This is a genomic window from Desulfitobacterium sp., from assembly GCF_034927245.1.
In the GTDB taxonomy this organism is placed as follows: Bacteria; Bacillota; Desulfitobacteriia; order Desulfitobacteriales; family Desulfitobacteriaceae; genus Desulfitobacterium_A.
On sequence record NZ_JAYFQK010000010.1, the window covers coordinates 1 to 56,992 of the forward strand.

66 protein-coding genes and 1 pseudogene (1 of these 67 cut by a window edge) are annotated in these 56,992 nt (G+C 50.5%); 55 read left to right on the top strand and 12 right to left on the bottom strand.

Going from position 1 to position 56,992, the window contains the following annotated elements; genetic code table 11:
- The first annotated feature begins 138 nt into the window (after positions 1-138).
- Both VB077_RS02820 and VB077_RS02825 read left to right on the top strand, forming a co-directional pair.
- Positions 139-951: an MASE3 domain-containing protein gene (locus VB077_RS02820; RefSeq protein WP_323413701.1), complete on the top strand. Its 813-nt coding sequence runs from the start codon at positions 139-141 to the stop codon at positions 949-951.
- On the top strand, positions 908-1,699 hold the full coding sequence (locus VB077_RS02825; RefSeq protein WP_323413702.1) for an HD-GYP domain-containing protein: 792 nt from the start codon (positions 908-910) through the stop codon (positions 1,697-1,699). Before VB077_RS02820 ends, VB077_RS02825 begins: the two co-directional genes overlap by 44 nt.
- Positions 1,700-1,940: 241 nt before the next feature.
- Here the strand turns inward: VB077_RS02825 and VB077_RS02830 are convergent, their stop codons facing one another.
- Genes VB077_RS02830 through VB077_RS02880 form a run of 11 tightly spaced genes read right to left on the bottom strand, consistent with a single transcriptional unit; the run spans position 1,941 to position 14,546 of the window.
- A complete protein-coding gene (locus VB077_RS02830) occupies positions 1,941-2,453 on the bottom strand; it encodes a hypothetical protein (protein ID WP_323413703.1) in 513 nt (170 codons plus the stop codon).
- A 17-nt stretch (positions 2,454-2,470) separates the two neighbouring features.
- Positions 2,471-3,112: a hypothetical protein gene (locus tag VB077_RS02835; RefSeq protein WP_323413704.1), complete on the bottom strand. Its 642-nt coding sequence runs from the start codon at positions 3,110-3,112 to the stop codon at positions 2,471-2,473.
- Between the two features lie 32 nt (positions 3,113-3,144).
- A complete protein-coding gene (locus tag VB077_RS02840; RefSeq protein ID WP_323413705.1) occupies positions 3,145-3,543 on the bottom strand; it encodes a hypothetical protein in 399 nt (132 codons plus the stop codon).
- A 30-nt stretch (positions 3,544-3,573) separates the two neighbouring features.
- Positions 3,574-3,819 (bottom strand): hypothetical protein, encoded by a 246-nt coding sequence (locus VB077_RS02845; protein WP_323413706.1) that lies wholly within the window; start codon positions 3,817-3,819, stop codon positions 3,574-3,576.
- A 17-nt stretch (positions 3,820-3,836) separates the two neighbouring features.
- A complete protein-coding gene (locus VB077_RS02850) occupies positions 3,837-4,295 on the bottom strand; it encodes a leucine-rich repeat protein (RefSeq protein ID WP_323413707.1) in 459 nt (152 codons plus the stop codon).
- Between the two features lie 58 nt (positions 4,296-4,353).
- Positions 4,354-6,930, bottom strand: a complete 2,577-nt coding sequence (locus VB077_RS02855) for a DUF4268 domain-containing protein (protein WP_323413708.1) — start codon at positions 6,928-6,930, stop codon at positions 4,354-4,356.
- Between the two features lie 32 nt (positions 6,931-6,962).
- Entirely contained in the window at positions 6,963-7,835 is an 873-nt protein-coding gene (locus tag VB077_RS02860) for a GIY-YIG nuclease family protein (RefSeq protein ID WP_323413709.1), read from the bottom strand.
- Positions 7,836-7,851: 16 nt separating this feature from the next.
- Positions 7,852-10,845 (bottom strand): type I restriction endonuclease subunit R, encoded by a 2,994-nt coding sequence (locus VB077_RS02865; RefSeq protein ID WP_323413710.1) that lies wholly within the window; start codon positions 10,843-10,845, stop codon positions 7,852-7,854.
- A gap of 2 nt (positions 10,846-10,847) precedes the next feature.
- Positions 10,848-12,227, bottom strand: coding sequence for a restriction endonuclease subunit S (locus VB077_RS02870; RefSeq protein ID WP_323413711.1), 1,380 nt, complete (start codon positions 12,225-12,227; stop codon positions 10,848-10,850).
- Positions 12,227-14,293 (bottom strand): class I SAM-dependent DNA methyltransferase, encoded by a 2,067-nt coding sequence (locus VB077_RS02875; RefSeq protein WP_323413712.1) that lies wholly within the window; start codon positions 14,291-14,293, stop codon positions 12,227-12,229. Before VB077_RS02875 ends, VB077_RS02870 begins: the two co-directional genes overlap by 1 nt.
- 34 nt (positions 14,294-14,327) lie before the next feature.
- The gene (locus tag VB077_RS02880; RefSeq protein ID WP_323413713.1) at positions 14,328-14,546 is read right to left on the bottom strand and encodes a helix-turn-helix transcriptional regulator; all 219 of its coding nucleotides are present in this window, start codon (positions 14,544-14,546) and stop codon (positions 14,328-14,330) included.
- A gap of 290 nt (positions 14,547-14,836) precedes the next feature.
- On the opposite strand from VB077_RS02880, the gene VB077_RS02885 reads away from it, so the two are divergent.
- From VB077_RS02885 to VB077_RS02985, 21 genes are all read left to right on the top strand, one after another.
- Positions 14,837-15,220, top strand: coding sequence for a helix-turn-helix transcriptional regulator (locus VB077_RS02885; RefSeq protein WP_323413714.1), 384 nt, complete (start codon positions 14,837-14,839; stop codon positions 15,218-15,220).
- On the top strand, positions 15,217-15,939 hold the full coding sequence (locus tag VB077_RS02890; protein WP_323413715.1) for a hypothetical protein: 723 nt from the start codon (positions 15,217-15,219) through the stop codon (positions 15,937-15,939). The genes VB077_RS02885 and VB077_RS02890 overlap by 4 nt, the downstream gene beginning before the upstream one ends.
- A 109-nt stretch (positions 15,940-16,048) precedes the next feature.
- Positions 16,049-16,216 carry a hypothetical protein gene (locus VB077_RS02895; RefSeq protein WP_323413716.1) on the top strand — a complete coding sequence of 56 codons (168 nt, stop codon included), beginning with the start codon at positions 16,049-16,051 and terminating at the stop codon, positions 16,214-16,216.
- Between the two features lie 133 nt (positions 16,217-16,349).
- Positions 16,350-16,514 (top strand): hypothetical protein, encoded by a 165-nt coding sequence (locus tag VB077_RS02900; protein WP_323413717.1) that lies wholly within the window; start codon positions 16,350-16,352, stop codon positions 16,512-16,514.
- 155 nt (positions 16,515-16,669) lie between these two features.
- Positions 16,670-17,056 (top strand): RNA polymerase sigma factor, encoded by a 387-nt coding sequence (locus tag VB077_RS02905; RefSeq protein WP_323413718.1) that lies wholly within the window; start codon positions 16,670-16,672, stop codon positions 17,054-17,056.
- An 81-nt stretch (positions 17,057-17,137) separates the two neighbouring features.
- Positions 17,138-17,338 carry a hypothetical protein gene (locus VB077_RS02910; protein WP_323413719.1) on the top strand — a complete coding sequence of 67 codons (201 nt, stop codon included), beginning with the start codon at positions 17,138-17,140 and terminating at the stop codon, positions 17,336-17,338.
- 120 nt (positions 17,339-17,458) lie between these two features.
- Complete coding sequence (locus tag VB077_RS02915) at positions 17,459-17,881, top strand: HNH endonuclease signature motif containing protein (RefSeq protein WP_323413720.1); 423 nt, start codon at positions 17,459-17,461, stop codon at positions 17,879-17,881.
- Positions 17,882-17,953: 72 nt separating this feature from the next.
- Entirely contained in the window at positions 17,954-19,231 is a 1,278-nt protein-coding gene (locus VB077_RS02920) for a DEAD/DEAH box helicase (protein ID WP_323413721.1), read from the top strand.
- 14 nt (positions 19,232-19,245) lie between these two features.
- A complete protein-coding gene (locus VB077_RS02925; RefSeq protein ID WP_323413722.1) occupies positions 19,246-19,668 on the top strand; it encodes a hypothetical protein in 423 nt (140 codons plus the stop codon).
- Between the two features lie 20 nt (positions 19,669-19,688).
- On the top strand, positions 19,689-20,444 hold the full coding sequence (locus tag VB077_RS02930; protein WP_323413723.1) for a hypothetical protein: 756 nt from the start codon (positions 19,689-19,691) through the stop codon (positions 20,442-20,444).
- A 65-nt stretch (positions 20,445-20,509) separates the two neighbouring features.
- Positions 20,510-22,432, top strand: a complete 1,923-nt coding sequence (locus tag VB077_RS02935) for a bifunctional 3'-5' exonuclease/DNA polymerase (protein ID WP_323413724.1) — start codon at positions 20,510-20,512, stop codon at positions 22,430-22,432.
- 4 nt (positions 22,433-22,436) lie between these two features.
- Positions 22,437-22,862, top strand: coding sequence for a DUF4406 domain-containing protein (locus tag VB077_RS02940; RefSeq protein WP_323413725.1), 426 nt, complete (start codon positions 22,437-22,439; stop codon positions 22,860-22,862).
- A complete protein-coding gene (locus VB077_RS02945) occupies positions 22,859-25,396 on the top strand; it encodes a DNA primase (protein ID WP_323413726.1) in 2,538 nt (845 codons plus the stop codon). The genes VB077_RS02940 and VB077_RS02945 overlap by 4 nt, the downstream gene beginning before the upstream one ends.
- Positions 25,397-25,665: 269 nt before the next feature.
- Positions 25,666-25,950, top strand: coding sequence for a VRR-NUC domain-containing protein (locus tag VB077_RS02950; RefSeq protein ID WP_323413727.1), 285 nt, complete (start codon positions 25,666-25,668; stop codon positions 25,948-25,950).
- Between the two features lie 92 nt (positions 25,951-26,042).
- Entirely contained in the window at positions 26,043-26,264 is a 222-nt protein-coding gene (locus VB077_RS02955; protein WP_323413728.1) for a hypothetical protein, read from the top strand.
- Entirely contained in the window at positions 26,261-26,677 is a 417-nt protein-coding gene (locus tag VB077_RS02960; RefSeq protein WP_323413729.1) for a DUF1492 domain-containing protein, read from the top strand. The genes VB077_RS02955 and VB077_RS02960 overlap by 4 nt, the downstream gene beginning before the upstream one ends.
- 119 nt (positions 26,678-26,796) lie before the next feature.
- Positions 26,797-27,156, top strand: coding sequence for an HNH endonuclease (locus VB077_RS02965; protein WP_323413730.1), 360 nt, complete (start codon positions 26,797-26,799; stop codon positions 27,154-27,156).
- Between the two features lie 190 nt (positions 27,157-27,346).
- Positions 27,347-27,901: a P27 family phage terminase small subunit gene (locus VB077_RS02970; protein WP_323413731.1), complete on the top strand. Its 555-nt coding sequence runs from the start codon at positions 27,347-27,349 to the stop codon at positions 27,899-27,901.
- Positions 27,902-27,921: 20 nt separating this feature from the next.
- Complete coding sequence (metK, locus tag VB077_RS02975) at positions 27,922-29,085, top strand: methionine adenosyltransferase (protein ID WP_323413732.1); 1,164 nt, start codon at positions 27,922-27,924, stop codon at positions 29,083-29,085.
- The gene (locus tag VB077_RS02980) at positions 29,075-30,373 is read left to right on the top strand and encodes a site-specific DNA-methyltransferase (RefSeq protein WP_323413733.1); all 1,299 of its coding nucleotides are present in this window, start codon (positions 29,075-29,077) and stop codon (positions 30,371-30,373) included. Before metK ends, VB077_RS02980 begins: the two co-directional genes overlap by 11 nt.
- A 2-nt stretch (positions 30,374-30,375) precedes the next feature.
- Positions 30,376-31,653, top strand: coding sequence for a site-specific DNA-methyltransferase (locus VB077_RS02985; RefSeq protein ID WP_323413734.1), 1,278 nt, complete (start codon positions 30,376-30,378; stop codon positions 31,651-31,653).
- A gap of 87 nt (positions 31,654-31,740) precedes the next feature.
- Here VB077_RS02985 and VB077_RS02990 read toward each other — a convergent pair whose 3' ends face one another.
- On the bottom strand, positions 31,741-31,926 hold the full coding sequence (locus VB077_RS02990; protein ID WP_323413735.1) for a TraY domain-containing protein: 186 nt from the start codon (positions 31,924-31,926) through the stop codon (positions 31,741-31,743).
- Positions 31,927-32,050: 124 nt separating this feature from the next.
- On the opposite strand from VB077_RS02990, the gene VB077_RS02995 reads away from it, so the two are divergent.
- The 32 genes and pseudogenes from VB077_RS02995 to VB077_RS03150 all read left to right on the top strand — a co-directional run.
- Positions 32,051-32,365: a hypothetical protein gene (locus tag VB077_RS02995; protein WP_323413736.1), complete on the top strand. Its 315-nt coding sequence runs from the start codon at positions 32,051-32,053 to the stop codon at positions 32,363-32,365.
- On the top strand, positions 32,356-32,691 hold the full coding sequence (locus VB077_RS03000; RefSeq protein WP_323413737.1) for a hypothetical protein: 336 nt from the start codon (positions 32,356-32,358) through the stop codon (positions 32,689-32,691). Before VB077_RS02995 ends, VB077_RS03000 begins: the two co-directional genes overlap by 10 nt.
- 146 nt (positions 32,692-32,837) lie before the next feature.
- Positions 32,838-33,122 carry a hypothetical protein gene (locus VB077_RS03005; RefSeq protein WP_323413738.1) on the top strand — a complete coding sequence of 95 codons (285 nt, stop codon included), beginning with the start codon at positions 32,838-32,840 and terminating at the stop codon, positions 33,120-33,122.
- A complete protein-coding gene (locus tag VB077_RS03010) occupies positions 33,113-33,862 on the top strand; it encodes a virulence protein (RefSeq protein WP_323413739.1) in 750 nt (249 codons plus the stop codon). Before VB077_RS03005 ends, VB077_RS03010 begins: the two co-directional genes overlap by 10 nt.
- Positions 33,852-34,088 carry a DUF4314 domain-containing protein gene (locus tag VB077_RS03015; RefSeq protein WP_323413799.1) on the top strand — a complete coding sequence of 79 codons (237 nt, stop codon included), beginning with the start codon at positions 33,852-33,854 and terminating at the stop codon, positions 34,086-34,088. Before VB077_RS03010 ends, VB077_RS03015 begins: the two co-directional genes overlap by 11 nt.
- On the top strand, positions 34,081-34,275 hold the full coding sequence (locus VB077_RS03020; protein ID WP_323413740.1) for a DUF5049 domain-containing protein: 195 nt from the start codon (positions 34,081-34,083) through the stop codon (positions 34,273-34,275). Before VB077_RS03015 ends, VB077_RS03020 begins: the two co-directional genes overlap by 8 nt.
- On the top strand, positions 34,265-34,564 hold the full coding sequence (locus tag VB077_RS03025; protein ID WP_323413800.1) for a DUF6809 family protein: 300 nt from the start codon (positions 34,265-34,267) through the stop codon (positions 34,562-34,564). Before VB077_RS03020 ends, VB077_RS03025 begins: the two co-directional genes overlap by 11 nt.
- Positions 34,565-34,698: 134 nt before the next feature.
- Positions 34,699-36,300, top strand: coding sequence for a terminase large subunit (locus VB077_RS03030; RefSeq protein WP_323413741.1), 1,602 nt, complete (start codon positions 34,699-34,701; stop codon positions 36,298-36,300).
- A 16-nt stretch (positions 36,301-36,316) separates the two neighbouring features.
- A complete protein-coding gene (locus tag VB077_RS03035; protein ID WP_323413742.1) occupies positions 36,317-37,645 on the top strand; it encodes a phage portal protein in 1,329 nt (442 codons plus the stop codon).
- Positions 37,590-38,384, top strand: a complete 795-nt coding sequence (locus tag VB077_RS03040; protein WP_323413743.1) for a head maturation protease, ClpP-related — start codon at positions 37,590-37,592, stop codon at positions 38,382-38,384. Before VB077_RS03035 ends, VB077_RS03040 begins: the two co-directional genes overlap by 56 nt.
- A 15-nt stretch (positions 38,385-38,399) precedes the next feature.
- The gene (locus VB077_RS03045; protein WP_323413744.1) at positions 38,400-39,581 is read left to right on the top strand and encodes a phage major capsid protein; all 1,182 of its coding nucleotides are present in this window, start codon (positions 38,400-38,402) and stop codon (positions 39,579-39,581) included.
- Between the two features lie 19 nt (positions 39,582-39,600).
- On the top strand, positions 39,601-39,912 hold the full coding sequence (locus tag VB077_RS03050) for a head-tail connector protein (RefSeq protein ID WP_323413745.1): 312 nt from the start codon (positions 39,601-39,603) through the stop codon (positions 39,910-39,912).
- 2 nt (positions 39,913-39,914) lie between these two features.
- Entirely contained in the window at positions 39,915-40,247 is a 333-nt protein-coding gene (locus VB077_RS03055) for a head-tail adaptor protein (RefSeq protein WP_323413746.1), read from the top strand.
- A complete protein-coding gene (locus tag VB077_RS03060) occupies positions 40,240-40,689 on the top strand; it encodes an HK97-gp10 family putative phage morphogenesis protein (RefSeq protein WP_323413747.1) in 450 nt (149 codons plus the stop codon). Before VB077_RS03055 ends, VB077_RS03060 begins: the two co-directional genes overlap by 8 nt.
- Positions 40,686-41,024, top strand: a complete 339-nt coding sequence (locus VB077_RS03065; RefSeq protein ID WP_323413748.1) for a hypothetical protein — start codon at positions 40,686-40,688, stop codon at positions 41,022-41,024. Before VB077_RS03060 ends, VB077_RS03065 begins: the two co-directional genes overlap by 4 nt.
- 3 nt (positions 41,025-41,027) lie before the next feature.
- Entirely contained in the window at positions 41,028-41,630 is a 603-nt protein-coding gene (locus VB077_RS03070) for a major tail protein (protein WP_323413749.1), read from the top strand.
- Positions 41,630-42,016, top strand: coding sequence for a hypothetical protein (locus tag VB077_RS03075; protein WP_323413750.1), 387 nt, complete (start codon positions 41,630-41,632; stop codon positions 42,014-42,016). Before VB077_RS03070 ends, VB077_RS03075 begins: the two co-directional genes overlap by 1 nt.
- A 281-nt stretch (positions 42,017-42,297) precedes the next feature.
- Positions 42,298-42,744 carry a hypothetical protein gene (locus VB077_RS03080; RefSeq protein WP_323413751.1) on the top strand — a complete coding sequence of 149 codons (447 nt, stop codon included), beginning with the start codon at positions 42,298-42,300 and terminating at the stop codon, positions 42,742-42,744.
- 16 nt (positions 42,745-42,760) lie between these two features.
- A complete protein-coding gene (locus tag VB077_RS03085; protein ID WP_323413752.1) occupies positions 42,761-42,970 on the top strand; it encodes a 23S rRNA methyltransferase in 210 nt (69 codons plus the stop codon).
- A 75-nt stretch (positions 42,971-43,045) separates the two neighbouring features.
- A complete protein-coding gene (locus tag VB077_RS03090) occupies positions 43,046-45,325 on the top strand; it encodes a phage tail protein (protein ID WP_323413753.1) in 2,280 nt (759 codons plus the stop codon).
- Positions 45,322-45,669 carry a hypothetical protein gene (locus VB077_RS03095; RefSeq protein ID WP_323413754.1) on the top strand — a complete coding sequence of 116 codons (348 nt, stop codon included), beginning with the start codon at positions 45,322-45,324 and terminating at the stop codon, positions 45,667-45,669. The genes VB077_RS03090 and VB077_RS03095 overlap by 4 nt, the downstream gene beginning before the upstream one ends.
- A complete protein-coding gene (locus VB077_RS03100; protein ID WP_323413755.1) occupies positions 45,666-47,069 on the top strand; it encodes a hypothetical protein in 1,404 nt (467 codons plus the stop codon). Before VB077_RS03095 ends, VB077_RS03100 begins: the two co-directional genes overlap by 4 nt.
- Before the next feature lie 12 nt (positions 47,070-47,081).
- Positions 47,082-49,370, top strand: a complete 2,289-nt coding sequence (locus VB077_RS03105; RefSeq protein WP_323413756.1) for a hypothetical protein — start codon at positions 47,082-47,084, stop codon at positions 49,368-49,370.
- A 4-nt stretch (positions 49,371-49,374) separates the two neighbouring features.
- Positions 49,375-50,703, top strand: coding sequence for a hypothetical protein (locus VB077_RS03110; RefSeq protein WP_323413757.1), 1,329 nt, complete (start codon positions 49,375-49,377; stop codon positions 50,701-50,703).
- 14 nt (positions 50,704-50,717) lie between these two features.
- Positions 50,718-51,131, top strand: coding sequence for a phage holin family protein (locus tag VB077_RS03115; RefSeq protein WP_323413758.1), 414 nt, complete (start codon positions 50,718-50,720; stop codon positions 51,129-51,131).
- Positions 51,132-51,935 (top strand): annotated as a pseudogene (locus VB077_RS03120) (N-acetylmuramoyl-L-alanine amidase); the annotation flags it as partial.
- A 198-nt stretch (positions 51,936-52,133) separates the two neighbouring features.
- Positions 52,134-52,550: an RNA polymerase subunit sigma-70 gene (locus VB077_RS03125; RefSeq protein WP_323413760.1), complete on the top strand. Its 417-nt coding sequence runs from the start codon at positions 52,134-52,136 to the stop codon at positions 52,548-52,550.
- Positions 52,547-52,717 (top strand): SHOCT domain-containing protein, encoded by a 171-nt coding sequence (locus VB077_RS03130; RefSeq protein WP_323413761.1) that lies wholly within the window; start codon positions 52,547-52,549, stop codon positions 52,715-52,717. Before VB077_RS03125 ends, VB077_RS03130 begins: the two co-directional genes overlap by 4 nt.
- A 42-nt stretch (positions 52,718-52,759) precedes the next feature.
- Positions 52,760-54,061 (top strand): recombinase family protein, encoded by a 1,302-nt coding sequence (locus VB077_RS03135; protein WP_416337017.1) that lies wholly within the window; start codon positions 52,760-52,762, stop codon positions 54,059-54,061.
- Complete coding sequence (locus tag VB077_RS03140; RefSeq protein WP_323413763.1) at positions 54,061-55,638, top strand: recombinase family protein; 1,578 nt, start codon at positions 54,061-54,063, stop codon at positions 55,636-55,638. Before VB077_RS03135 ends, VB077_RS03140 begins: the two co-directional genes overlap by 1 nt.
- A gap of 139 nt (positions 55,639-55,777) precedes the next feature.
- Positions 55,778-55,981 carry a hypothetical protein gene (locus VB077_RS03145; RefSeq protein WP_323413764.1) on the top strand — a complete coding sequence of 68 codons (204 nt, stop codon included), beginning with the start codon at positions 55,778-55,780 and terminating at the stop codon, positions 55,979-55,981.
- Positions 55,959-56,992, top strand: partial view of a recombinase family protein gene (locus VB077_RS03150; RefSeq protein WP_323413765.1) — the 5' portion only. The gene runs 430 nt beyond the window's last position; the window shows 1,034 of its 1,464 coding nt (coding positions 1-1,034); the start codon lies at positions 55,959-55,961; its stop codon lies beyond the right edge, outside the window. The genes VB077_RS03145 and VB077_RS03150 overlap by 23 nt, the downstream gene beginning before the upstream one ends.

Sequence of the window (56,992 nt, forward strand, 5' to 3'; positions counted from 1 at the left end):
CTTGGCTAGAACCCAAGGTTATCACATTCGCGCAGCCTCTTAATTTCTTGCAAATCTAGATTTTTAAGTCATCAACCGATGGCTTGCTTTGCTGTGCTCACTTGATTTTGCTGGTACCCCTAACTGATTATTTCAGACTTGGGTCCTACTTTTTTAACGGCTTCACTGATCGGTATTTTGCATACGCTTACCTTTAAGGGAATGAATTTAATCCCCGGATATGGTTCAAATTTGCCTACTCAGCTTTGGATCGTCCAAAGTTATCTTATTGCCTTGGCCTTCTTATTTTCAATATTGTTCTTCGATAAAAAAGCCCCTTATTGTATCGTTTTAGTTTCGACCTGTGTTATTTCCCTGGGGTTAACGATTCTTTGCTTTGCCCGTCTTTTCCCAACTTGCTATATTGACGGTCAAGGGCTTACCCTTTTCAAAAAAGTCAGTGAATATATTATTATCACCATTTATTTATTGTCATTATTGGTTTTATCGAGGATGAAAAAGCTCGAGCCTTCCTTCTATAAGCGAGTTGTTGCAGTCATTTGTCTATTTACTCTCTCCGGTTTCTGTTTTACACTCTATAGCGATGTCTATGGTATCTATAATTTCCTGGGACATTATATTAGAGGTTTGGCTTTTGCGATTATATTCTTATCCTTGCTCTATGATTTGATTCTGCCTCCGTATAATGAAATACTCTATGACAGCACCCATGACAAACTTACCGGACTTTATAACCGTAAATACTTTTTCCATATGCTGGAGGATAGCGAATGGACCTCCCCGGGAGTTATAGTTTTTGATATCAATGGACTAAAGCTGGTTAATGATACCTTTGGATTTGCTGAGGGAGACCACCTGATCAAAAAAGGCAGCCGAAATTATAAGCTCTTGTGCCGCAAACGGAACCATGGTTGCTTATACAAGCGGGGGCGAATTCGCTCTTATTGTTAATAACGCAGATCATAAATGTATCGATTCGATCATGACCCAGTTTCATAAAAACATGAACCGTTATAATATGGGCAATCCACACCTCCCCTTGAGCTTCTCGCATGGTTTTTTCATAAGTGATAACACCGAAAAAGAAATGTTTAATATTTATCAAAAAGCCTTGGATAACATGCATCTTGAAAAATTGCTGAACAGTAACAGCAAGTGCAGCACAATCGTTAAAACCCTGCTGAAAACCTTAGAGACAAAGGACATGACCACTAAAGATCATGTGGATAGAACGGCTAATCTGGCAGCAGTATTAGCCCTTAAAAGCGGCATACCGGAAAATAGACTGAACCAAATTGTTCTGTTGGCTGAGTTTCACGACATTGGTAAAATCGGAATTTCGGACAATATCCTTCTAAAAGCAGGTCCCCTAACTCCAGAGGAAAGACTCGCTATCCAACAACACTCTAAACTGGGATATGAGATAGCCATTGCTTCCATAGAGCTGGCTCCGATATCTGATTTCATCTTAAAGCATCACGAACGCTGGGATGGTAAAGGTTATCCCTTTGGTCTAAAAGGTGAAGAGATTCCTCTTGAATGTCGTATTATATCTATTATTGACAGTTATGATGCAATGAGCAACGATAGACCTTATCGCAAGGCCTTAAGCAGAGAAGAAGTCATTACAGAATTAGAGAAATGTTCCGGAACTCAGTTCGATCCCGAGCTTGTAAAGATGTTCCTGGGAATCATATAATAAATGTTAAAAATCCTCCTTCACCGCTTCTAACCAAAGGGTAAAGGAGGATTTATTTATTGTTAATAAATGTGTTGACCGAGATATATTGATACAATGCACCATTTTTGTTGGCTATAGGGTTTTCGTTAACGAGCAAGGGTATCGTTAACGGGCAATACGTATATAAGCTTTCTTCGACATGCGGTTTCGCCTTTATACATAGAACCCCTCGATCTATCATCTGATTGTGTTAATCGCACTAAAGCACTGTGCCGCAGCAGTCGCATGCGGCACTTTCCACACCGTCAAATTCGTTTCTGGTTAAGGTTGCGGAGACATAGCTGTTGCATTTTGGGCAAAACGGTACGCCACCGCAGGGAATACAATCGCTTCGATATGCCGCTCCATAATTCGGGTCATTAGGGTTGTCGCATATCACCGCCAGATGGGGTGTCTTTTTGCCGCAGCGACTGCAATGTTCCAAACGAAGCTCCGTGCGCTTTCCCGCATAACGCCCGACGACTTTGCCCTGCCCACAGTGGATGCAAAAGCCGTCATCGCCGAATGTGTGCTTTGTAGCTCCACAGACCTTGCATTTACAGCCATCCCAAACATGGGGTTCTGATTTACGACAGTTGGTACAGTAATGGAGTTTATCGTCACCAGCACGCCAGTGATGCCCTTCGTCGCGCACCTCGCCGCAACGGACGCATTTACAGCCATTCCAGTTATGGCCTTGCTTTTTGCATTTGAGCTTTCCGAATAAATTCATAGCGCCCTCCAAACTTCTTATTTGTCGCCACGGACACCTCCGTGGAAAATGCCTTCGTCGGCATTAGCGTCGTATTCCTGCCGCCGAATCTCGTCATTTGAAAGAGACCTGCTCTTCTTACGTTCTTCAATTCTTGCGCGTATATCATCGATTGCCTTTGTTTGTACACCGCGCTCGTATAGCAAATTCAATATACGTTCTTCTTTTTCCGAAAGCTGCTGACGCTTAGCAGCAATCACATCATAAGCAATCACATTATAGATGTGATCGGTTAATATAATCTGCGGTAAAATATCTCCATGTAGGGAAATAAGCGTTTCAAACATATCCAGAATTCCTTCTTCAGTGCTTCTGGTTCGCAGATCTCTTGACAAATAATACTTACCACATTTGGTACAGAGCTGAAGATCGGTGGCATCGCCGTCAACATAAACATAGGAGTGCTTTTCGTTTCCGCATCTCACACATTTGCACCCATCAAAGGTACATTCAATGCTGCGCCTTTTACCGCAGACTGTGCATTTTTCGGCACATTGACCCTCTATCAATTGCCATTGATGCTCGATTGTTTCTGTAGTTCCGCAAACACGACAGCGCCGGGAGCATTTATTGGACAGACGCTCCCATTTATGCCCGAAAGCTTTACAGAGAAATCCCATATTGTTACCTCCTCGTAAACCAAGCCAAAAGCCTATATATCTTTAACCCCGATAAAAGCAAACACGCCGGATGCGATACCGATAAAGATAAGATGTCCGAGCGCAATCCAACCGTCGCCGTAAGCGTCGTTCCAGATGTTAATTGCAAACACTACAGACACCGCACCACCTGTGAGTATCGCACAGAGGACAGCAAGCACAGTGTTACCATTCACGTCGCTCCATTGCGCTATCTTGTTCTCAACCCACGTCACAGCGATATAGGCGGCGATAAAAGCGGCGTAGAAAAGCAAAATCAACGGACCCGCATTTTGTGTCCATTCCTCGATTCTGAATGATAACGGCGGCGCATATCGGAAAAGTACAAAGCCGAGTGCGGCGCTGATGAGCAGTAAGGCAACCCACCCGATAATCTTCCTCAAATAATACATTTTTGTTTTCCTCTCGCAATCGGCAGAACTCTACAATTCCTCAATCCAGTATGTGATGGATATTGTATTTAGCTCGGTATTGCTCATTTTCATTCGTTCATTTTGCAGCATCTCTTTTGCTTTTTCTTCCGCCTCGGTGTATGTGCCTGAAAAAAGCAGTTTTGTTTGCAGATAGCTGTAATAGTCCGAGTCATCCGAGACATAGTCGGGCGCATCGCACGCGCTTCCTATCGTGATACTATACGTCTTGCGCGGTTCCGTTGTTTTAGCTGTCATTTGCCTTTCCTCCTAAATTACCATCCGTGTGTATATGTGCTTGCCGAGCCGAATACAATCTTTGCATTTGGGCAGTTAGAAAACGGCTCGTTTCCGATGATTGGGCGCATAAATTGATAGCTGATGTATACCTTCTCCAAAAGCGGGCAGTTGCAAAACGCACCGTCCTCAACAACGATGCCGCCGGAGAAGGAACGAATCTCGATTGTCTTCAGATTTGCACAACTATCAAAAGCCCCGGCGTGTATCGTCACTGTTTCACGCTCTTTACAGCCGTACAACAAATTCTCAAGCCTTTGGCAGCCGGTGAAGCAGCCCTTGAGGAAATGCGGCATGTAATTCAAAGTAAGTCCGCGATATTCTTCGTCAGCATAACGTACCGGCGCTCTTTTGTTTCCCGTTGCAATAAAACCGTGTTTTAGAAGTCGCTCTATATCAATTTTATCAAGCCCCGGCTTCTTTGAAAACAATCCCATGGTAACCTCCTCGAATAAGCCATTCTTTTACCCACTCTCAATAACGCTTAACGAACCATTAATGCGAATCGCAAGTATCAAGCGCCAATTTCAGCTTATCAAAACGGTCAACGAACCAATCATAGCACTCAGTCTGTTGCTCGGTGGCAAAGTAGTCTATATCTCTACTGTGAATAATTCGCCTCTGCACACTACTGCTTCTACTTGTATTCCAATCGAAATTATAACCACACAGGGACTCTATTTCGGCTTTCTTTTGCTCAAGGCGCTTGAAAGCGTCGATGTTGTATGTGTATATAAGAATGCGAGCCGTATGTCCTTGGGTAATAGTAAAAGAGATGTGGTAATCATGACCGTTTGAAGGAACGTCGTACCAATTCTGCCCCGCAGGTTTTCTTGATGCAATGTCACTTCTGTTAATCGAATTACAGTAATCGGCAAATCCAATCCAAAAACTCAATTGCTTTTGGGATAGATCGAAACCGTCCGTAAAATACCCATTAGCATCTTGTGTAGACGATTTTTGCGCCGGTATTGTTGGCATCACATCATCAGGTATTTCAGGCGGCACACTGCGTCCATCAAACAGGAATTCGAGATGCAGAATGGCTGTTTTTTGCACATCGTCGCCAAACGATATGTTCCAGCGATTTTCGATAAATGTCAACAGCTGTATTCCACGGTCATAAATATGCTGCGCATCCCAATCGGCTTCTTTTGAGACTTCAATCTCTGAGTGAGAGCCGTTCTCATACCCGCGACGACCGGGCTTGGAATGTTTCTTCTCATCAAAGCAATCATTCTGAAGCGAGGAATTGATGCTCTGCGATAATGGCAAAAGATTTCCGAGTGACCCAGCAAGGGTCTTCTTTTCGGCATCGCTGAACTGCCTGAACTGATTTTTCCAATACCACACGGTTGGGTTCTGCGGAAAAATGTGCTCAATGGAGAATTTATCCTTTTCCACTGTGGTAAAAAGACGCCAATCTACCTTTTGCAGCTTGCACTGCTGTCCAAGCGAAAACTCATACTCGTAGAGCATATACTTCAGATCGCGCCATGCGTAAAAGCCGTCGCCGGAATTAAAGCGGCGGTTATTTCGGGCAATAAAATTCAGAACCGCTTCATTGTTATTTTTATCTGAGCGGTCATTTAGCTCATCAGTTACAGACTGCAGAGTGATTTCTCCGTCGTAAATGCTTTTTGCTTTGCTGTAATAAACGCTGCTTGCGTAGCTGGACTGGAAAGAAGCCAGACGAAAACACAGGAAAATGAATCGCTCAACAGCGGAGAAGAAGGCAATTCGTTCATCTGCCGTCGCTTTTGATGACGGCATTATCGCAGCGGTTACCAGCGGTCGGAAATACCCGATACCGATGCGGTTAAGACGACCGATCCATATTTTCTCGTCGGGAGTTAATGTATCGCTCTCTTCAGGGAAAAACGTATAATACCAGTATTCGGCAGTTTCCTTCAGGCTATTAACATATTTGCTGATTTCGGAAGGTTGTAGCTTTGACTTTATTATGATTTCCGGCTCATCCGGCGTGGCCACATCATCATCGTCATCGGAAGCATCGTCATCAGTGGAAACGAGAAGGTCAGGCTCGTCCTGTGCGGCGACAGCTACCTTTTCAAAAATACTCTTGGCAGAGAACTTTGAAAGCAGGAATTTTATGTAGTCGTCGCCTTTTTTACGGGAGTATGTGAAATACATAATCCAGTGATGTCGCAGAAACTCATCATCAGATAAAGGCGCAGACTGGTTACGCCCAAGCTGATAATAGACTTCTTTCCATGCCTCATTGATGTCATGCCGAAGCTGCTCTTTATCACGCTTATCCAATTGACCTTCATCAAACAACGTCGTCAGGTAGATCAGACGGTTCTTGAGCAGTTCTAGATTTGTCAGACGCTTGCCGCGATTGTTCATTGTCTCGAAAGCGACGAACACATCGTAGTCGTCCTCGATTTCGTGCAGATTGAACATCAGATGAAGCGTGAGTTTACGGTACAGGCTCTCAATCCCGCTTGTACCCTCGCTTTGGTAAAGCGCATCAATATTCTCAGCAAAGAACCCCTTTGCGAACTTCAGGTTTTTCGTATAGTAGGTTTCAAAGATGGTGCCGCCAAACGGCTCTTCAAACACTTTATACTTCAGATAATCCGCGCTGGGATTATCTGTCTCATAACCGAACAGGTATGTGGTAATCAGGTTTTGTGGCGGACGTTTCCGCAGAATGTATTTTGCTTTGATGTCACGCAGCGATTCAAAGCCGATGAAAATGTCCTCGTCAGACTTTTTTACGTTGTCCGGCAGCTGTTGCACAAAGGAAACTAACTCGAACATCAGAATGGAAAAGGTGGTCAAGCGCTGCTGCCCATCGACCACATGAAACGGCTTAAATCCGCTGTCGAGCAGCCATTCGTCACCATCCCATGACTTTACATCCTTGCGGGAAAGCGGTTTCAGCGACAGCAAGCCGGTGTAATGATATCTGTCCTCTTGCAGATTCATCAGGTCATCCCAGAAGTCAGCAAGTTGCTCACGCTTCCACGCATAGCCGCGCTGATAATCAGGTATTCTGAAAAGCCTGTTCTGAAATAGTATTGATAACGAGTGTAGCTCATTCATAATGCTTACCTTCTCCCGTGAACACCTTAGTGCTAATCTAAGTTTTTCAATGATATGCCATCCGAAGTTTTCCACAGTTCGTTTCCGCTCAAGCTCGCACCGCCGACAAACGCGGCAGCGGCAGAGGGGCTTGAGAAAAGGATATCCTCTGTGAGAATGTGATCGGCATTAATCTTATCCTTATAACGTTCGCGCAGTTTTACTGCGTTTTCAGGACAGCTCTTTTGCAGCCCTTCAACGACCGCACTTCCTTTGAGGACAACAAACCCTTCACTGGTACGGCGACCAGTAGCTTTGAGATTGGTACGATTGAAGTAAAGCAACGGCTCGTCGGCAGGTACAGTTGAAACCTCAGTCGTAGGCTTTACCGCAGCAACCGGCTCGAAAACTCTGTGCCCCAGCGTTCCCATGACAATGCGGGCATAATCGACGAATTCTTCAAGCTCGCTTTCTTTTTCCTCTGTGATATTACCGTGCGTCGGGTCGTTCCCATTTTTCACATCATAGCGCTTTGCCGCGAACGCAAGCCCGCAGAAGCGATTTTCGAGATAGCTTATTTCTGTCGGGCCGAAAGAGTTATTAGATGTTGTGAAAACAATAGCCTCTGTCCAGTAGTCTTTATCGGGATTGCGTTTGTGTTCCAACAGACGGTAAAGCAAGCCCTCTCCGTTTTTGCGAGCGCCAGCTTGTCCTATATATACGACGTTGTTTCCAGTTTGGTCGGATGTACCAAAGAGGAAATAGACGCCGCTTTGCTTCAGGTCATCACGCTCCTTGCACAAATCCAAAGCTGTGCGCGGAATCTTATAGGCGACGCCAGTCCAGTTTGCAAGCGTGCATTTGATTCGTCCGCCCGGCTCGCCGTCCATTAAAAATAGATTGATGCTTTTCCCTCGCATGGCCATAGTGCGCCTCCTCGTTTTAAACTTGTGGATGAACTGAATCTCCGCCGGGACGGTAAGTAGAATTGAACACCATATCCAATAGCCATTTTTTGAAAGACTGATTATTACTATTCCTCATATCGTCTTGGAAAGCGGTATACAGTTCCATCCCACTCGACATTGTTTTCATAATTGCTTCAAACACAGCACGGTCGCTTTCGTCGCGGGCGTTCTGTGCGTCAGAATAGCGCATGGCGTTTTGATACGCCTCATCGTTTTTAACGATGTCAGGCAAATCGGCAATCTGACGCTTGATTTTGTCCTCGTCCGTCCAGTCGCAATTTCCCCATATGTCATGGAAGGTGGCGATAATATGGGTAAGTGTGTCCATTTCCGGCACGGGAATCCCGACATCAGTTTTTACAGGAATAGCGTCGATTTCAGCATCTTCATCGGCAAGCCGAATAGCTATTGTGTCCTGCGCGACCACACGATAGCTTTCCAAATCGACATCCTCGATTATTTTACGGACATCATCTTCCTCAGACTGCGGGCGCGGGAGCTTTGCAACAAGCAAATTTAGAAAGATGGACAATTTTTCCCAATTATGTGAGCCATAAGGCAGAATGGACGAAAGAAAATTATATGTACGCACAAACGTCTTTGCACTGCTCTTAAAGGCAATCTGGTCTTCAAGGTCAAGTGCTTTATATGCCTCCACGCAAACATCTATGATTGGGTCGAGCTTTTCTCTCGGTGCGTTTCCTAAGTACAGACCGACAAAGGTTTCTATCTGGTCTTGCGTGTATACCTGCATCGGTTCCATCGTGTCAATGAGGTCGTTCAGCTTATTCGCATCGGTTTCGCCGGAAAGAACCGTGGTTTTATAATACCGCTCAAAAGCTTGCTGGATATCAGCCGGGTCGTTGGCAAAATCCAAGACGAAAACATCATTTTTCCCGCTGTAGCAGCGGTTAAGGCGCGAGAGGGTTTGAACCGCTTTAATGTCTGCAAGCCCCTTGTCCACATACATTGTGTGGAGCAGCGGCTCGTCGTAGCCAGTTTGGAACTTGTCGGCGACGACAAGAATGCGGTATGGGTTGTGCTTGAATTTTTTCTCGATTTGCGAACTGGGGAAGCCATTTATTTTTGCTTCGTTCAACGTTTGACCGTTGTAATTGGCATCGCCGGAAAAAGCCACGATAGCGCGATATTGGCTTCTTCGCGCCTGTAGTGCCTCGGTAATTGCGTAATAGTATTCTATGGCACGTTGAATGCTGCTGGTTACCACCATTGCGCGACCTTGACCGCCTATTTTGTTTTTAACCGAATTGTGGAAATGCTCGACGATGATGCCAGCTTTCTCCTTGACGGCATACGGCTGGTTTTCGACATAAGACCGTAACACACTCTGCGCTCGTTTCTTATCGAATAGAGGGTCGTCAGCGGCGGTCTTCACAATGTGGTAGTAACTCTGATATGGCGTGTAGTATTTCAAAACATCAAGGATGAAATGCTCCTCGATGGCCTGTTTCATCGTATAAACATAGTGCGGCTCTGATTTTTTTGTGCCGTCCTCGTTCAGAATAGGATTGCCGTTTTCGTCGACGATGGTCTTGCCGAACATTTCCAGCGTTTTGTTCTTCGGCGTGGCAGTAAAAGCAAAGTAGCTGGCGTTCTGCGCCATGCGCTTTCCTTCGATCAGACTGTTAATCTTGTCTTCAAGCTCGTCGCCATCGTTATAAACATTGCCGGAGAGGACAATGTTCATCTTTGCAGAGAGGCTACCGTTCTGGCTGGAATGTGCCTCGTCGATGATGATGGCAAATTTCTTGTGCTTGTAGGCGTCGGAGATGTCATTGAGAATGAACTGGAATTTGTGGACGATGGTAATAATAACGCGCTTCCCATCATCAAGCAGTTGCCGCAGTTCACCTGAGTCCTTCGCCCAACCGACAGTGGAAGACACCTGCATGAACTGACGAATCGTGTCTTTTATCTGCTTGTCGAGGTTGATACGGTCGGTGACAACGATAATCGTATCAAACACCTGACCGTTGGCGTTTTTAAGTGTAACGAGCTGATGCGCCAGCCACGCGATAGAATTCGATTTGCCCGAACCGGCGCTGTGCTGAATAAGATAACGATGACCGGCACCATCCCTTGCTGCATCGGCCAGTAGCGCTTTGACAACATGAAGCTGGTGATAGCGTGGGAAAATCTGCTTATATGATTTCTTGCCTGTGTCCTCGTCCTTTTCCTCGATGACCTGTGCGTAGTTTTCGAGAATGTTGGACAACTCCGGCTTTGTCAGTATCTGCTTCCACAGGTAGTCTGTTTTAATGCCGCCGAGATTCGGCGGATTTCCAGCACCGTCGTTAAAGCCTTTGTTGAACGGCAGGAAGAAGGATTTCTCGCCTTTAAGTTCCGTACACATACGGATTTCGCTGTCATCAACAGCAAAATGCACCAGACACCGCTTAAAACTGAAAATCAGTTCAGCCGGTGACCTATCTTTTTTGTACTGTCCTTCGGCATCCGAGACATTCTGTTTTGTGAACTGATTTTTCAGTTCAAATGTCATGATGGGCAGACCGTTGACGAATACCGCCATATCAAGGGCAAGGCGACCGTATTCCTTGGAATATTGAAGCTGCCGCGTAACACTGAATATGTTTTTGTCGTACAGCGCTTGGGCGTCGCGATTGCCCTCCGACGGCAAAACCATATACATTTCCAGAGTACGGTGTTTGTATTTGAAGCCCTTGCGCAGAACTTCAACAACACCGGAATCCGACAGCTTTTTACTGAGGCGGTCAAGAAATTTCTTTTTCTCCGTCTCCGATTCCAAAATACGCAGTTCGTCCATATAGGGCTTTTGCGTATCAAGCAAAAAGCGGAACAGCCGCGTCTCATCGATTGCGTACTCCTGATTATAATCGCCGTTGTTGCCTTGCTCGTAGTGATTTTGATTCACGAGCCAGTCGACGATAAGAGTTTCAAACCCGTTTTCTCTGGTGTTGGTCGGCATCTTTATTCTACCTCCTCATCTGCAGCTTCGCTGTTATCTTCATACGAATTTTCGTCGTTTTCCTCTTCATCAATGGAATCGTCGGCTTCCGGCTCATACTGCGGTATTTCGACATCACGGACGTTCACCTTGCCGGTTACGACATCAGAGATGGTCTTCGTGCGTAGCTCTTGGACAAGTGCAATCTCATCTTTAATTCCCGCAATCATCTGCTCGATTTTTGCTTGTTGTTCGCGACAATAATCCACGATTTCTTGCTGTTCATCCAACGGCGGCAGCGGTATAACCATTCTGCGAATATCAGCATACCCTATGCTTTGGCGGACACCTCCGCCCATACCGTAAAAGACCTTGGAAACATCGTAAGCGTGTAATAAGTAATAGAGGTATTCTGGCAAGATGTTATCTCTTGCCTTTAAGCAGGTGTAAGCCGATGTGATGATGCCGGTTTGTGTGGACAATCCTACTCGTAAGCTCTTGTGGTCATTTTGCAAATCTGTAAGACGCAGAATAACATTACCATCGTGAACAATCTGATAAGTGTCAAATGACGATGGGAGAAGCCCTTCTGCTGTGTTGATGTCCTTGTTTACTATCTTGCCATAGCTCAACGAGAGCAGGTTTTGATGGCGAACTGACTTGTTGGATAGATTTTGTTCTGTAGCACATTGAAAGAGTGTGATTTCACTCCAATGCGCTGGAATTGTTTGTATCCATTCAACAGAACTGTCCCGTTTATTAGCGGTCCGGTGCGGTCCATGAAGGACAACAGTGCATATCAATGAGTTTTTAAGCTCTATCAACAGTTCAATTTGTCTCCGCTTTTCCTTGATGAAATGCGCCATCTCAGACGTTTTCCAATCCAGAAAACGTACAATCTGATCTTGTTCGTCGCGAGGAGGGAACGGGATTTTGGTCGACATAAATGTTGGCATTTTAATAACATTTCGCAAGCCAGTATAGAGCGATTTGAAGGCTTTTATGTTATCGAAAGCTATGTAATAGAAACACAAATAGTCGGGATTAATCATGTTTCGTATTTCAAACACATTGTATGCACCAGTTATCATACCATGGTCATGGGATATTCCTACCGTTCTTGGAGTTTCTTCGACATCAAACAAGCAGAAAACTATATTTCCGGGCATCACAATTTTGTATGAATCAAAGCTGCTTGGAAATTTTCCTTTGCCCGATGATATATCCCGGACTATGACGCCTTGCTTGGTTAAAGAAAGAAGCTGGTATGTGTCGGATTTCTCTCCGACCTTCATTTTATTCTCAATTAAGATGTTTCTATTCCGCAAGTATTGCCAATGACACGGAATCTGCTTTATCCATGGCAATTCAGAAGACTGATATGAGTCATATGAATTCAGCATCACAAAACACCTCCAATAATTGAGGATAGCAACCCATCGGTGTTTTCCTCAATATTTTGTATGTCATTAATGATGTCTCTCGCATTTCGGAGTTCGATCGGCATATAAAAGTATTTATTGAAACTTAACTCATAACCGACAACTATACTTGTTTCGTCAACCCATGCGTCTGTTACATACGGGTGTACTTCGTTTTCAAAGAAAGCCGATATGCCGCCTTCATAGAGCAGAGGAACTTGAGCGGTTTCTTTTAGGTTTTTGTCCGATTCAGGACTCCCGTCCGTGTTCAGTACTGGCTCTGCATCTTCACTGATAGATGTAAAGAGTTTTTTTATCAATCCAATGCGTGCAGCGGTAAGCTTCAAATTCAAGCTGCCAGCAAGTTCATCAAGCTGTTGCATGAAATCGTTATAATTGTGCCATTCTTGGGTGCCGAGCTTTTCTTTTGCTGCAATCATTAATTCCTTTATTACAGCGTCCTTGCCTTTTGACGGAAGGGATTCGATTCCGGCATCAGTAATCCGTATGGTAAGCCGTAAAGGACGATGAATATCAACCGACCAATATCCAAACTCAGCGTTTTCAAATACCTTACTATATTGTGCGGGCGCTGAGTCGAAAGCAAGATACCAGCCGAGAATTTGTCTATTTATTTCGGGCGTAAGCTCGCAGTTCTTATCTCCTAGGTTTTTTCTTAAGGCCGACTTCATGCTTGTTGCATCAATCAACTGTACTTTACCCTTACGGCGATCTTCTTTTTTATTCGTTACGATCCAAAGATAAGTGCTTATTCCGGCACGGTAAAACATATTTTCCGGCAATGCAACAATGGCCTCCAACATATCCTGTTCGATAATATATCGGCGCAGGTTGCTCCACCCAGAACCTGCTTTTCCTGTAAACATTGCCGAACCACTATGTACTTCGACGATGCGGCTTTTAAGTCCCGGAGACCTTTTCATTTTGCTTATATTGTTCGCAAGAAAAAGCATTTGAGGATCGCCAATGTCAGGGACAAGCGAAAACTCAGGATTTCCATCATATTCAATAATAAAACGCGGGTCTGAGATATCATCCTTTTTGATATCTCCCCATGCTTTTAACTCGGACTTCCACGACGTACCAAATGGCGGATTCGAGAGCATGAAGTCAAATTCCTCATGGGCAAATCTATCTTCAGATATTGTCGAACCGTACCTTATGTTATTCGCCTGCGCTCCTTCGCCCTTAACGAGCATATCTGCACGGGCAATGGCGTAGGTCTCGTCGGCGTTCTCTTGACCGAACAGCTTTATTGAGACACGTTTACCGCGACGAGCAGCAAGCGTCTGAATATGCTGTTCTCCAACTGTAAGCATACCGCCCGTTCCACAAGCGCCGTCGTAAATGCGGTATGTAGTGCTTTGAATCTGGTCTTGAACCGGAATGAACGCGAGGTCAGCCATCAGCTCCACAATGTCTCGCGGTGTGAAATGGCGTCCGGCGTCGGTGATATTCGTTTCTTCGTTGAACTGTCGGATAACATCCTCGAAGAGCGTTCCCATCGAATGGTTGTCCAACCCCTCTATGCGAACAGTGCCATCATCGTTCAGCACCGGCTCCGTGCTGAAGTTATAGCGAGGGTCAACAAACTTTTCAATAAGCAGCCCTAAGCGATCATGCTCGGAGAGCGTATCAATTTCGTTGCGGATTTTAAACTTGCTCAGAATTTCCTGCACATTCTGCGAGAACCCGTCCAAATATGCGATGAAGTCACGCTTCAGTTGCTGCTGATTGGTGCGGGATTTCAAATCAGTCAGTGTGTAGTCGGAGCGATTGCAAAAAGCCTGACCAGCTATCGTACAAAGCGCCGGGTCAATATCAACCGTAATACCTTTTTTCTCAAACTCTATTCTTTTTTTCACGACATCGTCATGCTTCGGCATAAGAACCGCGTCAAAGCGGCGGATGACAAAGAATGGCAGGATAACCTTGCGGTAATCACCGACATCATATACATCAACAAGGCAATCATTAGCGATGCCCCAAATAAATGCTTTTAACGAATTATAGGTTGTCTGGTTCATGATAAAGAAACTCTCCTGTTCAGTTTTTTTAGACTTAATAATCTGCGTGTTCATCGTTCACCATCTCCATGATGTCGCCGACGTCACACTCCAATGCCTTGCAAATTTTCGCAAGAATGTCGGTGCTGACGTTTTCGTCTTTCCCTAGCTTGGCAAGAGTAGTTGTACTAATGCCTGTTACAGCCCGGAGATCTGTGCGTTTCATGTTCTTATCGATTAGTAGTTTCCAAAGTTTTTTATAGCTCACAGCCATGCTTCTTGCCTCTCTTTCGGTAGCAGTTCAAAGCGTGTTTTCACCACGACACAATATAACCACTATAAATATATCAGTAATATGCGAAAATGTCAATATCTTATCCGAAATGCAAGATATAATATTTGATTTATCGCATAAGTTATGCAACCGACAAACACACGTTGTGGGCACATGAGCAGATGTGAATTTTTCCCGAATTTCTGCGAACCTATTGACAACTCCATAATTATGGCGTATTATATATGCAGATTAGCGAACACGCTTAATCACAACGAGGAGGTTTCATTGTGGATACAAAATTTGGAGAATACGTAAAAGCGAAAAGAATGGAGAAAGGGGTCAACCTCAGAAAGCTCGCTGAACTGCTTGGTATCGTCCCCGCCTACATGAGCGACATCGAAAAGGGACGGCGCTACCCGCCAGACAAGGACAAACTGTATAAAATCGCCGAAGCACTGCATCTCACAGAGAGCGAAACGAACGAGATGTTTGACTTGGCAGCACTTGCAAAAGAAAACACAGTTTCACCTGACCTGCCCGAATACATCATGGGAAGCGAGAAAGCTCGTGTTGCTTTGAGGATTGCTCGTAATATTAATGCCGATGATGAAGACTGGCAGAAGGTTATCGAAATGCTCGAAGCGAAGGAAAAAGGAGACGCTGACAATTGATATACTATGACCTTTCGCCGTCTCAACTCGAAGGCCAGGCAATCAAACTGACGGAGGACTTTGATCGAGAACGGCTTATTCGCCCCAAGCCGATCGACGTTTACGATGTGGTCGATTTTATAAACTGTACGCCCGACTGGATTTATCTTACCCCTGACCAGTCATATCTTGGATTAACTGCGTACAATGAAGGCTATTGGTGGGCATGGCCTGAACCTTATTATAAAGACGGGATGATGCCCAATAAAATCGCTGTTCATGCCGGAACGATTCTGATTGACCGAACCATCAGCGAAGGCGATAACCGTGGTGTAGAAAACTTCACAGTAATACATGAATGTTTTCATCAAATCATTCACCCTCGCTGTTTTCGAACCAAGTCGGCAAACTATCAGCATTTTTGTCAGAAGAAGGACTTCCGTGCCGAATCCGGCAAACGAAAAGGAATGACCGCGATTGAGCGGATTGAGGCACAAGCCAACTATTGTGCCGCTGCTTTTCTCATGCCGAAAGAAGCTGCTGAAAAAGTCTTTATAGAAAAGGCAGAATTGTCGTTGCTCCCTGCCTCGCCTATGAAAATCAATGTCAGTATTGATTTTATCATCCGCGAGATGGCAGAAATGTTCAGCGTGAATTACTCGCCGATGAAATATAGACTTCAAAATTTGGGGCTTCTTTCACGTGAAGAAGTCTCGATTGAGGAGTACCTTTGTAACTAGCACTGGGAATGTGCGTTTATATGTGCGTTCCCTCTTTTTTACCTATAGTGTAGTAAATAAGCGAACAAGCGTGTTTACAACATAATAACACAAGGAGGACGAGTTATCAATGGAAAAAAGCACGATTTACCGATGTATCAGGAAATGTCCGATTAATAAGCACTGCTTTGTTTTGAAAGTGCCAGGCCAACTGCAACAGCCTCTGCCTGTGCTTGTCAAATGCGAAGCTGCAAAAGGGAAAGATATTCCGATGGTGATTGGCGGTAGACCGCCTTAACAAAATAAAATTACTTGCAAATAAGCCGCTATGACGTGCTACATTGCAGAATTTTTCAGACGCAAGTTTGGAGTTCTCTGCGCACGTCATGGCGGTTTTTCTTATAGATAATTCGTATGAAGGGAGGGCTGTTATGGACAATGTTGTTCTTGAAGAGATACGGAACGTAGACGGCAAAAAAGTTTGTCGGGTAGACGCCAAGCACAAGCTCATCGAAATTGTACAAAAAGGCATACGGACTCTAATTCATTTCCGCGACGATGGAACTTTAGAGATTAAAAACGAAAAGGTCGCTTAACCACAACTGAACATCCGCCAGAACGCTTGGACGGCAGTGCGGAACTTTACTTCTCTCAGGAGAGGTGGGTTCTACTGCCGTCCATTTCTGTTTTGTGCGGATTGGCTGGCTCTGGCGGATTTCAGAATTTTTGAAATTCAAAGGAGCTATGAACAATGCTTATTACATGGAAATTCGCAGACGGTACCACATCCGAAGTTGAGGTCAACGAGGAAATCGGCAGCTACATAACCGCGTCGCGGCGCGAGGAAAGCAATCTTGACCGCAAGGAGCGCTATCACAGCTATTCACTCGACGCCATCGATTATGAGGGGCTGGAGTACGCGACGGACACTACCCCCGAAACCGAAATGTCAAGCAGGGACGATGCCGCTCAGGTTAATGCCGCGCTGGACAAGCTCTCGGAAACGCAGCAGCGCCGATTGCTGATGCTTGCGGACGGGCTTTCAATACGTGAAATTGCCCGCCGTGAGGGTGTCGATCATCGGGCCATACGCGAATCAATCGATGCCGCAAGAAAGAAATTTAAAAAGAATTTCTAAAACACCTCCCCAAAACAGCTTCCTTTTCTCCGTATACCGAGGGACAGGCAACACCGTCCCTCGGAAAGGACGGATAGGAAAATGAAGCACAACCTGAAAATCAGCGTTTCAAAGAAGCCCACCGAGGACGGCGTCGTCAGATGTCAGCGTGTCACAATGCGGGAACGGTTGCTTCGTCATTTGTTCGGCGAAAAACGCCGCGTGATGGTTATCGTTCCCGGCGACACCGTTGAGTGCGTTTCCATTACGGAACTGCCGGACGGGGGTGACGAAAGCCGATGAAAAAAGACACTGCTCCGCTGCTTCCAATGCCAATCAAGGCAAAGCCCTACGCGCATCAGGTCGCCGCATTCAATTTCGTTTGCGGGCTGTTCGGTCTGGTTTCGACGGGAGGTGATTCCGATGACGAAGGTCACGGTGAAATGCGCCCTGTGCGGGAAAGCATTCCAGCGGTCGGAAAGCCAAATCCGTGAAAACAACTTCTGCTGCCGGGAGCATTTTTACAAATGGAACTCGCAGCGAATGACCGAGTACAACCGCACGGATAACCCCATGAACAAGCCCGGTGGCATGATGGAGTCGCGTGTTAAGCGGAGTCGCAAGCTCCGTGGTACCGGCGAAGGAAAGGCGTATCCCAAGCTGCTCGGCAAACACGCGCACCGCAGAATTGCCGAAGCCATACTCGGCAGACCGCTCAAAAAGGGCGAGGTTGTCCACCACATCGACGGCAATAAGCTCAACAACGACCCCGCAAACCTTGAGGTGCTCCCGTCACAGTCGGAGCATTGCAAAGTACACGGTTTCGGGAAGAAGAAAGGCAGGTGATGTAAATGAATATTTCCAGAAGTCAGGGCGTCGCTCTCCTAATGGAAATGGGTTAGCACCGGGAAAACGCTGGTGTCTATCGCCGCAGCAGGTGCGCTGTATAACGCCGGACGCATCAAACGAGCGCTGGTCGTAGCACCGTTGTCGGTCGTCGGCGTATGGGACGAGGAGTTCGGCAAGTTTGCCGCTTTCGATTACACGCTCGCCGTGCTTAAGGGCAGCGGCGAGAAGAAGGCAGATACGCTCCGGCACATGATCGGCGATGCGCTGCAGGTGGCTGTCATCAACTACGAATCAGCGTGGCGTTTAGAAAAGGAGCTTACGGCATGGCATCCCGACCTGATCATCGCCGACGAGGGGCACAAAATCAAGACGCACAACATCTCGGCGTCCAAGGCGATGCACCGGTTGGGCGCAGCGGCAAAATACCGGCTGCTGCTGACGGGAACGCCGGTCACGAACAAGGCAATCGACGTCTTCTCCCAGTACAAGTTCCTCGACCCGCGCATCTTCGGACAGTCGTTTTACAGCTTCCGCAACACCTATTTTTACATGACCGGCTACGGCAATCACACGCCGGTGCTCAAAAAGTCGATGGAGCCGGAGTTGACCCGCCGTATGCACAGCATCGCGTTTCGGGCGACAAAGAAGGACTGCCTTGACCTGCCGGAAACGACCGACATCATCCGCAAGGTCGAGCTGGAGCCGAGAGCGGTGAAGCTCTACCAAAGTCTCGTGCAGGAGAGCTACGCCGAGCTATCCGAGGGCGAGGTCACCATCACCAACGTGCTCACCAAGCTGCTGCGGCTATCGCAGCTCACGGGCGGCTTCATCGGTAGCGACGAGAGCAGCGCCGCAGAACAGGTATCAACGGCAAAGCTCGACGTTCTGGAGGACATCCTCGACGCGGCAATCGAGGAAAATCGCAAGCTCGTCGTTATCGCCCGCTTCGTGCCGGAGCTTGACGCGATCTGCGCCATGCTCGAAAAGAAGCGTGTCAACTACTCCATCGTCAAAGGCGGCGTAAAAGACCGCGACGAGCAGGTCGCCCGCTTCCAGAACGACCCCGATGTCCCCGTATTTGTCGGGCAGATCGCAACCGCCGGTCTGGGGCTGACGCTCACGGCGGCAAGCACGATGGTCTTTTACTCGCTGGATTACAGCATGAGCAACTTCGAGCAGTGCAAAGCCCGTATTCACCGCGCCGGTCAGCGGATGCCATGTACCTATATTTATCTTACCGCGCAGGGCACGGTCGATGAGAAGGTGCTCAAAGCCCTGAAGAACAAGGCGAACCTTGCCAAGACGCTGGTCGACGATTATCGCTACGGCAACAACCCATTTATGTAAAGGAGCATATCACAATGGACAATTCCGAAAAAATGTTTGAACTCGCAGACCGGCTTAAGTCTCTGCGGGACGAGAAAAAAGACGCCGAGCAGCGCGTGAAGGAGTTAAACGCCGCACTCGACGAAACCGACGCTGCTCTGGCGCAGCTCATGACCGATACCGAAACGCAGAACTTCACCCGCTCCGGCACGATGTTCTGCCTCACCAATACGACCCGCGCATCGGCGACCGCCGACCGCAAGGACGAGCTCTTTGAGGCGCTTCGAGCAGAGGGCTACGGCGGACTGGTCTACGAGACCGTCAACGCAAACTCCCTCTCGGCTTTTGTGCGGGAGCAGATATCCGAGAACGACGATGTGTTACCCGACTGGCTTGAAGGGCTGGTCAGCGTATTCGAAAAAACGACCGTGGGCGTGCGCAAGGCGACCCGCAAATAACGAAAGGATGGAACAAAACTATGAAAAGCAACGAAAAGACGGCTCTTACCACTACGAACAGTGCATTTCTGGCGCTGAAGGACTTCAACCTGAACGACGCGCTCTCCGAGGAGCTTTCCGGCTTGTCCGGCAGCTTTGAGCGTATCAAAATACCCGCTGCCGGTATGACGGTATTTGAAATCCCCGGCGAAAACCCCGACTCGCCCGAAACGGTCAAGGAGTTTTCTGCGGTCATCCTGCATCATCACCCGCTGTATGCCTATTACACAGACAAGTACACGGGCGGCTCCAATCCTCCCGATTGCGGCAGCTTCGATGGTGTCATAGGTGAAGGCAATCCCGGCGGTGAATGCGCCAAGTGTCCGTATAACAAATTCGGCTCCGGAGAAAACGGTGCAAAGGCTTGCAAAAACCGCCGCCGCATCTACCTTCTGCGCGAGGGCGAGATTTTCCCGATGATACTCTCTCTGCCGACCGGCTCGCTCAAAGACTTCACCCGCTATATCATGCGTCTGCTTTCCAAGGGTAAAAAATCCAACGCAGTGGTCACCAAATTTACGTTGAAGAAGGCTACGAACAATAGCGGCATCGCGTATTCTCAGGCGCAGTTCTCGGTTGACCGCAATTTGACCGACGAGGAGTTTGCGCTCATCTCCGGGCTGACGGAGCAGGTCAAAACATTCGCTGCCCGCGTCGGCTACGACACGGAATCCACTGTGGATGTTCCCGCAAACGTTGATCCCGAAACCGGCGAGGTCATCGAACCTCTCGCCTGAATCATAACCGCCGCCGGTCGGGTAGTTTTACGCTGCCCGACCGTAAGCGGCAGATTGGAGTACATATGGATTACCACATTATATATACAACCGACGCGATACGCGAATATATCGGCGATGCTGGTATTATCGCTTTCGACTTTGAAACTGCCCCCGACGACGCATGGCGCGATGAGCCAAAGGCGGCGCTTGACGCGCATAAAGCGCATATCGTCGGTATCAGCCTTTCCGTTTCGGAGGGCAGTGCCGTGTATATCCCGCTGGCGCATAAGGTCGGCGATAACGCAGCAGATCCCGCAAGTGTTATGGAGTATCTGCGTGAAGCCGTCTTTGAAAATCCCAAGCTCGTGAAGGTAGCGCACAACCTCGCTTTTGAAGCGATGTTCCTGTACGCGATGGGAATTGTCGTATGCGAACCCTGCTATGACACCATCGCGGCGGCACAGCTCACTCTCAAGAGCAAATTCGAGTTTCGCAATTTGTCGGACAGTGGCTTAAAGCTGCTTTCAACCTCGCTTTTCGGCGCGAATATGCCGGACTTCAATACCGTTACGGCGGGACGGCATTTTGATGAAATGGATCCGGCAGACGATGAAACGCTGCGCTACGCCTGTGCCGACAGCGATTATACGCTGCGGCTGTATCACAAATTCAATGGCTGGTTTGACAAAAACCTGCCCAGCCACCGAAACCTCGTGGAGCAGGTCGAATCGCCCACAGCGGTGTATTGCGGCATGATGAAGTATAACGGTGTGCCTATGGATGTGTCGGCAATGCTTGAAAGGCAAAAGGAAGCGGAAGAAAAAATCGTGTCAATCCGCGCCGAAATCGATGAGATGACCGGCGGCGTGGACATCGGCGCAAATGCCTCCACTTTGGCGTTCAAGCAGTATCTATATAAAGGCCTCGGCCTGCCTGTACTGAAAACCACGGAAAAGCATCAGGAGGCGGCGGACGACGCAACGATGATTTTGCTTACCGAATACTGCCAAGAGAAGCGCCCGGAGCTTGTTCGCCTGTTTGAACTGGTACAGGAGTACCGCAAGTGGGGCAAGCTGAAAAGCACATATATAGACGGGTACTTGACGCACATCAACAAGGCCACTGGGCGCATTCATCCCGACCTGATGCCGCTCGGCACCGAAACGGGACGGTTTGCGTCGCGTAATCCCAACCTGCAAAACTGTCCGCGCAAGGACAATGACCCGGTCGGCATTCGTAAGTTTATCGTCGCACCGGAGGGCAGCTTGCTTATTTCATTGGATTTCTCCCAGATAGAATTAAGGGTTGGCGCGTTCTACTGCCGTGATGAAAGAATGCTTGAAACCTATCGCGGAAGCGGCGACATTCACGCGCAGACGGCATCGGTCATTTTCAAAATTCCATTTAAAACGGCGGTCGATAAAAATGCACCGCACTACAAAGAACGCAGGACGATAGCCAAGAACTGCAACTTCGGCGTGTTCTACGGTCTGTTCGCGGCGGGGCTGCAGCGAACGCTGCGCTTTAAGGCGGGGCTTGATGTGTCAAAGCAGGAATGTGAAACGATCATCGAGCAACTAAAAAGCGGATACCCGCGCTTGGCCGAATGGCAGGACAGGTTCAAGAGACGCGCCGCCAGCACATACTTCTCGGAAACATGGCTGGGTCGCCGCAGATACCTCGTCGGCATTTTGTCCTCCGACTGGGGTACGCGTTCCTTTGCCGAACGCTGCGCGATGAATACACCGATTCAGGGTACCGCCGCCGATATCCTCAAACTGGCGATGGGACGCATCGTCGCAGGCATGAAGAAGCGGCCGTGGCTCAAGCCCTTTTTACAGATTCACGATGAACTGGTGTTTGAGATCCCTGCGGACAAGCTCGACGAAGCGGTTACATTTATAAAGACCTGTATGGAGGTGCAGCCGTTCCCGGAATTCGATGTGCCAATCATCGCTGAGGCGGCGTATGGGGCAAATTTCGGCGAGCTGAAAGAAATGGGGTGAACATATGGGAGTTAATATCTACAATTCCGAGGGTTATCTTGACCCGACCGCGCACGACGCGGTGGTGAATGTTCTTAAAGAGCAGCGCAAACGCCCGTATATGCCGAAGGTGTTCATATCGTCTCCCTACGCCGGGGATACGGAGCAAAACACTCTAAATGCCCGCCGCTATTGCGCTTTCGCTGTAAAGTCCGGCTACATACCGTTTGCCCCACACCTATTCTTTGTGCAGTTCCTTTCAGACGCTGTTCCAGAAGAACGCGAGCTTGGAATGTTCATGGGTATGGTGTTTCTGGACGGCTGCAAAGAGGTATGGGTGTTCGGCGAGCGCATATCGCCTGGAATGGAGCGCGAAATTGACCGTGCCGAGAAGCGAGGCATCGTAATCAGGCATTTTAATGAGGATTGCGAGGAGGTGTCGCCGAAATGAGCTATCCGCAGGAACTGATGGAGCGAAAGCAATGGGTCAACTGGCGGCTCATCCCCGATAAGGAAGGCGGCAAGGATAAAAAGATGCCGTTCAATCCCATATCGGGCAAGGGCGCAGCGTCCAATAATCCGGCGACATGGACGGATTACGCGACCGCCGCCGACGCGCTGGAGAGATACGGCTTTACGGGGTTGGGCTTCATGTTCACGAAGGACGATGACCTTGTAGGCGTGGATGTTGACCATTGCTACGATCCGGCAACAAAGACTTTCAACGATACCGCGAAAGCCATCATCGCAAAGCAGCCGACCTACATGGAGTTTTCTCCCTCCGGCACAGGCATCCATCTTTTCTTCAAAGGCACGATACCCGGCACCGGCAACAAAAACACCAAGACCGGCGTGGAGATGTACGAGCATACCCGCTACTTCACCATGACAGGTAAAAGGCTGGACAGCGCGACCGACACCATCGCCGAGGACGACGGTACGCTCAAATGGATTCATGAAACGTATATCCGATCTTCCAAAAAGCAAAAGAAAAAGGCAAAAAAGAACGCCGCTGCGCCGCTTACTGATGACGACCTTCTGGAGCTTGCGAAAAGTGCGGAAAATGGCGAGTCCTTTACAAAGCTGTGGGACGGCGATTGGCAGGGCGACTATTCCAGCCAGTCCGAGGCGGATATGGCGCTCTGCTGCAAGCTGGCGTTCTGGTCTGGCAAGGACAAGGAGCAGATGGACAGGCTTTTCCGGCAAAGCGGACTATTCCGAGAAAAGTGGGATACGCGGCACCATGCTAGCGGCGCAACCTACGGCGAGGAAACGTTGGCCAAGGCTTGCGAGCTTACCGAGGATGTCTATGCCTCCGGCGGCAACGCGCCTGTCTATGAATATAAGGGGCAATACTTCCGCGCCAAGGGCGACAACACCTATCCCATTACGAATTTCGTATTCGTGCCGGTGGAGATGATTATCGCCGAGGAGGAAACGCAATTGACCGCCGACCTTGTGACGGTGCGCGGCGAGACATACCGTTTGACCTTTATGACGACGGATTTCGCCAATCAGCAGAAATTCAAGAATGCGCTTAATAAACGCACCATCGCACTCAGCTATACCGGCTCGGACGGCGATTTGGAGCTGCTCAAAGCCTATGTATCGGAATTGGACTGGCCGACGAAAATCGGCGTCAAGGCAATGGGTATCTACGAGCATGAAAGCGGTATGGCATTTGTGTCGTCGGACGGCGCGGTAGATGCAGACGGCGCGGCGGTCGAAAGCATCGTTCAATTGGAAAAATACCGCAGCATTGCCAGCACCATCTTGGCGGCGAAGCCTCTGACGGCGAGCCAGCTTCAAAGGCTCGGTGAACGGCTCATGTCGTATAACGAACCGGCAAAGACGGTGTCAATTCTTGCATGGATATCGGGGTGCTTCATAAAAGAGCATCTGCGGAAAAAGAATATGAAGTTCCCGCATCTCATGTTAATCGGCGAAGCCGGAAGCGGTAAAAGCAATACGCTCGAGCGGGTCATCATGCCGGTGTTTTCAAGGGCGAAAATCGTCGCAGCGGGTCAGACGACGGCGTTTACGCTAATGAAGGATGCAGCGTCCTCAAATATCATACCTATGGCGCTGGATGAGTTCAAGCCTTCAAAAATCGACAGGTTTCGACTTGACGCCCTGCTCAACCATTTTCGTAACAGCTATGACGGGCAGGAAGGTATCCGTGGACGCGCCGACCAAAGCATCGTGAGCTACGAGCTTCTTGCGCCGCTCGTTGTCGCCGGTGAGGAATCGCCGGATGAAGCGGCAATCAGGGAACGCAGTATTGAACTGCTATTCTCCAAAAAGGACTTGAAAGCGGTGGAATGCCGCGCGGCGTTTCGTGATTTATGCTCCAGCGACGATTTACTCGGAAGTCTGGGGCATAGCTTACTCTCCATCGCATTGAAAACGAAGCCCGCTGAGTGTTATGCGTGGTATGAAGACGCGCTCGGATCCTTTAATAAAGAACTGCCGTCGCGTATCGTGAACAACCTTGCCTGTATGGTTGCGGGACTGCGGCTCTTGGAAAAGCTTTGCGGGGCGCTTGGGCTTACCTGGCACGAGGTATTTCCATACAACATGGAATCCTGCACGAGGTATATCGAATACGCGGCAAAGGAATATCTGCTCGACGGCGGCACCAGCAATAAAAGCGTGATCGAACAGACGCTGGAGGTCATGTCGCGCATGGGGCTTGATCCCAAGAGCGACTATGCCATTTGCGACGGCGATGCCGTGCTGGCGCTTCGGCTCAACCCTGTATACGACAAATATACCAAGTACCGCAAGGACTATGCCGTTGCCGGTGAAACGCTGACCTACGCTCAGTTCAAGCTGCAGCTTTCGCACTCGGACTATTTTCTCGAAAGCAACGTGCAAAAGCGCATCGGCTCCGAAAATCGGCGCGTTTGGACACTCAATTACGGACTGCTGAAAGCGAGGTGCGACGTCTCCGGCTTCGAACTCACGGAGATAGAACCGCTATGACCGGCGGATTTGTAACTTCGCAAGCAAAAATGCAACTTCACGGAGGGCAAAAGTTACAGGAAAAGTTACGCCCGGAAGCCACTATAAATAAGCACAATTTGAGGCTTTCTTATGTTTTGTAACTTTGTAACTTCTAAAATCAAGGGTATACACGCGAGAGCAACATCGATTCAATACGCGAACGCACGTGTGCGCGTGAATATATGCACACCTCTATATTTCGAGGTTACGAAGTTACATTGGGCAAATAAGTTACAAGGAGGCAGGCAGTGGCTGAAAAAGAACTGGTGGCAAAAATCCTGCGTTATCTTAAGACCGTGCCGAGATGCTTTGCGTGGAAAGAACACGGCGGTATGTATGGCACGGCGGGCATCCCCGACATCATCGCCTGTATCGATGGTCGCTTTTACGCCTTTGAGGTCAAGACCTCCGAAGGCAAAACAACGAAACTGCAAGACGCAACTATTCGTAAAATCCTCGCCTGTGGCGGTACCGCTTCGGTCGTCCGCTCGGCCAGCGAGGTGCGAGCTGTGATAAACGGCTCCCTGCAATGATTACGAAAACAACGCACCTGCGCTTTACATATACAACGCTTACAACGCGGCATCGCTTCTTTGAAAAATATAAAAATAAGGAGCGTGTCCATATGAATGACAATTACAACAATCTCGCAAACGCTATTATCTTGCAGGCGGTCAAGGATTACCGCAAGGCGCTGCGCACTCTTTCCCTCTATCCCCACAACCGTTCGGCACAGTACGAGAGTCGGAGCATTGAGCAGTTCTTCCGCTCCGGCTGGTTCGGGGTGCTGACGCATATCGACCCGGAAATGCTCATCAATAAGCTGAAATCGGAGGTGGCGGCATGACTACGAAAGAATATCTCGGACAGGCATACCGCCTCGACCAGCGCATCAATTCCAAGCTGGAGCAGATCGCTTCATTGAATGAGCTGGCGACGAAATGCACTGGGGTGCTCACGGGTATGCCGCGCAATCCCAATCGCGGCACTTCTACGATGGCAGACGCTGTGGCGAAAATTGTTGACCTGCAAGCGGAGATCAACCGCGATATCGACCGCCTTGTTGACCTCAAGCGCGAGATGGTCAGGCTCATCAAAGCCATAGATAACACGGAGTACCAGACGCTTTTAGAACTGCGGTATCTTTGCTTCAAAACATGGGAGCAGATTGCCGTTGACATGGGCTACAACGTCCGCCATGTGTACCGACTTCACGACGAGGCGGTGGAAAATATCGCGGTTTCGCGAACAAGTCACTAAATGTCACTGTTTGTCAGGTAGTCCTTTGATGTAGTATATACTTAGGAAAACAGAATCCAAGGAAGCCTCGTGGGAGCAATCCCCCGGGGCTTTTGCTTTACCCCAACGGAGGTGACTTCATGCCAAAGAAACCAAAGCGACCGTGCCAGTATCCCGGCTGCCCCAAGCTGACCGACGGCCTTTATTGCGCCGAACATCAGCGGCAGGCAGCACGCCATTACAATCATTTTCAGCGCGAGCCGGAGACCAACAAACGCTACGGCAGAGCTTGGAAACGCATCCGTGACCGCTACATCAAGGCGCATCCGCTGTGTGAGGAATGTCAAAAGCAAGGCAAGCTGACACCTGCCGAGGAAGTGCATCACATCCTCCCGCTCAGTCACGGCGGCACCAACAACACAAATAATCTGATGGCGCTGTGCAAGCCTTGCCACTCGCGTATCACCGTGGAGATGGGCGACCGCTGGCACGACCGGTGAGGTCTGTATCACATTTTGATACAGACCAAAACATAATCACTTTGATCGAAAATATATTCACTCGGTCTTTGCCCCGGTAGGGGTATCTAAATCCTCAAAACTTTTCAAAGCGGACAGCGGCGTGGGGCTTCGTGTTGAAAATCGCGGTTTCAAACGAGTAATATCCCCCGCGTAAAGGAGTGTGATGTTTATGGCGAAGGACGGCACCAACCGTGGCGGCGCAAGGCTCGGTTCCGGACAAAAAAAGAAGCCTATCGCGGATAAACTCTTAGACGGCAATCCCGGCCATAGGAAATTGACCGTGATGGAATTTACCGATACGGCTGACCTCACGGGCGAGATGATGCCGGAGCCGAGGGATTATTTGAAAGCAAGGCAAAAAGACGGCTCAACAACGCTGGCGGCAGACATTTTTCATAATACATGGATGTGGCTCAATGAACGCGGTTGCGCTCAATTCGTCACCACGCAGCTCATTGAACAATACGCGCAGAGTGTGGCGCGATGGATTCAATGCGAACAGGCAATCAACGAGTTCGGTTTTTTGGCAAAGCATCCTACCACAGGTAACGCAATACCGTCGCCGTATGTGTCGATGTCGCAGAATTTTATGAAGCAGGTCAACAACATCTGGTTTCAGATTTATCAGGTAGTGAGGGAAAACTGCACGACGGATTATCGCGGCGCGACGCCGCACGACGACGCAATGGAAAAGCTGCTTAACGCCCGTCGGGGCGCACAATAAATTTTATGGAGGAATGTGAAATGACAACCTACAAAACAGCGGAAAGCGTATGCAAAGGTCACCCGGACAAACTCTGCGACCTGATTGCGGATAATATTCTGGACGCTTGCCTCAGAAAAGACAGAGCATCCCGCGTGGCTTGCGAGGTCATGGCGACAAAAGGAAAAATCATCGTAGCGGGCGAAATCACCTGTAGCGAAAAAGTGGACATCCGCTTCATCGTTAAAAATGTTCTGCGAGAGGTTGGCTACAATCCGTGGAAGTTCACGGTATTTGTATTCACCCATCAGCAGAGCAAGGATATCGCGGCTGGCGTGGATACCGCGCTCGAAGCGCGAAACGGTGTCTGCGACCCTTACGGTTCTGTCGGTGCGGGAGACCAGGGCACGGTTTATGGCTATGCAACCAGGGAAACGCGGGAGTATCTGCCGCTGCCGCTTGTGCTTGCACACCGTATCGCAAAGCGCATCGACGAGTGCCGCGAGGGCAAGCTCATCAAAGGTATTTTGCCGGACGGCAAATGTCAGGTAACTGTGGAATACGAAGACGGAAAGCCCCGGCGAGTAAAGACTGTGGTGGTGTCCGTTCAGCATGACGCGAGTAAAACGCAGGAACAGCTACGCACGGATATCATGAACAATGTCCTGTGGCAGTGCTTTGAGGATTTTCCCATGGATGATGATACCGAAATCCTCATCAATCCAAGCGGGCGCTTCGTAGAAGGCGGACCCGCCGCAGACACTGGACTGACGGGACGCAAAATCATGGTGGATACCTACGGTGGGCTTGCCTCACATGGCGGAGGCGCTCTCTGTGGTAAAGACCCAACAAAGGTTGACCGCAGCGGTGCGTACATGGCGCGGTACATCGCAAGAAACATCGTTTGGAGCGACTTGGCTGAGAGATGCGAGGTCGCTCTTTCTTATGCCATCGGGAAAGCCAATCCCGTGGCAGTGTCGGTCACATCCTTTGGCACCAGCAAGCTCTCGGACGAGCAGCTCGGCGCAATTGTGCAGGAGGTATTCAACCTGCGCCCCGCCGCCATCATCGAAAAGCTGCGTCTGCGCCGTGCGATTTATGCGGATACGGCTACCTACGGGCATTTCAATTCCTGTCTTTTCCCGTGGGAGGACTCGGATATGTATAAGGCACTGCGAAAGGCGGCTGAAAAATATGCTGATTGATAAGATACCTGCGGCAAAACTCAACCCCGCCGCCTACAATCCCCGCAAAAACCTGAAGCCCGGAGACAAGGAATACGAGAAGCTGAAACGCTCCATCTCCGAGTTCGGTTACGTTGAGCCGGTCATTTGGAATAAGGCGACCGGCAATGTGGTCGGCGGTCATCAGCGCTTGAAGGTGCTGCTTGACCTCGGCCAGACGGAGATCGACTGCGTTGTCGTAGATCTGGACGAGCAACGGGAAAAAGCGCTCAATCTCGCCCTTAATAAAATTCAGGGAGACTGGGACGAGACGAAACTCTCCGCGCTCATGGCGGAGTTCGACGCAACGACCTTTGACGTGTCCCTTACCGGCTTTGACGCCGACGAGGTTGACGCGCTTCTCAATAAATTTTACTCGAAGGACGCCGTGCAGGATGACTTCGATGTGGATAAAGAAAAGGCGGCTATTGAGGCATCCGGCGAAACATGTACAAAGCGCGGCGACATTTGGCTGCTGGGCAATCATCGTCTGCTGTGCGGCGATTCGACCTCTGAGGAGGACTTCGCCCGTCTCATGGACGGCGCTCGCGCCCAGTGTTCCGTAACGTCCCCGCCATATGGCGTAGGCAAGGAATACGAAAAAGCCGGAATCGAGCCATGGTTTGATACTATGCGCCCCGCCATCAAAAACATCTGTCGGCACGCGGATATCGTTTGTTGGAACATCGGCGACCTGTTTGCCACCGGCTCACAGTTCATTGAGCCGACGGAGATGTATTCGGTACAGCTGTTTGCGGACAACGGTTTTCGTCCTATCTGGATTCGGATATGGAAAAAACAAGGCATGAATTTTGGTGTCAATCCATATCACCTTGTTACCAACAAGCCCGTGCAGCAGTACGAATACATCACAGCGCTGGCTGCAAACGAAACCGAGGAGTATAACGACCAAGAATTTGCTTGGGTATCCGCGTTTGCAGGTCATTCGTATAAATTCGTGAAGCGGCTCACCAAGGACGAGCGTAAAAAGTGGGGCTACGCCGGTATCTGGGAAATCAATACCGTTCGCGCCAATAAAGACCACCCCGCCATGTTCCCGGTGGAGCTGCCGTGGCGATGCATCAAGATGCACTCAGACCGTGGCAGCGCAGTCTTGGAACCGTTCGCTGGATGCGGCACAACGCTCATCGCCTGTGAGCAAACGGAACGCCGCTGTTATGCGATGGAGTTATCTCCGGTCTACTGTGACCTTATCGTCAAGCGCTGGGAAACCTTCACGGGTGAGACCGCAGTAAAACTGGAGGAATGATTATGGATATACGAAAAATACCTGCAGCGAAGCTGAATCCCGCTGCATACAATCCGCGTAAAGACCTGAGGCCCGGCGACGCCGAATATGAAAAGCTGCGCCGTTCCATTGAGGAGTTCGGATATGTCGAGCCAATCATCTGGAACAGTCGGACGGGCAACATCGTCGGCGGCCACCAGCGGTATAAAGTTCTCCTGGCACTTGGCTACGAAGAGGTGGATTGCGTGGTGCTGGACATAGACGAAACCAAGGAAAAAGCCCTGAACGTGGCGCTCAACAAAATATCCGGCGAGTTTGACATCCCGCTTCTTACCGATCTGCTAAAAGACATCGGCGCAAGCGGCTTTGACGTATCGCTCACTGGCTTCGACGCTGCCGAAATGGACGCTCTGTTTAAGGACAGTGTGGTCGCGGGCATCAAGGAGGACGATTTCGACGAGCCGCTGCCGGAAACGCCCATATCCAAGCAAGGCGATATATGGCTGCTCGGTAGGCATCGGCTCATCTGCGGCGACGCCACCAAGCCCGAAACCTATGAGCGCTTGCTGGACGGCAAGCAAGCCAATCTTATCGTGACCGACCCGCCGTATAACGTGGATTACAAGGGCGCGGCTGGTAAGCTCAAAAACGACAACATGGAGAGCGCCAGGTTCCACGATTTTTTGCTCGCCGCGTATCGCTGTATGTATGACGCAATGGTGGACGGCGGCAGCATCTATGTTTTTCATGCCGACCGCGAGACGGTCAATTTCAGGACGGCGTTTGCCGAGGCTGGCTTCTTCTGTCATCAGACCTGCATCTGGATAAAGAATGCGCCGGTGTTGGGCAGATGCGATTATCAATATACCCACGAGCCTATCCTCGTCGGCTGGAAGCCGACCGCCGGACACAATTGGTATGCCGATCGCAAGCAGCGCACGACGTGGAACTTCGACCGCCCGACCAAGAGCAAGTATCACCCGACGATGAAGCCGGTGGCGCTCTGCGCGTATCCGATCATGAACAGCTCACTGACGAACAGTATCGTGCTTGATCCTTTCGGCGGCAGCGGCAGTACGCTCATGGCTTGCGAGCAGACGGGACGAATATGTCATACCATCGAGTTGGACGAGCGATACGTCGATGTAATCGTGAAACGGTACATCGAACAAGACGGCTCAACGGACAAGGTATCCTTACAGCGCGACGGGCTGACCTTATCCTATGCGGAGGTGTGTACCAAAGCCTGCGGGAGTTCGCGAAGCTCAACGGCAAGGGCAGCGCCTGTAACAAATACTTGAGCGACTTCGAGGAACGATTTCCGGAAGCCGCTCATTTTTACGATATGGAATACAAATGAGGGTACGATTCCTCGTACCCTCTGATTCTCAATCGCTGTCATCCTTTGAAACAGGAATCTTGCCTTTTTCACTTTCGTATTCGGCAACTCGCTTTTTCAGGAATTGTTCGATTTCCTTGTTTGCGGAACGCCCCTCCGATTCCGCTACATAACGGAATTTCTGAAATAAAAGCCGATCCACCCGCAGCGTATACCGCAGTAGCTTGTCTTCCATCTTCGCACCTCTCTTCCACCATTCAAGCGTTATTATGACTTAATTATAGTGGAATTATTGCGTCATAACAAAAATGGTGGTATAATGACGTATTAATGACGCACTATTTTTGGAGGGTAATAAAGTGAAGGCTTATTTTATAAGAACGCCGCGCACGGCGCGGGATCTGTTACATCCACATCTCGCAGAGCGCGAGCGGGAGTTTCAAATCGTTAAGGATGTCGGGCTTGATCCGATCGACTACGAGAACTTCGTTACCGATATGCTGGCCGACCGGCAATTTATAGAAGATGCCGCCGCGCTGTGCGGAGAAGGCGAGATTATGAAATGCCTGTTTGTGCATCGGCGCGGACGCCCCGACGGTATACTGATTGTCCCGGAGTCGGACGCCTATGTTAAGTGGGCGGCGTACATAAAGGAGAGTGCGAAATGCGAGTAGCCATAATCGGTTCGAGGGGGTTATGCGTCCCCAATCTTGAAAAGTATCTGCCGGAGGATGTAACTGAAATTGTATCCGGTGGAGCGAGAGGTGTAGATACCTCCGCGAAGGAATACGCACTGGCGCATGGCTTGAAGCTGACCGAATTCCTGCCGGAGTATGACAAGTTCGGGCGCGGCGCTCCGCTGAAGCGGAATATCACGATAATCGAGAACGCCGACCTCGTGCTGGCGTTCTGGGACGGCAAATCACATGGCACGAAATTTGTAATAGACAACTGCCGTCAGCACGGCATTCCCGTCAAGGTATTCCTTCCCAAGGCGTGACGCCATGATATCCACACTTACCGCCGTTGCTTTTCACGGCGGTTTGTTTATATCGCAGAATGTCGTTTTTCTCGGAAATACCCCTTGCTATTCCGGGCTTTTAGAGTGATATATGTACCTACCAAAAAGGAAAGGTGGTACAGAAAATGCATGATGAAGGCTTAAAAAAAGCGCTCGACGACTTTCTTCAGCAGCGCATCGACGACTGCGGAATGAGAGAGAACGAGGGCTTGCAGGAAGCGTATCAGCAGTTCGAACGCTGCGTCAAAAAATTGAAAAGCTCGCTGTCTCCTGAACAGAAACAAGCGTACCTCGACTGGGAGAGCGCCTATTCGCTGGTGGACGGCGAGACAATGAACTGCTACTACCGTGCCGGTTTCTCCGACGCGGTATTGTTTTTCATGGGATGGAGGGACGGAGAATGGAAATAAAATACAACATCAACGGAGCCGACCGCAAACGGCTGGTCTGTGCGATGGGCGATATTCTGGAGGTCAAGCCTAAGTACCTCGGCGCTCCGAGCTTCGCCTACGAAGTTGATTATTTCACGGTTGACAAAAACGGCACGGTCACGTTCGATGCCCGCGCTGACAGTGAGGAAATCGAGAAGCTTATCGACGCGCTTTCCGACAGGGGATTTGAAGCGGAAACACCAGAGTGCGCTGATTCGCTGGTTATTTCCTACCCGCGCGAGAACATTTCCGACGCGGCGCTTGAAAACCTGCGTCTACTGGTGTCAAGCAAGGAAACGCTCATTAAAAAGGCTTTGGGCGCGGATGACCTGCCCATTGAAGTAAGCGAGGACAAGGTCAGCTTTCCGTGGTTTACTGGTTGGCCGACGCCCGAAGAGGTCAGCGCCTACGCTCACTTCACCGGCAAGCTCCTCGGTATGGCGAAAACGCAGAAGCGCGTCACGGCAAAGGAAAAGGATGGCGACAACGACAAATACGCCTTCCGCTGTTTTCTCCTTCGGCTGGGCTTCATCGGCGACGAATATAAGGAGGCAAGAAAGATTCTCCTCCGTAACCTCACCGGCAGCAGTGCATTCAAAGTGCATGGTGACAAGAGCTTCTCACAGGACGACCTCGAAAAAGCGAAAGCGAATCCCGATACCCGCGCCGAGATAAAGGCGATATTGGGCGGAGAGGACGGTGGCAGCGATGAAGAATAGGTTTCCGTCGGGAAAGCTGGTGGAAAGCCTCCGCAAGCGATACCCGGTAGGCACTCGCGTCGAGCTGGTGCGGATGGACGATGTGCAAGCGCCCCCTGTCGGAACCCGTGGCACCGTAACCGGCGTGGACGATATCGGCTCGATAATGGTTGCATGGGACAACGGCAGCGGGCTTTTCGTGGCTTACGGCGAGGACGTTTGCAAGGTGGTGAGCGACGATGACTGAAAAGGTCAAAAAGCAAATCCTCGCTGTACGTGGCACTGGGCTTACCAATATGCTTGATACCCGCATGGTGCAGCGTATTGCAAATGAACTCGGCTTCTATGAGCTGGTCTTGTACCTTGAGGAACACAGTGCCGAATACGCCCACTTCATCCTCACGGGAGAGGACGGTGGAACAGATGCGCGATGATATTCTCGCGGAACTATTCTACGGAAACATCAACCCCGGCGACAAGCAGTTCAAACGCAAATCCGAATTCGGTAAAGTGTCCGATACCATTGGGAAAGCGGAGGAACGATTAAGGGAGCTTCTTGATGATGAAGGTAAAGCGGTTCTTGATAAGCTTATCTCCGCCCAGATGACAATCAACGGTATAACAGCGAAGGAATACTTCATCGACGGATTCAGGATTGGCGCACGGATAGCGCTTGCGATTGGATATGACGACAGTGAGAACCTGCTTCCAATAATTGATTGAATTATTAACCAAATAAGAGGACGCGCCGGGAACAATCTCTGCGGAGGGAACGGCGTGTATCTCGTACAAATAGATTTTGATGGCTTGCCGACGGCAGGTCTATTTTTATGCTTTTTTGGAAGGAGGCGGTGCGATTGCGAAAACTGAAAAAGCATACGCCAACGAAGTTCAAAGCGTCTGATTCGGTCTATGACAAAAACGCCGCCGACTATGCTGTGTCCTTTATACAAGCGCTCAAGCACACAAAAGGCACATGGGCAGGTCAGCCCTTTGACCTTATCGACTGGCAGGAGCGCATCATCCGTGATGTCTTCGGGATACTCAAACCCAACGGCTATCGGCAGTTCAATACAGCGTACATCGAAATACCAAAAAAGAACGGTAAGAGCGAGCTGGCAGCGGCAATCGCTCTGCTTCTCACCTGCGGTGACGGCGAAGAACGCGCCGAGGTTTACGGCTGCGCCGCCGACCGGCAACAGGCGTCCATTGTGTTTGAGGTCGCCAAGGATATGGTGACCATGTGTCCGGCGCTGGCGAAGCGGGTAAAAATCATGGCTACACAGAAGCGCTTGATTTATATCCCCACCGGCAGTTATTATCAGGTACTGTCGGCGGACGTGGCAAACAAACACGGCTTCAACACGCACGGCGTTATATTCGACGAGCTGCATACGCAGCCGAACAGAAAACTCTTCGATGTCATGACCAAAGGCAGCGGCGATGCGAGAATGCAGCCGCTGTATTTTCTTATCACTACTGCCGGAGACAACCAGAACAGCATCTGCTGGGAGGTGCATCAGAAAGCGAAGGACATCATTGAAGGGCGAAAAAAGGATGCCACCTTCTATCCCGTTATTTACGGCGCGACGCAGGAAGACGACTGGACAGACCCAAAGGTGTGGAAGCGCGTCAATCCGTCGTTGGGGATCACTGTAGGTATAGACAAAGTGAAAGCCGCCTGTGAGAGCGCAAAGCAAAATCCGTCCGAAGAAAACAGCTTCCGACAGCTACGCCTGAACCAGTGGGTCAAACAGGCTGTACGCTGGATGCCAATGGATAAGTGGGATAAATGCGCATTTCCTGTGGACGAAAAGGCGCTTGAAGGTCGCGTCTGTTATGGCGGTCTTGACCTCTCGTCCTCTACCGACATCACAGCTTTTGTGCTTGTGTTCCCACCGGAAGATGAAGACGACAAGTATGCCATCCTGCCATTCTTCTGGATACCGGAGGACAACATTGAACTGCGCGTCAAGCGCGACCATGTGTATTACGACCTGTGGGAGCGTCAGAGATTTCTGCAAACCACCGAGGGCAACGTGGTGCATTACGGCTTTATAGAAGCCTTTATCAAGCAACTCGGCACAAAATACAACATCCGCGAGATTGCTTTCGACCGCTGGGGCGCTGTGCAGATGGTACAAAACCTTGAAGGTATGGGCTTTACGGTCGTTCCGTTCGGTCAGGGCTTCAAGGATATGTCCCCGCCAACAAAGGAATTGATGAAACTGACCTTGGAAGAAAAGCTCACACATGGCGGACACCCGGTGCTGCGCTGGATGATGGACAACATTTATATCCGCACTGATCCGGCGGGAAACATCAAGCCGGACAAGGAAAAATCCACAGAGAAAATCGACGGCGCGGTCGCCACCATTATGGCGCTCGACCGGGCGATACGGTGCGGTAATGATACGGGCGAAAGCGTGTACGATACGCGCGGTTTGCTCGTTTTTTAATTGGAGGTAAACGCCGATGGGCATTTTATCAGGCATTTTCAAGCCCCGCGACAAGCCTAAAAACTTGGGCGGCGGGTACAGCTTTATGTGGGGCGGATCGTCCTCCGGTAAGGTTGTAAACGAGCATACCGCCATGCAAATGACGGCGGTCTACTCCTGTGTCCGCATCTTGGCGGAGGCAATCGCCGGTCTGCCGCTGTTCGTGTATAAATACGGCGACGACGGCAGCAAGGAAAAATATCTCGGCCATCCGTTATGGCACGTTCTGCACGATGAGCCGAACCCGGAAATGACGTCGTTTGTGTTCCGAGAAACCATGATGAATCATCTTCTGCTCTCCGGCAACGCCTACGCTCAGATTATTCGCAATGCCCGTGGTGAGGTCGTGGCACTCTATCCGCTTATGCCGAACCGAATGAAGGTGGACAGAGATTCGCAGGGACGGCTTTATTACCGTTATACAAAAAACAGCGACGATTCGCCGGAGGTCGGCAAAGCCGCGCAAAGCGACGTCATTCTTGCACCCAGTGATGTGCTGCACATCCTCGGTCTTGGCTATGACGGGCTGGTAGGCTATTCACCGATAGCGATGGCGAAAAACGCCGTGGGGCTTGCCATCGCAGCCGAGGAATACGGCGCGAAGTTCTTCGCCAACGGTGCGGCACCGTCAGGTGTCCTCGAACACCCCGGCACGATAAAGGACCCGGAGCGCATACGGCAAAGCTGGCAGTCGACCTTCGGCGGCAGCGCAAACAGCAATAAAATCGCCGTGCTGGAGGAAGGTCTCAAATACACGCCGATTGCCATCTCACCGGAACAAGCGCAGTTTTTGGAAACACGCAAGTTTCAGATAAACGAGATCGCTCGCATTTTCCGAGTGCCGCCGCATATGCTGGCCGACCTCGAAAAAAGCAGCTTTTCCAACATTGAGCAGCAGTCGCTCGAATTCGTGAAATACACCCTCGACCCGTGGGTCGTGCGCTGGGAGCAGGCAATGAACCGCTCGCTCCTCTTGGACAGCGAAAAGCGCGATATTTTCACTAAATTCAATGTGGACGGCCTGCTTCGCGGCGATTATGCCAGCAGAATGACTGGCTATGCGACAGCTCGGCAAAACGGCTGGATGTCCGCCAACGACATCCGCGAGCTTGAAAATCTCGATCGCATCCCCGCCGAAATGGGCGGCGATCTATACCTTATAAATGGCGCGATGACCAAGCTGCAGGATGCCGGTGCTTTCGCAAATACGGCTTCACAACCTACTACAACCGAAACGGAGGAAAAATCAGATGGACAAAACAAAACGGGCGGCAAACCCAAGCAAGTCCCCGGGCAGAGCAAGTAATAAACATTTCTGGAATTGGGACAAAGACGAGGAAAGCGCCACCGAAGGTGGCACAGGTGTCCGCACCCTTTACCTTGACGGCACCATTGCGGACGAAAGCTGGTGGGACGACGACATTACCCCTCGTATGTTCAAGGATGAACTGATGTCCGGCGATGGCGACATCGTCGTGTGGATCAACTCGCCCGGCGGCGACTGCGTTGCGGCAAGTCAGATCTATACCATGCTCATGGACTACCCACACGATGTCACAATCAAAATCGACGGTCTGGCGGCGTCGGCAGCGAGCGTTATCGCTATGGCTGGAACGCAGGTGCTCATGGCACCGACCTCGCTGCTCATGATTCACAATCCGCTGACTGTGGCTATCGGCGACACCGAGGAAATGCAGAAAGCCATCGCCATGCTGGACGAGGTCAAGGAGAGTATCATCAACGCCTACGAAATTAAGACCGGGCAGTCAAGAGCGAAAATCTCGCATCTCATGGACGGTGAAACGTGGATGAACGCAAACAAGGCTATCGAGATGGGCTTTGCGGACGGCATCTTGGAGGACGCCAAGCGCGGCCATACCGATGATGTCGTCTTTGCTTTCAGCCGCAGGGCTGTTACTAACTCGCTCGTGAACAAGCTCATATCTAAACCCGCTCCGAAGTCGGAGCAAAAGAAGCAGGATGCGCCACAGGGCGTTTCCATCGATGCGGCTATGCAGAAACTGCAAGCCCGCAAATATATTTAACGGAGGAATTTGATTGTGAAAAAGGTACTCGAAATGCGTGAAAAGCGCGCAAAGGCGTGGGACGCTGCAAAGGCGTTTCTCGACGCAAGGGCAAAGGATGGCGTTCTTTCTCCCGAAGACAACACTACTTACGAGAATATGCTCGCGGATGTGGATGCAATGGCGCGTCAGATCGCCATTGAGGAAGACCGTGTGGCAAGAGACGCTGCAATGGCGCAGCCGACCAGCAAGCCGCTCACGGGCAAGCCCACCGATGGCAGCATGAAGCCCACCAGCACGAGGGCGTCTGCCGAGTATAAAGAGGATTTCGGTCGCATCCTGCGCGGCAAGACCCTGCTTCACAATATCATGAGCGAGGGCGTCGATGCTGACGGCGGCTTCCTTGTGCCGGAGGAATTTGAGCATCAGATCGTAACTGGGCTTGAAGCAGCGAATGTTATCCGCTCTATTGCCAAGACCATCACAACCTCGGCGGAGCGTAAAATCCCCATCGCGGCTACGCATTCCACTGCGCAGTGGACGCCTGAAAACTCCTCCTATACCGAAAGCAATCCGACCTTCGCACAGAAAACCATCGACGCGTTCAAGCTGACCGACCTTGTGAAGGTCAGTGTCGAGCTGCTGCAGGACTCCGTGTTCGACCTTGAAGATTATATTGCAAATGAGTTTGCCCGTGCGTTTGGTGTGTCCGAGGAAGAAGCGTTCTGCATCGGCACCGGCAGCGGACAGCCTACGGGCATCTTCACCGCAAACGGCGGTACTGTGGGCGTAACGGCTGGCAGCGCGACTGCAATCACCGTGGACAACCTCATTGACCTCATCTATGCACTGAAATCCCCGTATCGCAGAAACGCTGTGTTCCTCATGCGGGATGTGACAGTCTCTGCGCTGCGCAAGCTGAAGGACAACAACGGCGCATATCTCTGGCAGCCGAGCGTTCAGGCAGGACAGCCCGACCGTCTGCTCGGTTATCCGCTTTACACTTCTCCATATGCTCCCACTGTAGCGACAGGCGCTCTTCCTATTGCTTTCGGCGATTTCTCGAACTACTGGATTGCTGACCGCATGGGTCGCACCGTTCAGCGTCTGAACGAGCTCTATGCCGGAAACGGTCAGGTCGGATTCCTTGCCACCGAGCGCGTGGACGGCAAGGTTATTCTCGCAGAAGGAATACAGCTTCTTAAGATGAGCGCGTAAGCGGAGGGAGGTAACGGTGATGGCCACTCTGCTTGAGAAAGTGAAAGCAAATCTCATTTTGGAGCATTCGGCGGATGATGAACTCCTGCAGATGTTCATCACCGCCGCCACCAAATACGCCGAAAGCTATCAGCATTTGGCTGAAAATTATTACAGCACCAATACTATGCCACCGACTACCGAGCAAGCCGTCATCATGCTGTCGTCCCATTTCTATGAATCCAGGGACGGCAGCACGGGCGGCTTTTTTGCCGACAATGTGCAGGCGGGACAGCAGGTTTGGGACACGGTCAATCTGCTTCTGCGGCTCGACCGGGATTGGAAGGTGTGAGCATGAGTTTTGGTAAGATGAACACATTTATCGACCTCGTACAGAAGGTAACCGTCAAGGATTCAGAGGGCTTTTCCATCGAAACGGATGAAATTATCGCGTCTGTCAGAGCGTACCGGGAGGGTCGGCACGGCACCGAAAAATGGGCTAACAGAGCCGCTTTCTCTGAAGCCACCGACCTTTTCTGTTTTCGCTGTATTCCCGGCGTTGTTGTCACGACCGCGATGATTGTGGTGAACGACGGGGCACACTTTGAAATTACCTCGGTCGAAGATGTGAAAGGTCGCAGGATGTACATTGAGGTGCTCGCCAAGGAGGTGAAGCCCAGTGGCTAAAGCGACTATTAAAATGCCGGAGGACTTCCTTCTGAAGCTTTCACGGCTCGGAGAGAAAACAGACGAAATTATCCCAAAGGTGCTGGAAGCAGGCGGCGAGGTTGTGGAAGCAAAAGTAAAGTCCAACCTGCAAGCTGTTATCGGCAGCGGCACAAAGGAAGAAAGCCGTTCTACGGGCGAGCTGCTCTCGGCGCTCGGCGTTTCCTCCGCAAGACAGGATAAAGACGGGAATTTCAACGTAAAAGTAGGCTTTTCAGAACCTCGTTCCGACGCCCGGAGCCCGGATGGCAGCATAAGCAACGCCATGATTGCCGGTGTTCTCGAATACGGCAAAAGCGGACAGCCCCCGAAGCCCTTTCTGAAGCCCGCAAAATCGGCAAGCAAAAACGCCTGCGTTGACGCGATGATCGCGGCTTTCGAAAAGGAGGTCGAAAACATATGAGCCTGCTGGAAGAACTGAACACCCTCCTCTCGCCGCTTGTCCCCGTTGAGACAGGCGTTTTTTCAAAATCCGCCCCGGACAGATACGCTGTGATTACGCCGCTGGCAGATACTTTTGAATTGTATTCCGACGACAGACCGCGACATGAAACACAGGAAGCGCGGCTGTCCCTTTTTGATAAGGGCAGCTACACAGCTATTAAAAACCAAATTGTCCGCGCTCTGCTGAACGCGGATTTCACCATAACTGACCGCCGGTATATCGGACATGAGGACGATACCGGCTATCACCATTACGCCATCGATGTGGCGAAAAACTATGAACTGGAGGAATAACAAATGGCTACTATCGGGCTTGATAAGCTGTTCTACTCTAAAATCACAGAGGCAACGGACGGCACCGAAACTTACGGTACTCCCATTTCACTCGCCAAGGCGATGAAAGCGGATTTGTCGGTCGAGCTTGCGGAAGCGACGCTTTACGCGGACGACGGACCCGCCGAGGTTGTAAAAGAATTCAAGAGCGGCACTCTCTCGCTGGGCATCGACGATATCGGCGTTACGGCCGCAGAGGACCTGACGGGCGCAAAGCTTGATGACAATCACGTCGTGGTGTCCGGCAGCGAGGACGGCGGTACTCCCGTCGCTGTAGGCTTCCGTGCAAAAAAGTCAAACGGAAAGTACCGCTATTTCTGGCTTTACAGAGTTAAATTCGGCATTCCGGCGACCAACCTTACTACCAAGGGCGACAGCATCACCTTCTCCACTCCGACCATCGAAGGTACGGTCTTCCGCCGTAACAAGCTGGATGGGAACGGCAAACATCCATGGAAAGCCGAAGTGAATGAGGACGATACGAGCGTTCCGGCTTCCGTTATCACCGGCTGGTACACACAGGTCTACGAGCCTGTGTTCACAGCGCAGACCGGAGGTGAAGCCTAATGGCTGACGAAAGAAGCACGAAAATTACCATCGGCGGCGCGGAGTATGAGATGCTCCTCACCACAAAAGCGACGAAAGAAATCGCCGGGCGCTACGGCGGGCTTTCCAATCTCGGCGAAAAGCTGATGAAAAGCGAGAATTTCGAGATGGCTCTCGATGAAATCGTATGGCTCATCACGCTGCTCGCCAATCAGTCGGTACTGGTACACAATCTGCAAAATCCTGCAAAAAAGCGCGAGCTGCTCACGGAGGAAGCGGTCGAACTGCTCACTTCGCCCTTTGAGCTTTCGGATTACAAAAATGCCATCATGGACGCGATGTATAAAGGCACGAAGCGCCATGTGGAAAGCGAGGACGAACCCTCAAAAAACGCTCAGGTCGGGTAAGCGATGAAGAGTTGTTTGCCCGACTGATTTTTTATGGAACGACCCTGCTCGGTCGGGCGGAGTCTGAAGTATGGCTGATGCCGATCGGACACCTGCTCGACCAGTGGGAGGTATACAAGCAGTTTAACGGTTTGTCAAAGCCGAAACGCGAGTGTTACATCGACGAAATCATACCAAGCGGCGTATAACGTATATTTGTACGAACAAATTGTTATTTGTTCGTACAAATATATTGACAAATGTGCTTTATCGTGATACATTTATTTCACGAGGTGATTGCGATGAATATTAACATTGAAACTTTGCTTCCACTCGAGAAGCTCCAACAGACGCCAGACGAGATTTTAAAAGTGGTGGATAAGTACGGACAGGTTGTGCTGCTCAAAGACAACGCCCCTTTGTATGTTATCATGCAGGCTCAATTGGCCGTTGAGACTGAGAAGCCGAAAGCGGATGATCTCAAGGAGAATCCCATTTCAAATCCGATTACTCCAACCACAACGTCGCTCACCCTGCAGGAAGCGATGCGTATTGTTTTGAGCGAAGCCGAGGGGCACCAAATGCATGCGTCAGAACTTGCTGATGCCGTTTATGAGCGTGGATTGTATGTCCAAAAAAATGGTGAAAAAGCGAAATACAATCAGATGCGTGCAAGGTGTGGTCACTATCCTGAAATGTTCGAGGCTATGAAAGGCAATTTTATTCGCTTGCGTACCGAAAAAAATTAAGGAGGTAAACAGCTATATGGCGACCTATAAAGAAATCCAAGATTTTATTCAGAAAAAATATGGGTACTGTGTAAAGACCTGCTGGATAGCTCACATGAAAGAGGTTTGCGGATTGCCTGTGAAAATGGCGAATAACCGCTATTCGCCAGATAGCCGTACTCACCCGTGCCCGGTGGAAAAGCAAGCAGCTATCCGTAAAGCGTTTGAGTATTTTCATATGATATAACCTAATATTTGCCCATTTTACTGGCACTCCGAAAGGGGTGCCTTTTTCATGCCCTTTTTGAGGAGGTGAGACGGCATGGCGGACAATTTCGGCTTAAAAATCGGCGTTGAGGGCGAAAAAGAGTTTAAAAAGGCGCTCTCCGACATCAACCAGTCGTTCAAGGTTCTCGGCAGTGAAATGAAGCTGGTCGAATCGTCCTTTGACAAAAACGAAACCAGTGTCGAGTCGCTCACCTCCAAAAATGAGGTACTCACAAAACAGATCAACGCACAGAAAGATAAAATTGAAACGCTTCGCAAGGCGCTGGAAAACGCTTCAGACTCCTTCGGTGAAAATGACCGCCGCACCCAGCAGTGGGCGGTGCAACTGAATAACGCGCAGGCGGAACTCAACGGCATGGAGCGCGAACTGAAGGACAACGAAAAGGCTCTGGACAATGTGGCTGACAATTTTGACGATGCCGAGAAGCAAGCCGACCAATTCGGAGACGAGCTTAAAAAAACGGGCAAGGAAGCCGATTCCTCCGGCGGCAAGTTTGAAAAGCTCGGTTCAGTAGTCAAGGGTATCGGCGCGGCTATGGGTGTGGCTTTCGCCGCTGTCGGCACCGCCGCAATCAGCGCGGGCAAAGCTCTCGTGGATATGACCGTGGAAGCCGCCGCATACGCGGATGAAATGCTGACACAGTCCACCGTGACAGGTATGTCGGTTGAGAGTCTGCAGGCGTACAGTTATGCCGCCGATCTGGTGGATGTGTCGCTTGACACGCTGACTGGCTCTATGGCGAAGAACGTCAAGTCGATGTCGAGCGCGGCAGACGGTTCCGCAAAATATGCCGACGCGTACGCACGGCTTGGCGTATCGGTTACCGATGCCAACGGCAATCTCCGAGACAGTGAGGACGTTTACTGGGAGGTCATCGACGCACTTGGCGGAGTCTCCAACGAAACGGAGCGTGACGCGCTCGCCATGCAGTTGTTCGGAAAATCGGCGCAGGACTTGAATCCGCTCATTGCCCAAGGCAGCGAAGGCATTGCCGCGCTGACAGAAGAAGCAAAACGCATGGGCGCTGTTCTCAGTGAGGAGAGCATCGAAAAACTCGGTGCCTTCGATGATTCCGTTCAGCGGCTGAAGCAAGGCTCGGAAGCCGCCAAGCGCGTGATGGGTACTGTTCTTCTTCCGCAGCTTCAGACGCTTGCGGATGAGGGAACCACACTGCTCGGCGATTTCACATCCGGATTGGTGGACGCCGGGGACGACTTCGGCAAAATCAGCGAGGTTATTGGCAACACGGTCGGCGGGCTTGCCGACATGATCATGGAGCATTTACCGAAAATCATACAGGTCGGCATGGACATCGTCATGGCTATCGTGAACGCGATTGTTGAAAATCTGCCTACCATCGTGGAGTGTGCGTCCTCTATCGTCATGACTCTGCTCGAAGGCTTGATTGAAGCTCTGCCTGCCATTACGGAAGGCGCTCTGCAGCTTGTTCTTACACTGGTTCAAGGCATCATCGACAATCTACCCGCCATCATTGAAGCCGCTATTCAGATGATCGTGACTCTGGCATTGGGCATTGCGGATGCTCTGCCGGAACTGATTCCATCCATCGTCGAGGCAATCCTCCTGATTGTTCAAGTGCTGCTCGACAATATGGACAAAATCCTCGAAGCCGCCTTTGCCATTATAAAAGGGCTGGCGGAGGGGCTTTTAAACGCGCTGCCTGAACTGATAGACGCACTGCCAGAAATCATAACGACCATTATTGATTTCATCACGGACAACCTTCCTGAAATCATTGAAATGGGCATCGAACTTACCGTTCAGCTTGCAGTCGGGCTTGTTAAAGCGATACCGCAGCTTGTAGCAAAACTGCCGGAAATTATCGCGGCCATTGTGACCGGCCTCGGAAAAGCGGTAGGCGCTGTGTTTGAAATCGGAAAGAACATCGTGACGGGTCTGTGGGAAGGCATTAAATCCCTCGGCTCCTGGATCAGCGAAAAGGTATCCGATTTCTTCTCCGGTATTGTTGACGGCGCAAAAAGCCTGTTGGGAATCAACTCACCATCAAAGGTGTTTGCCGGAATCGGCGAAAACATGGGTCTTGGTATCGGCGAGGGCTTCACCGATGCCATGAAGGGCGTTGAAAAAGACATTACAAACGCAATCCCCACCGACTTTGACCTTGATATGAATACCGGCATCCAAAAAGTGATGAACGACACCTCGCTCGATGTAAAGAAAACCGTGGAGCATACGGGCGTTATCCGGGTGGAGGGTGTCAATTCCGCCGGTGAAATGACCTCGGTTGTGGACATCATCATCGACCGGCTCAGACAGGAGGTGCGCGTATGAGTTATCTCAAAAATGCAGAGACAAGTGAAATCATTACGCGCTTTGTCAGCTTCCGAAAAACACAGGAGGTCATCCGCACGGTGCAGACAGCCCTTGACGGGACGGAGTATCTGACCCGTTTCGGTTCGCCGACCGTGCATTATGAGCTGGCGCTCTATGTTAATGAAGCCGGGAAAACCGTGCTGATGGCAGCCGAGGACAGCGTTCCGCTGCTTGAATGCTCTGTAAAACAGGGCGTTTTCACCGGAAGAATTGTTGAACTCGGTGACTTTGATTATCAGGCAGCAGGCTGGTATAAGGTCACAGCCACCCTTGCGGCGGTAAGCGAGGTGAGCGACCCATGAGAAGCATACCAACGGCGCTGAAAGAAAAACTTGTAAACCGTTTCAAGGTGGAAAACACGGACAGCTTAGCAAAGCTCCGTGTGGTAGCCACACAGACCTCCGTAAACTCGCTGCTTTCCGAGCCGATTCACGAAGATATTGCTCCCGCGTTCGGCGATGTGGCTGTGCGCCAGACCGCCGGTGAATCCGATTTATCTTTGGCGTATGCCATCTGTTTGGACGATGGTATTGCCAAAGTATATAAACGGAAGTTTCCGGCGGGCTTGGAGTATCCGTGGGAGTACCAGTGGACGCTCGGAGCGGCGACCGATGTGGCGATTGAATTTAACGGCGTGTGGATAATGAACGCCGAAAAGGAATGGTATTACCTACAAACCGAGGAATACCCTTATGTTTTTTATGTGTGGAACGGCAATCTATATGTTCAGGTCTGGCGCGACAGCGATAATGCCTCTCTGCTTGCCACCGGCGTTTCCCAGATATCTGCCTGCAAGGGCTGGCAGTCCAGCGTTGAACAGGACCTCGACCAGGGCTTAATCATCGGCTACCTCAAAAGCGGTTCGGTATTTTACCGGGCGCTGTGCTGTCAGGAGAACGGCTCTTATGTCTGGGAAGCGGAGCATGAGGTGTCCACGCTTGGCACGGGCAACACGACGCTGTCGGTTATCCGTACCAACGATTTCCGTATCGGATTCCTGACACAGAATAACGGCCGGATGCTGCTGTCACTGACGCACCGCAATTATGCCGGAATGAGCGTCCGGCCGGAAACAGTCCATATCAACGCTTCCAATGTGAAGATGTGGATTTCCGATATAACCGAACTGGACACGCTGAACACTGAATACGCTTCCGGCAATACTGCCTATCCCTATGTTCTGCTGGACGAGCCGGACACCGAAGAAATCTCCGTGGCTTCTGTCGAGAAGTTGAACCGCGAGACGGGTTTCGTTTGTTACGGCTTCAAGCTTCACCTCACAAAGCCTTTATACGGAGATATCGATGCGGGATTCCCAGTGAAATGCACCCTCTCCGTTTCAGGGGTGACCGTTATCTCCGCTTCCTATGACAGCGAGGAACAGGCGCTTGTCCTTTATACGAACGCCGATATACGCAGGACGGTAGCGGTAACCATTACAATGCCGGAATACCGTTCTCTCTGGTATTACAAACTTGGGACGCAAAGATGGTTTATACCCGCTCTGAGCGCTGTCGCCGCCGCAGAAACCATGGACTACTTCACTTTTGAAAACGAAACGGCGGGCATATCCATAGTTTCAACGCAGGCATGGATTGACGAGGCGGTATTTATCCAGTGTTTCCAGCCCACACATACGGCGGTCATTGAGGTTGTGTCCGCGTCTGTGAGCCTGCAGCCTGTTTCCACATTACCGATTTAGGAGGTTTTCAAAATGAACATACAAGAACGAGCCGTTCTTCACAACCGTTTTGACGTCAAAGTGGTCGACGCCGCAAGCGGCAAGGTCAAGCAGACGGCGGTCGGCTTCAACGTCATTACAAACTACTATTTTAACAGCAGGCTGACCGCTTCTCCACTTAGTAAAACGGCAGACCTGTTCAGATATATCGCGGTCGGCACGGGAACGGGGACACCCGCCGTCACGGATACCGCTCTTTTCACGCATCTGACGCGCAAAGCCGTGACTACATTGGAGACGGTTTACGAATACCCCACATCGCATACGACCAAGCAGATCAAGCTGGAAGCGACCGAGTGCAACGGCTCCACCATTACCGAGGTGGCTCTCGAAGGGTATTACAGCGGCACCTTTTCAAGCTACTATTACATCATGTCCCATGCCATGCTTCAGGACTCCGAAGGAAACCAGATCGCCATTGCCAAGACCGATACGGACGTGGTGTATATTACGGCGACCTTCTACGCTACCTGCACCCCGTCCGGCTTTGGCTCGAACGGCGTATATCCCACGGCAGATAAAAATTATCTGTTTAAGTGGCTGCTTACCGGTGATACGGACGGGTATGTTCGTTTTTCCCGCTTCCCAGTGGACTACGCTTCGGATATGAACCTGAAATATTCCGGCAGCAAAAGCTATTCCTTCAGCGGCGGCACCGGCAATACCACCACCTATCAGTACGATCTGCCTGTCACCACGTTCCTTGACAGCGAGTGCAACAATCGGCTGGTCAAGCACCTCGGCGTCGCCGGGGTCGGGGCGTTTACCTTCCCGAACCACGACGTTTTTCCGCCCTATGCGGTCGACCATCTCGTCATCGGCGAGGGCGACGGCATTACCACCGAGTTCAGTCTGAAATGCCCGCTGATTCAGTCCGGTACCGTCCGTATTTTTGTAAACGATACGGAAATGACAGAAAACACGGACTACACCGTGGACATTGAAAATAACTGCGGCGACTGGTATGAAAATTACCATACGGCGGCGATGACCTGCAAAAGCACCGGAGTCTCCTTCGGCGACCTTGCGTCAAAGACTCCAAGCAGCAGTTATTCTTACCGCGACCCGCTTGCCTGGTGGAACTGCTACGACACGACGTTATACCCATCCTCCTGCACGGTGAGCGATGTGAATCCGATTAAAATAGACTTCGGCTCGGCAAAGTCCTGCAATACACTGAAGATTGATATTCTGACCGTCCCGACAGCAAGGCTCGATACACTCCGAATACAGTATTCAAACAACGAAACCGACTGGACGGATGTATCAGGGCTTTCAAGGTCAAGTCAGGTCTGGAAATTCACGGAGGTTTCGGCGCGGTACTGGAGGGCGTTTTTGAGCGGCGAAGGCAACGCCACCGTGGTGGTCACATCAAGTGGCATGACAGGCTCGCCGATCACCCTTTCCGTGCCTGTGGCCTCGTTGGACACGGCGAGCGTTGTGGCGGGCAAGATAAAAGCCGCTCTTGAAAGCAATGAATACATTTCAGCCTTATATGATGCGTCGGTTTCGGATGCAAATGTTGTTTTAACCGCAAAAACGCCGGTTGCCAATGTCTCAAACTTGAATATTGCGCTGTCAAACGGGACTTGCGCGGGCTTGATCACCGTTTCAACCTCGACCAATACGACTGCCGGAGTAGCCGCCGTAAAGCAGCAGGAAAACATCTATGTGACCGGAACCGTCGGGACAGCGGGAAACGCGACGGTCGTGGTTACGGCTGCCGGAATGGCGAACTCGCCGATTACCGTTTCCGTGCCGGTTGCAAGCGGCGACTCGGCGACGACCGTCGCGACAAAGGTAAACGCCGCTCTCGCGCTCAATTCCGACATCACCGACTTCTTCACAATCAGCGCGGATAACGGCAGATATGTACGGCTGACCGCGAAAACGGCGGCGGACAATGACGCCACGCTCAACATCAGCATCGCTAACGGTACTTGCACCGGCTTAACTGCTATAGCGACCTCCACAGTGGACGCCACGGGCAATGCGGGAACAAAACAGGTGGAGACCTTAACCGTGGCGGGCAGCATCAGCTATAGTTGGACATACAGCTTATACTATCAGAGCTTTCCGACAAGAGACGGTCAGAGCTTCGGCTCTACCTTCTTTTTGGGTAAGACCGTGCCGGGGCTAAAGTTCACAACACCGCCTGCCGACGGCGCGGCGATTACTGCCAGCTTTGCGCTTGAATATCCGTTCAAGACCGAGAATAATCTGTTGCGCTTCACCTACTCGGTGCAACTGCAACGGGGGTGACGCCATGACGCTGACATTTGAATATACCCTTGACGCCGGAGCAGGCTTGTATCCGCAGGTGATCCACACCTCGGACAACCTGCTCCGTTTCATCTACCTCACCGTCGACGGCACCGTGGCCGGAAGCACTGCAGATCCGGTTCTCGGTTTGTACGATAATCTGACCTATACCGAAACCGGCAGGATATCGCCCGATGAAACGGTGTCGTATCCAAGCATCAAAAAAGTGGCGCATTTCGGTGCATACGGTTTCTGGAGTGCCGAAGGCGACCACCGTTTTGTGATGTATATGTTGCCTACAGATATAACAAATTCTTTTGTCGACGGGTCAGTTAAATTCAGCATCGGCAGCGAGGTCTCTCAGATGTCCTGCACCTTGCTCAACATCAAGGGGGCGTTGCTCAATCGCTACCGTGCTTTCGTGACACCCGGCACCAAGATGGAACTGTACTTTTCACTCGGCGACAGCGGCGAAATCGCGCTCGGTATTTTCTATATTGACCGCGCTTCGGTTTCATACCCGGACGAAAAAGTATCGGTGTCTGCCAGAAACGCAATCGGCAAGCTGCTGAAGGAACAGACCTTCAATGAGGACAACACCTTTGAAGGTACGACGCTTCAGCTGAACCTGCAGGAGATTCTTCGTCTCGCCGAGGTGGAGAATTTTTTTGTCGGCGACAGTACAAAGGCATGGAAACTGCGCTTTGAACCGGATGTCACCATGCTGGACGGCGTCAAGCGGGTGATCTCTCTGCTTGACAGCTGGAAGGTCGATGAAACGGCAAACGGCGTCATCGGTGTTGCGGCGGCTACCGACGCCCGCTTCGACCAGCCCACCGTATACACCTTCGAACGCGACAAGACCTGCTGGAGCTTCAGCGTGGAATATGACGATTCGGAGGCGGTCAACAGGGTTTGCGTCACCTGTGCCGACCCGGAAAACACGGTTTACGCCACTGTCCCCAGAAGCAAGTGGTGGATTCAGCCGTCCCATCGAACGACCTACGTTACAGCCGCCGACGGCGCGACGCTTGCCGAGATAACAGCTATGGCCGAGGAGTTGGCGCAGACCATCGCCATTTCAGGCAGGCAGGAGAGCTTCATCGGCATCTTCACGCCTCAGCTCACCATCGGCGATGAGGTACGCATTATCAGCGGGGCAAAGACCGAAACCCTCGGTACCGTCACGGATGTGACGCACAATTTCGGTAGGGGCGGTTTCTATACGGCGTTCACCGTGGACAGCGGCGGACGGAAAGGCAAAGCGCGTCTTTCGGATTTAATTGGCCAAGCGTCTGAAAAACCAAATCTGAACGGCGTGACGATTTATTAAGGGAGGAATTCATTATGAAAGAAATCTGGACATGGATCCAACTTATGCTCGCTGCTATCGGCGGCTGGCTCGGTTGGTTTCTCGGAGGATCTGACGGCTTTCTCTATGCGCTCATCGCATTCGTGGTTATAGACTATATCACGGGCGTCATGTGCGCGATTGTGGACAAGAAGCTGTCCAGCGAGGTAGGCTTCAAGGGCATCTGCAAAAAGGTGCTCATTTTTATGATGGTCGGTATCGGAAACATCATCGACGTCCAAGTACTGGGGCAGGCTGGGGTGCTGCGTACTGCGGTCATCTTCTTTTATCTGTCCAATGAGGGTGTGTCGATGCTCGAAAACGCCGGACATCTGGGGCTGCCTATTCCGTCAAAACTGAAAGAAGTACTTGAACAATTACACGATAGGTCTGGCAAGGAGGATAATTAAATGAACCTGCATAAACTCATTCTGACCAACAACGCCTGCTATAAGGCGGGCAGAACCATCATACCGAAAGGTATCATGGTGCATTCCACCGGGGCGAACAACCCCAACCTGAAACGCTATGTCGGTCCCGACGACGGTTTGCTGGGGAAAAACCAGTACAACAACCACTGGAATCAGGACAAGCCGGATGGACGGCAGGTCTGCGTCCACGGCTTCATAGGCAAGCTGGCTGACGGAACGATAGCTACTTATCAAACGCTGCCGTGGAATATGCGCGGCTGGCACTGCGGCAGCGGTTCAAAAGGCTCCGGCAACGATACGCATAGCGGCTTTGAAATCTGTGAGGACGGTCTGACCGATGCCTCGTATTTTTCTGCTGTTTACAAGGAAGCCGTGGAGCTTTGCGTATATCTCTGCAAGCAGTACAATCTCACTGAAAAGGATGTTATCTGCCACTGCGAGGGTTACAAGCTGGGGATTGCCAGCAATCACGGCGACGTGATGCACTGGTTCCCGAAGCACGGCAAGTCGATGGACACGTTCCGTGCCGAGGTGAAAGCGGGGCTTGCCTCCAGCACAGAACAACCTGCTGCATCTGCTGATGAGCCTGCTACCTTAGAGCCATACCGCGTCCGCGTCACCATCGAAAATTTGAACATTCGGACAGGCCCCGGCACAGACTATGGCGCTTTGGGAAAATATACAGGTAAAGGTGTGTTCACTATTATTGAGGAAGCCGACGGCGCGGGCGCTTCAAAGTGGGGGCTGCTAAAGTCCTACAAAAGCAAGCGCAACGGTTGGATTTCTCTCGACTATGCCGCTAAGGCATAACCCGCCCACCGAAAAAGTAAATAAACACAGATTAGTTACGTTACCTACAATCATAATTTTACAGTTTTATGCCCGTCGAGGATTTTTTTCTTCGGCGGGCTTTTTGCTTTTTTCAGAAAATACCTCCCCAAAACTGCCTCCATTTCTCCGTATAGCGAGGAGGTGGTTTCCATGACCAACGAACAGAAATCAACCATCATGCGGCTACGCTCGGAAGGCTGTAAATATGCGGCAATCGCTGAGGTTGTCGGGCTTTCCATCAATACCGTGAAAAGCTACTGCCGCAGACAAAATATAAATGCGACAGTCGCAGCCACGCCGGATGAGAACGGCGTTCCCCTCTGTAAGCAATGCGGGAAACCGCTTGAACACATGAATGGTAAGAAACCGAGAAAGTTTTGTTCGGACGCTTGCCGTCACGAGTGGTGGAAAAGCCATCCAAACGAAATCAACAAGAAAGCGTTTTATACAAAAACCTGCGTTCACTGTGGAAAGTCATATACGGTTTACGGCAGACCGCACAGTAAATATTGCTGTCATGAATGCTCCGCGCAGCATCGCGTCAAGAAAGCGGAGGCGAGCGCATGACACTGGACAGAAAAACAAATCTCATGAAATACAAGGCGGTCGTCGCCGTACTTAAAAAATGGCTGTCCGAGGGACATATATCTGCTGCCGATTATGCTAAAATCGAAGAAAAAGCAGCGATCAAATACAGCATATCTTTGTGTAGTATATGGCGCGAATTGCCTTGATTTATCTGCCTTTTAGAGCGAATATATGACCCCTGAAAGGAGATGAAGCAGGTGTCAGACAGTCAAATTGCGCGGGTAAAGTTCACGCCGCGAGAAGATTTCGACATACAGCGCGTGGCGGCATACGCTCGCGTATCAAGCGGCAAGGATGCTATGCTGCAGTCCTTGGCGGCGCAGATCAGCTATTACAGCAAGCTAATTCAAAAACACCGTGGTTGGGAATATGTCGGTGTTTATGCGGATGAAGCTAAAACCGGCACCAAGGACAGTCGCGAGAATTTTCAACGCTTGCTTTTCGATTGCCGCGCCGGAAAAATAGACATGGTAATTACAAAATCCATATCGCGTTTTGCCCGGAATACAGTCACGCTGCTGGAGACGGTACGGGAACTAAAAACGCTCGGTACGGACGTCTTCTTTGAAGAACAGAATATCCATAGTATAAGCGCCGACGGCGAGCTGATGTTGACCATACTCGCATCCTACGCGCAGGAAGAGAGTCTGTCGGCAAGCGAAAACCAGAAATGGCGCATCAAGAAGAATTTCGAAGAAGGAAAACCGTGGGACTGTACCATGCTCGGTTACAGGGCAAAGGACGGTGTTTTTGAAATCGTACCAGAGGAAGCCGAGACGGTACGACTCGTTTTTACCCTGTATCTTGAAGGCTTCGGAAAACAGGCTATCGCCAACCGGCTCAATGAGATGGGCGTGGCTACACGCTTTGGTAAAGGGTGGCATCAGGACACCATTGCAAAGATGCTCAGAAACGAAAAATACGCGGGAGACTTGCTCCTGCAAAAAACCTTCCGCACCGACCACTTGACAAAGCAAACACGCGTCAATCACGGCGAACTCCCGCAGTATCTTGTGCAGGAAGCGCATGAGCCGATTATCGACCGTGCCACGTTTGATGCGGTACAGGCAGAAATCGAGCGCAGGGCAAACGAAACCACCGTGAAAAAAGGCACCACAACGGTATTCACGGGAGCAATACGGTGCGGTGTTTGCGGAAAGAATTATCGGCGCAAAACCTCAAAAACCGGCTTTGTGTGGATATGTGCCACATTCAATACCAAGGGCAAGAAATTCTGCGCATCAAAACAAATACCCGAAGAAACTCTCAAGGCCGTATGTGCCGAAGCTCTTGGTACCGGAAGTTTTGACGATGACACCTTTGCAGCGCGTATAGATTTCATAACCGCGCTGCCGGACAACATTCTGGAGGTTCACTTCAAAGACGGTCTAACGAAAGCGGTCGGATGGCAAGACCGCTCACGGCGGGAAAGCTGGACGGATGATAAGCGACAGGCAGCACGGGAAAAAGCGACAAGGAGGAACGGCTAATGGCGCGAACAGTTACAATGATACCGGCGTCGGTCACATCGCGCTTTTCCAATCTTTCTGTGTCCGTTCCGAAGCAGCGGCGTGTCGCCGCATACGCCCGTGTATCCACTGAGAAAGAGGAGCAGCTTTCCAGCTATGAGGCGCAGGTCGATTACTACACCAAGTATATCAAGGAGCGCCCCGACTGGGATTTCGTCTTTGTATATACGGATGAGGGTATCACAGCGACGAACACCAAAAAGCGCGACGGCTTCAATCAAATGATAAAGGATGCGCTGAATGGAAAGTTTGACCTCATCGTAACGAAATCAGTCAGCCGGTTTGCGCGGAACACCGTGGACAGCCTGACAGCAGTACGAAAGCTCAAGGATGCCAATATTGAAATCTACTTTGAAAAGGAAAACATATGGACATTTGATGCCAAGGGCGAACTGTTGATTACGATAATGTCCAGCTTGGCACAGGAGGAAAGCCGCTCCATTTCAGAAAACGTCACATGGGGCTGGCGCAAGCGCATAGCTGACGGCAAGGTGTCAATGGCATATGGGCAGTTTCTCGGCTACGAAAAGGGCGCGGACGGTACGCCGCAAGTCGTTCCAGAGGAAGCAGAGATTGTGCGCCGGATTTATACGATGTTTTTGCAAGGCAAAACGCCTACGGCAATTGCAAAGCATCTTACCGCGCAGGGAGTTCCGACACCCGGCGGCAAAGAAAAGTGGCAATGCACCGTCGTCGAGAGTATCCTGACAAACGAGAAATACAAGGGCGACGCACTGCTGCAAAAGACCTTTACCACAGACTTTTTGACAAAAAAGATGAAGCCAAACGAAGGCGAGGTTCCTCAATTCTACGTCACGGATAGTCACGACGGCATTATCGACCCTGAGGATTTCGATATGGTACAGGCGGAGTTTGCGCGGCGCAAGGCGTTAGGGCGCAGCTACACCTGTAAAAGCTGCTTTTCGACGAGACTTGTTTGCGGCGACTGCGGTGGCTTCTACGGCTCGAAAGTGTGGCATTCCAACGATAAATACCGCCGTGTGATATGGCAATGTAACAGCAAATTCAAAAACGGCGAGAAATGCACCACGCCGCATATGACCGAGGACGACATAAAGGCACGGTTTATAGCCGCGTGGAACGGTCTGCAGGATATACGTGATGAAGTCATCATCGAGTGCCGTTTGGCAATTGCCGACCTTTTTGACAGCAGAGCCATTGAGGAGGAAATCGCCGCGAAGAACTCCGAAGCCGAGGTACTTATCGAAATGAACCGCAAGCACATCGCTGAAAACGCGACGGCAGCGCAGAATCAGAAGGCATACAAAAAACGGCAGGACGAGCTGGTGACAAAGTACAACGATGTGTCAAAACGGATAACTGAACTCAAAGCCGAGAAGGAAGCACGTAAAAAGCAGCACACTGTGCTCACGGCTTTTGTGGACACGATGGAACGGCAGCACGGGACGCTCACCGAATTCAGCGAGAGCCTGTGGTTGGCGGTCGTGGAAAAAGCGACGGTCTATGCGGACGGGCGGCTCGTGTTTACGCTGATGAACGGTACGGAAATTGAATAAGCGAAGGCTCTGACTCCCTGCGCCAATTACGGTGTGGGGAGTATTTTTATTGAATATTTGCCGATATGGCTTGACTTTTTCGCTTTTTTGAGTAACTTATCCTACCTGCGTTCCTGTCCGAGCGCAAGGAGGTATCTACATGGATAAAAAGAACAATCGCGCTTTGCAGAAGCATATGGAAGGCGAAATACGATATCGGCTGGCGAGGCTGCTTCTTCTGAATATCCAGGCGGCGGGGCTTGCGGAGGAAAGCGAAGTTGAGGCTGTGCGGAAAAAGGCACTGCGGAAATATAAGCCGCTGACCGCGCAGCTTGAGGACGGTGATAAAACTGAGCAATCATAAGAAAATCGTCTCGCTTGTGCCGCCGCCGATTGCCCTGACAGCGGCGCAAGAAATGAAAAAACGGCGTGTGGTCGCTTATGCGCGGGTATCTACGGATAAGAGCGAGCAATTACAGAGCTTCGAAGCACAGCTGGATTATTTCGTTACCTACATTGCCGAACACGCCGATTGGGTGTATTGCGGCATATATTCTGACGAAGCGATAACAGGCACCAGTACCAAAAGCCGCGACGGCTTTAACAGCATGATAGCAGATGCGCTCACGGACAAATTTGACCTAATAATCACAAAATCCATCTCCCGGTTTGCCCGCAACACGGTCGATACACTGACCAATGTCAGGAAGCTGAAAGCGGTCGGCGTGGAGGTTTATTTTCAAAAGGAAAATATGTGGTCGCTGGATTCCAAGAGCGAGTTTGTACTTACGCTGATGTCCAGCATCGCGCAGGAAGAAAGCCGGTCAATTTCCGAAAATATCACATGGGGCATATACAAAAAAGCCGCCGACGGTCAAGTGGCTGTACCGTATGCGCATTTTCTCGGATATGACAAGGGCAGGGAAAAAGGCGAGTTTATTATAAATGAAGAACAGGCTGCGACGGTGCGCCTCATATACAGATTGTTTATTGAGGGTATGACTGCTGCCAGTATTGCAAATCGGCTCAACGAGTTTGACATTCCGACCCCGGCAGGAAAGAAGCGATGGCAATGCACGGTGGTTGAGAGCATTCTCAGCAATGAAAAGTACAAGGGCGATGCACTGCGGCTTAAGAGCTTTACGGTAGATTTCCTCACCAAGAAAAAGCAGGTCAATCGCGGCGAGCGACCGCAGTATTATGTTTCTCAGAATCACGCGCCCATTATTGAGCCGATACTTTTCGATTATGTGCAGGAGCTTGCAAAAGAGCGAGTGCAGCGCCAATTCAACACCTGCCATACTTTTGCCGGCATGATAATCTGCGGCGAATGCGGCAGCTGCTACGGATCCAAACGGTGGCACTCCACATCCTA

Bases quoted from the DNA above. Each gene is read 5' to 3' on its own strand.
- VB077_RS02825 (WP_323413702.1), top strand. From the start codon at position 908: ATGGTTGCTTATACAAGCGGGGGCGAATTCGCTCTTATTGTTAATAAC.
- VB077_RS02830 (WP_323413703.1), bottom strand. From the start codon at position 2,453: ATGAATTTATTCGGAAAGCTCAAATGCAAAAAGCAAGGCCATAACTGG.
- VB077_RS02835 (WP_323413704.1), bottom strand. From the start codon at position 3,112: ATGGGATTTCTCTGTAAAGCTTTCGGGCATAAATGGGAGCGTCTGTCC.
- VB077_RS02840 (WP_323413705.1), bottom strand. From the start codon at position 3,543: ATGTATTATTTGAGGAAGATTATCGGGTGGGTTGCCTTACTGCTCATC.
- VB077_RS02845 (WP_323413706.1), bottom strand. From the start codon at position 3,819: ATGACAGCTAAAACAACGGAACCGCGCAAGACGTATAGTATCACGATA.
- VB077_RS02850 (WP_323413707.1), bottom strand. From the start codon at position 4,295: ATGGGATTGTTTTCAAAGAAGCCGGGGCTTGATAAAATTGATATAGAG.
- VB077_RS02855 (WP_323413708.1), bottom strand. From the start codon at position 6,930: ATGAATGAGCTACACTCGTTATCAATACTATTTCAGAACAGGCTTTTC.
- VB077_RS02860 (WP_323413709.1), bottom strand. From the start codon at position 7,835: ATGGCCATGCGAGGGAAAAGCATCAATCTATTTTTAATGGACGGCGAG.
- VB077_RS02865 (WP_323413710.1), bottom strand. From the start codon at position 10,845: ATGCCGACCAACACCAGAGAAAACGGGTTTGAAACTCTTATCGTCGAC.
- VB077_RS02870 (WP_323413711.1), bottom strand. From the start codon at position 12,227: ATGCTGAATTCATATGACTCATATCAGTCTTCTGAATTGCCATGGATA.
- VB077_RS02875 (WP_323413712.1), bottom strand. From the start codon at position 14,293: ATGAACCAGACAACCTATAATTCGTTAAAAGCATTTATTTGGGGCATC.
- VB077_RS02880 (WP_323413713.1), bottom strand. From the start codon at position 14,546: ATGGCTGTGAGCTATAAAAAACTTTGGAAACTACTAATCGATAAGAAC.
- VB077_RS02895 (WP_323413716.1), top strand. From the start codon at position 16,049: ATGGAAAAAAGCACGATTTACCGATGTATCAGGAAATGTCCGATTAAT.
- VB077_RS02900 (WP_323413717.1), top strand. From the start codon at position 16,350: ATGGACAATGTTGTTCTTGAAGAGATACGGAACGTAGACGGCAAAAAA.
- VB077_RS02905 (WP_323413718.1), top strand. From the start codon at position 16,670: ATGCTTATTACATGGAAATTCGCAGACGGTACCACATCCGAAGTTGAG.
- VB077_RS02910 (WP_323413719.1), top strand. From the start codon at position 17,138: ATGAAGCACAACCTGAAAATCAGCGTTTCAAAGAAGCCCACCGAGGAC.
- VB077_RS02915 (WP_323413720.1), top strand. From the start codon at position 17,459: ATGACGAAGGTCACGGTGAAATGCGCCCTGTGCGGGAAAGCATTCCAG.
- VB077_RS02925 (WP_323413722.1), top strand. From the start codon at position 19,246: ATGGACAATTCCGAAAAAATGTTTGAACTCGCAGACCGGCTTAAGTCT.
- VB077_RS02930 (WP_323413723.1), top strand. From the start codon at position 19,689: ATGAAAAGCAACGAAAAGACGGCTCTTACCACTACGAACAGTGCATTT.
- VB077_RS02935 (WP_323413724.1), top strand. From the start codon at position 20,510: ATGGATTACCACATTATATATACAACCGACGCGATACGCGAATATATC.
- VB077_RS02940 (WP_323413725.1), top strand. From the start codon at position 22,437: ATGGGAGTTAATATCTACAATTCCGAGGGTTATCTTGACCCGACCGCG.
- VB077_RS02945 (WP_323413726.1), top strand. From the start codon at position 22,859: ATGAGCTATCCGCAGGAACTGATGGAGCGAAAGCAATGGGTCAACTGG.
- VB077_RS02955 (WP_323413728.1), top strand. From the start codon at position 26,043: ATGAATGACAATTACAACAATCTCGCAAACGCTATTATCTTGCAGGCG.
- VB077_RS02960 (WP_323413729.1), top strand. From the start codon at position 26,261: ATGACTACGAAAGAATATCTCGGACAGGCATACCGCCTCGACCAGCGC.
- VB077_RS02965 (WP_323413730.1), top strand. From the start codon at position 26,797: ATGCCAAAGAAACCAAAGCGACCGTGCCAGTATCCCGGCTGCCCCAAG.
- VB077_RS02970 (WP_323413731.1), top strand. From the start codon at position 27,347: ATGGCGAAGGACGGCACCAACCGTGGCGGCGCAAGGCTCGGTTCCGGA.
- metK (WP_323413732.1), top strand. From the start codon at position 27,922: ATGACAACCTACAAAACAGCGGAAAGCGTATGCAAAGGTCACCCGGAC.
- VB077_RS02980 (WP_323413733.1), top strand. From the start codon at position 29,075: ATGCTGATTGATAAGATACCTGCGGCAAAACTCAACCCCGCCGCCTAC.
- VB077_RS02985 (WP_323413734.1), top strand. From the start codon at position 30,376: ATGGATATACGAAAAATACCTGCAGCGAAGCTGAATCCCGCTGCATAC.
- VB077_RS02990 (WP_323413735.1), bottom strand. From the start codon at position 31,926: ATGGAAGACAAGCTACTGCGGTATACGCTGCGGGTGGATCGGCTTTTA.
- VB077_RS03000 (WP_323413737.1), top strand. From the start codon at position 32,356: ATGCGAGTAGCCATAATCGGTTCGAGGGGGTTATGCGTCCCCAATCTT.
- VB077_RS03005 (WP_323413738.1), top strand. From the start codon at position 32,838: ATGCATGATGAAGGCTTAAAAAAAGCGCTCGACGACTTTCTTCAGCAG.
- VB077_RS03010 (WP_323413739.1), top strand. From the start codon at position 33,113: ATGGAAATAAAATACAACATCAACGGAGCCGACCGCAAACGGCTGGTC.
- VB077_RS03015 (WP_323413799.1), top strand. From the start codon at position 33,852: ATGAAGAATAGGTTTCCGTCGGGAAAGCTGGTGGAAAGCCTCCGCAAG.
- VB077_RS03020 (WP_323413740.1), top strand. From the start codon at position 34,081: ATGACTGAAAAGGTCAAAAAGCAAATCCTCGCTGTACGTGGCACTGGG.
- VB077_RS03025 (WP_323413800.1), top strand. From the start codon at position 34,265: ATGCGCGATGATATTCTCGCGGAACTATTCTACGGAAACATCAACCCC.
- VB077_RS03035 (WP_323413742.1), top strand. From the start codon at position 36,317: ATGGGCATTTTATCAGGCATTTTCAAGCCCCGCGACAAGCCTAAAAAC.
- VB077_RS03040 (WP_323413743.1), top strand. From the start codon at position 37,590: ATGGACAAAACAAAACGGGCGGCAAACCCAAGCAAGTCCCCGGGCAGA.
- VB077_RS03050 (WP_323413745.1), top strand. From the start codon at position 39,601: ATGGCCACTCTGCTTGAGAAAGTGAAAGCAAATCTCATTTTGGAGCAT.
- VB077_RS03055 (WP_323413746.1), top strand. From the start codon at position 39,915: ATGAGTTTTGGTAAGATGAACACATTTATCGACCTCGTACAGAAGGTA.
- VB077_RS03065 (WP_323413748.1), top strand. From the start codon at position 40,686: ATGAGCCTGCTGGAAGAACTGAACACCCTCCTCTCGCCGCTTGTCCCC.
- VB077_RS03070 (WP_323413749.1), top strand. From the start codon at position 41,028: ATGGCTACTATCGGGCTTGATAAGCTGTTCTACTCTAAAATCACAGAG.
- VB077_RS03075 (WP_323413750.1), top strand. From the start codon at position 41,630: ATGGCTGACGAAAGAAGCACGAAAATTACCATCGGCGGCGCGGAGTAT.
- VB077_RS03080 (WP_323413751.1), top strand. From the start codon at position 42,298: ATGAATATTAACATTGAAACTTTGCTTCCACTCGAGAAGCTCCAACAG.
- VB077_RS03085 (WP_323413752.1), top strand. From the start codon at position 42,761: ATGGCGACCTATAAAGAAATCCAAGATTTTATTCAGAAAAAATATGGG.
- VB077_RS03090 (WP_323413753.1), top strand. From the start codon at position 43,046: ATGGCGGACAATTTCGGCTTAAAAATCGGCGTTGAGGGCGAAAAAGAG.
- VB077_RS03095 (WP_323413754.1), top strand. From the start codon at position 45,322: ATGAGTTATCTCAAAAATGCAGAGACAAGTGAAATCATTACGCGCTTT.
- VB077_RS03100 (WP_323413755.1), top strand. From the start codon at position 45,666: ATGAGAAGCATACCAACGGCGCTGAAAGAAAAACTTGTAAACCGTTTC.
- VB077_RS03105 (WP_323413756.1), top strand. From the start codon at position 47,082: ATGAACATACAAGAACGAGCCGTTCTTCACAACCGTTTTGACGTCAAA.
- VB077_RS03110 (WP_323413757.1), top strand. From the start codon at position 49,375: ATGACGCTGACATTTGAATATACCCTTGACGCCGGAGCAGGCTTGTAT.
- VB077_RS03115 (WP_323413758.1), top strand. From the start codon at position 50,718: ATGAAAGAAATCTGGACATGGATCCAACTTATGCTCGCTGCTATCGGC.
- VB077_RS03125 (WP_323413760.1), top strand. From the start codon at position 52,134: ATGACCAACGAACAGAAATCAACCATCATGCGGCTACGCTCGGAAGGC.
- VB077_RS03130 (WP_323413761.1), top strand. From the start codon at position 52,547: ATGACACTGGACAGAAAAACAAATCTCATGAAATACAAGGCGGTCGTC.
- VB077_RS03135 (WP_416337017.1), top strand. From the start codon at position 52,760: ATGAAGCAGGTGTCAGACAGTCAAATTGCGCGGGTAAAGTTCACGCCG.
- VB077_RS03140 (WP_323413763.1), top strand. From the start codon at position 54,061: ATGGCGCGAACAGTTACAATGATACCGGCGTCGGTCACATCGCGCTTT.
- VB077_RS03145 (WP_323413764.1), top strand. From the start codon at position 55,778: ATGGATAAAAAGAACAATCGCGCTTTGCAGAAGCATATGGAAGGCGAA.